Source organism: Spiribacter vilamensis, assembly GCF_004217415.1.
Taxonomy (GTDB): Bacteria; Pseudomonadota; Gammaproteobacteria; order Nitrococcales; family Nitrococcaceae; genus Spiribacter; species Spiribacter vilamensis.
Genome location: NZ_SHLI01000001.1, coordinates 1,472,845 through 1,526,701, shown reverse-complemented (window position 1 = coordinate 1,526,701; position 53,857 = coordinate 1,472,845). Strand labels below are relative to the sequence as shown.

Here is a 53,857-nt window from a genome sequence, read left to right as displayed (position 1 = left end):
GCAATCAACGGCGCCGGGTCGGCGGCATGCCGCATGGCCACCAGCACACATCGATAGGCGGCGCCCCGCTGATGCGGATCGAGGTCAATGAGGGCATCGCGGAGCCGGGCATTGTTATCGGCATCGGTGGCGTCCTCGCCGGCCCAGCGGGCCGAGCGGACACCCGGTTCGCCGTCGAGCGCCGGAATCTCCAGGCCCGAGTCGTCCGCGATGGCGGGGAGGCCGGTGTGAGCCGCCGCGTTGCGCGCCTTGATAATGGCGTTTTCGACAAACGTGGAGCCGGTCTCCTCGGCCGCGGGCACGAAATAGAACGACTGCGGAATGATCTCACCCACCTGTCCGCTCAAAAGACTCGTCAGTTCCGCTAGCTTGCCTTCGTTTCCGCTGGCAAGCACCAGTCGGTGGATCAGCGCCATTTCAGATCTCCAGTGCCACGCGCTGGGCGGTGACCAGCTCCTCGATGCCGGACGCCGCCAGATCGAGCATCGAGTCGAGCTCGCTGCGGCGGAAGGCATGGCCCTCGGCGGTGCCCTGCACCTCGATGAAGTGGCCGGCTTCATTCATTATGACGTTCATATCGGTTTCCGCCTCGGAGTCCTCGGCATAGTCGAGATCGAGGACCGGTGTGCCCTGGTAGATGCCGACGGAGATGGCGGCGATGTGGCCGTGCAGGGGGTTACGGCGGATTTTGCGTTTGTCCACGAGGGTCTGGACAGCGTCGGCGAGCGCTACGTAACCGCCGGTAATGGCGGCGGTGCGCGTGCCTCCGTCGGCCTGGAGGACGTCGCAGTCGATCACCACGCGTCGTTCGCCCAGCGCTTCCAGATCCACCGCGGCGCGCAGGCCGCGTCCAATCAGGCGCTGAATCTCGATCGTTCGACCCTGCTGTCGACCCCGGGTGGCCTCGCGGTCGTTGCGACTGCCCGTGGCGCGGGGCAGCATGCCGTACTCGGCCGTTACCCAGCCGCGTCCCTTGTTGCGCAGCCATGGCGGTACGCGTTCCTCGACGGAGGCGGTGCAAAGCACCCGGGTATCGCCAAACTCCACCAGCACCGAGCCCTCGGCATGTCGGGTGAATCCCCGGGTGAAGCGGATGGATCGGAGCTGGTCAGGGTTTCGGCCGCTGGGGCGCATGCAGGTCTCCCGAGTACTTGGCAAGATGCTAAAAATCAGCGGAAAGGGTAACATCGTCGCGATGGAAACGGGCACGGCAGGCACTCTCTACATCGTCTCGGCAGCTTCGGGCGCCGGAAAAACGTCACTGCTGCGCGCACTGATGAAGGGCGATGACCGGCTCTGCTTTTCGGTATCGCACACCACCCGGCAGCCGCGCTCCGGCGAGCGCGACGGGCATGACTATCACTTCGTGGACGACGCGGCCTTCCAGGCGCTGGTAGAGGCCGATGCGTTCCTCGAGCACGCGCACGTGTTCGACCGTCGCTACGGGACGTCCTGGGCGGCGATCGACGAGGACCTGGCCGCGGGCCGGGACGTGCTGGTGGAGATCGATTGGCAGGGGGCGCGGCAGATCCGCGAGCGGATGCCCGGCTGTGTCTCCATCTTCGTGCTGCCGCCATCGCGCGGAGCACTCGAAGAGCGCCTGCGCGGACGCGGCCAGGACAGTGACGACGTGATCGCCGCGCGGATGGCAGCGGCGGTCGACGAGATGAGCCATTGCACCGAATACGATTACATTATCTGGAACGATGATTTTGCGGTCGCCCTGGCGGATCTACAGGCGGTGATCCGCGCCCGACGCCTGCATGTCACGCATCAGCGGATCATGAACGGCGAGGCGCTATCCGCTTTGATCGACGCCGACAGCCGGCACGGGTAACCGGCGGTTGCGACGTTTCTGGCTGGATAATCAGGCCTTTATTGAAAACGGCGTTTCGCGCTAAACTATCATCAATTTCGAATTGCGCTAATTCTGGAGATTGCCGCCATGGCACGAATTACCGTCGAGGACTGCCTCGACAACATCGATAACCGCTTCGAGCTGGTGCTGGCCAGCACCCGTCGGGCCCGCCAGATCGCCCATGGCGCTCAGCCGTTCGTGGACTGGGAGAACGACAAGCCGACCGTCGTTGCGCTGCGCGAGATCGCCGACGGCTATGTCACCTCGGAGATTCTCAACGTCGAGGCCGAGGCGGCCGAGGCCCTGGGAGCGCTGGATGATGCCGCCGAACAGGCGCAGGGCGCCGCGGCCGATACCGCACTCGATGATGACGCGGCAGAGCCTGCCGCGCCGACCGATAACGGCGATGAGAGGCCCGGCGACTGAACCGGGCGCCATGGCGGGTAGCGGTGCAGCACTGACACCGGAAGCGGCCGGTCCCGACTCCGCGGGCCGGGCGGCCGATCTGTGTTCGCTGCTCGAAAACTACCTCGACCCGCACAACGTCCAGAAGGTCTACCGCGCCTACCAGTTCGGCGCCGATGCCCACCAGGGCCAACGCCGACTCTCGGGTGAGCCCTACATCACCCACCCCCTTGCGGTCGCCCGCACGCTCGGCGAGATGGGACTCGACGCGGACAGCCTCTGCGCCGCGATTCTCCACGACGTCATCGAGGACACGCCCACCGCAAAAGCCGAGATCGCCGAGGCATTCGGCGGTGAAGTGGCCCAGCTCGTCGATGGCGTCTCCAAGCTCACCCAGATCAACTTCCGCAGCAAAGCGGAGGCGCAGGCGGAGAACTTCCGCAAGATGATTCTCGCGATGTCGAAAGACATCCGCGTCATCCTCATCAAGCTCGCCGACCGGCTCCACAACATGCGTACGATCTTCGTGATGCCGCCCAGCAAGCGGGCGCGCATTGCGCGGGAGACCCTCGAGATCTACGCCCCCATCGCGCAGCGGCTCGGCATCAACAGCATCCGGGTTGAACTCGAAGATCTCGGTTTTGCGGCACTGCATCCCATGCGCTACCGGGTCCTCAAGGAGCGTGTCCGCCAGCAGCTCGGATCCCGGCGCGAGCTCCTCGACAAGGTTCGCGACGAGATCCAGGCGAGTCTGACCGAGGCCGATATCAATGCGCAGATCACGGCACGACAGAAGCATCTTTGGAGTATTTACCAGAAGATGCGCAGCAAGCAGGCCGGGTTCGAGGACATATTCGATGTCTACGGCTTTCGCGTGGTCGTGAGCGATGTCGATACCTGCTACCGCGTGCTCGGGCATTGCCACGGTCGCTACAAGCCGCTGCCCGGGCGCATCAAGGACTACATCGCGATCCCCAAGGCAAACGGTTACCAGAGCCTGCATACCACCCTGCTCGGGCCGCGCCGCATCCAGCTCGAAGTCCAGATCCGTACTGCGGAAATGGATCGGGTGGCCGAGGCCGGCATCGCGGCGCACTGGCTGTACAAAGAGCCGGGGCAGCCGAGCAACGTGGCGCAGACGCGGGCCCGCGAATGGGTCCACGGCCTGCTCGAAATCCAGGAAAACGTCGGCAACTCGCTCGAGTTCATCGAAAACGTCAAGATCGATCTGCTGCCCGACGAGGTTTATGTCTTCACGCCGGGGGGCGACATCATGGAGTTGCCCAAGGGGGCCACGGTGGTGGATTTCGCCTACATGGTGCACTCCGAAATCGGCGATGCCTGCATTGCGGCGAACATCGACAACCGACTGGCACCGCTGCGCACGCCGCTCAGGACGGGCCAGACGGTGGAAGTCATCACCGCGCCCGTCGCCCGGCCGAATCCGGCGTGGCTGGATTTCGTTGTCACCGCCAAGGCCCGCGCCGCCATCCGGCACAGCCTCAAGCGGTTGAAAGGCGCCGAGGCCACCGATCTCGGGCGCCGCCTGGTCGAGCGCGGCCTCAACGCCATGGATCTGAGCCTCGGCGATCTGGCCGACGAGCAGATCGAACAGGCGCTGACCACGTTCGGCGTCGAGCGGGTCGACGAGGTCTTCGAGGAGGTCGGGCTCGGTCAGCGGATGCCCTGGTTCGTGGCCCGCTATCTCGCGGAGGGCGATGACTCGACCCGCAGCGTTGGCCGGGCGGGAGGCAGCGGCGGCTCGCTGATGCTCCGCGGTGACGAGGGCGCGGTCGTGACCTTCGCGCGCTGCTGCCGTCCCATCCCCGGTGACCCGATCGTCGGTTTCGCGAGTGCGGGGCGCGGCGTGGTCGTCCACCACGAGGCCTGCAACAACATCCGCGAGTATCGCAAGCATCCCGAGAAGTGGGTGGATGTGCAGTGGGATGCGATCGCCGAGGGAGAGTACCCGGTCGCCGTCGACATGGACGTCATGAACAACCGCGGTGTGCTCGCGAGCGTAACGGCGGTGGTGTCTGATCTCGACTCCAACATCGACGCGGTTGAAATCGAGGAAAAGGAAGGCATGATTGCAACCCTGCGGCTGGTCATGGGCGTCCGCGACCGGGCTCACCTGGCCCGTATCATGCGCCGGCTGCGCGGTCTCTCGGCCGTGCTGCGCATCACTCGGCGCCGCGGCTGAACATCTCGAGCAACCCGACAGGGAGTAGCCCATGACACGCCGTATCATTCAGACAGACCAGGCGCCCGCGGCGATCGGCCCCTATTCGCAGGCAGTGCAGGTCGGCGATCTGGTGTTCATTTCCGGGCAGATTCCGCTCGATCCGGTGACGATGACGCTGGTCGAGGCCGATATCGATACCCAGACCCGACGGGTGTTCGACAATCTGCGTCATGTCTGTGTCGCTGCGGGTGGTGATCTGGCGTCGATCTGCAAGCTATCCATCTTCATGACCGATCTGGGGCACTTCGCGACCGTCAACTCGATCATGACCGACTACTTCGCAGAGCCCTACCCGGCGCGGGCCGCGGTCGGCGTGCGCGAACTGCCGAAGGGTGCGATGGTCGAGGTGGAGGCGATCCTGAGCCTGGCAGAAGATCGCTGATCGATGAGCGATGGTGCGGCGGTGTCCGGCACGCCGGTGGTCCGGTTGCCGGGGATCGGTCCACGGCTCGCTGAGAAGCTCGCACGGCTCGGCCTCAAGCGGGTCGAGGACATGCCGTTCCACCTGCCGATACGCTACGAGGACCGGACCCGGGTGCTCGCCATCGGTAGCCTGCGCCCCGGGATCTCCGCCCTCATCGAGGGCGAGGTGACCGCCACCGAGATCGTTGGCGGTCAGCGTCGGCGCCTGATCTGCCGGATCAGCGACGGGACCGGCAGCCTCGAGCTGGTGTTTTTCCATTTCTATGCCAGTCAGCAGCGCCAGATGGCGCGCGGGGTGCACCTGCGTGTATTCGGCGAGGCCCGGGCCGGTCCGGTGGTGCTGCAGCTCATCCACCCCGACTGGCAGCGCGTCGAGCCCGGATCGACGCCCGCGGAGGGCGAATTCAAGCCCGTCTACCCGGCGACCGAGGGCATCACGCAGCCAGCGCTGAGGCGGGCCATCGGCGCGGCGCTGGCCCAACCCGGCGCGGTGACCGAGTGGTTGCCCGGGGCGTTGCGCGAGTCGATGGACCTGCCCCCGCTCGAGGAGGCCCTGGCGCTCGTCCATGCGCCTCCGGCGGACGCCGATCCGGAGGCCCTCCTCGAGGGCCGGCATCCGGCCATTCGCCGTCTTGCCTTCGAGGAACTGCTTGCCCACCGGCTGAGCCTGTTGCGGTTACGCGCGGAACAGCAACAGGTCATGCCCGCGCCGGTCATCCCCCGGGACGAGGCGCTGATCGGGCGATTCCTCGGAGGGCTGGGGTTTGATCTGACCGGCGCCCAGCGGCGTGTCCATGACGAGGTGGTGGCTGACCTCGGTCGCCAGGCGCCCATGCTGCGACTCGTCCAGGGCGACGTTGGCTCGGGCAAGACGGTGGTTGCCGCGCTCGCGGCGCTGCACGTCGTGGCGGCCGGCTGGCAGGTGGCGATCATGGCACCGACGGAATTACTGGCCGAGCAGCACGAGCGGAGTTTTCGTGACTGGCTTGAACCCCTCGGGCTGCGGGTAGGCTGGCTGAGTGGGCGCGCCGCTGCCGCCCGGCGTCGCGATACCCTGGCCGGGCTGGCGGATGGCGACATCCAGGTGGTGGTAGGGACCCATGTCCTGTTCCAGGCCGATGTCGTGTTCCGGTCCCTGGGCCTGGTGGTGATCGATGAGCAGCACCGTTTCGGAGTCCACCAGCGCCTGGCTTTGCGCGACAAGGGAAGCGCGCAAAGCCAGCCCCATCAGCTGGTGATGACGGCTACCCCCATACCGCGAACACTGGCGATGACCGCCTACGCCGACCTTGATTCCTCGGTGATCGATGAGTTGCCGCCGGGGCGGCTGCCCGTGCAGACCGTTGCGCTACCGGACACTCGCCGTGAGGCCGTGATCGAGCGTATCCGCGCGGTGGGCGCCGAGGGGCGCCAGGCCTACTGGGTCTGCACCCTGGTGGAGGATTCGGACGTCCTCGAGGCCGAAGCGGCGGAGGCGACTGCGGAACGCCTCCGCGAGCAGCTGCCGGCGCTCGCGATCGGCCTGGTGCACGGACGTCTTCCCGCCGCCGAAAAGGAGGCCGTCATGGCGCGGTTCGAGGCCGGCGAGGTGGACCTGCTGGTGGCGACGACGGTGATCGAGGTCGGGGTCAATGTCCCCAATGCCTCGTTGATGATTATCGAAAACGCCGAGCGTCTGGGGCTCTCGCAGCTCCACCAGCTCCGCGGCCGGGTCGGTCGCGGCCATGCCCAGAGCAGCTGCGTGCTGCTGTACCATGGTGCGCTGGGCGAAACGGCAAGATCCCGCCTGGGCGTGATGCGTGAGAGTAACGACGGCTTTCGCATCGCCCGTCGCGATCTCGAGATCCGCGGGCCGGGTGAAGTGCTCGGGACCCGCCAGACCGGCGCGCTGACGTACCGCATCGCCGATCTGATGCGCGATGGCGATCTCCTCGACTCGGTACAATCGGCGGCACAGCCCCTGCTCCGCGATGAACCGGCCGCCGTTTCCGAACTGATCCGTCGCTGGGTGGGCGAGGGCGAGCGTTACGCACAGGTATGAGTGGATTCCAGCATGGCTGAGCCGGGATTGCGCCACTGGCGTCCGCGCGGCGTGCCCGGCGCCCGACCGCGTCCCGGTGCGTTGCGCAACTGGCTGGATGAACCCGGTTCTTTGACCCGGCGGCTGCGTGGTCTCGCCGGCGAGGCATTCAGCGTCCGGGTCCTCGACGAGCACTGGGGGCGTGCCTGGCCCGATGAGCGCCGGCGCCTGGGGTGTCGGGGCCCCGAATGGCTCTGGATTCGCGAAGTCCGCCTGGGTCGCGGTGATCAACCGCTCGTTTATGCCCGCAGCGTGATTCCGCGGAGCAGCCTTCGCGGCCCGCTGCGGCGGCTTCGCTCGCTGGGCCGACAGCCGCTGGGGGCCCTGCTGTTCGGCCGCTACCCGGTGGTACGCGGGGCGATCGAGGTGGCGCCGCTCACCCCGGCATCGCGGCTTGGTGCCCGTGCGCTGGCGCAGGGTGCGGCGCCCCGCTGGGCGCGCCGGTCGGTATTCGCGATTACCGGTCGACCGCTGCTGGTCACCGAGGTCTTTCTACAACCCTTGATCGAGGAGCTCTCCCATGACCCCATCCGTGACTGACTGGGGACATCGGCTGTCGCTTTACGCAAGGCTGGCGCGGCTGAATCGGCCGATCGGCAACTTCCTTCTGCTCTGGCCGACACTCTGGGCGCTCTGGCTGGCAGCCGAGGGGATGCCGCGGACGGATGTGCTGGTGGTCTTCGTCCTCGGTGTGCTGGTCATGCGGGCGGCGGGCTGCGTGATCAACGACTACGCCGACCGCGATTACGATCGGCACGTCAAGCGCACGCGGGCGCGGCCGCTGACCACCGGTGCGGTGACCGAGCGCGAGGCGCTGATCCTCTTCGCCGTGCTGTGCCTCGTCGCATTCGCGCTGGTCTTGCTCATGAATCGCCTGACCGTACTGCTGTCGCTGGGCGGCGTCGCGCTCGCCGCGACCTATCCGTTCATGAAACGCCATACCCATCTCCCGCAGGTCCACCTCGGTGCGGCCTTCGGCTGGGCGGCCCCGATGGCGTTTGCGGCCCAGACCGGGACGGTGCCCGTCCTCGCCTGGCTGGTGTTCGCTTCATCGGTGGTATGGGCGACGATCTACGACACCGAGTACGCCATGGTGGATCGCGACGATGACCTCAAGGTGGGGATCAAATCCACGGCCGTGCTCTTCGGTGCTTATGACCGGGCCATGATCGCCCTGTTGCAGGTGTTGCTGACCCTGCTGCTCGCGGTTATCGGCTGGCGCGCGGGGCTGGGTGCGCCGTTCCTGATCGGGCTGGTGGCGGCCAGTGGCCTGTTTGTCCGCCAGCAGTGGTTGATCCGTGACCGCAGTCGCGACGGCAGCTTCCAGGCGTTCCTCAATAACAATATCTACGGCGGGATCGTGTTCGCCGGGATCGTCCTGTCGTATCTGACAACGGCCTAGATCGCCCGGGCCAGGGCGATGACCTCGACACGCTCGACGCCGCCCTCGCGCAGGCACTCGGCCACCGCGGCGAGGCTCGCCCCGGTGGTGACGACATCATCCACCAGCGTGACGCTGCGAGGGGGTGGTCGCTGCAGGCGGAAGGCACCGTGCAGGGCGGCCCGTCGGTCGGCGGCGCTGCGGCCCCGCTGGGGCGGTGTATGCCGATGACGAAAGACCAGTGATTCCATGACCGCTGCACCCAGCCAGCGGGCGATCAGTGCCGACTGGTTGAAGCCGCGCTGCCGGTAACGTGCCGTGTGCAGTGGTATGGGCACCAGCGGGCCGTGGCAGGCGACGCCGCGCTCGCACAGGGCCTCGGCGGCAAGCTCGGTGAGCAGCCGACCGGCGGCCAGATCCTCGCGCAGTTTGAAAGCGCGAATGAGTTCATCGACACCGTCCCCGTAGGTCCAAAGCACCCGGGCGCGGTCGAACGGTGGCGGGTCGGCGAGACAGCCGGCGCATTCCGCGGCCCCGGAGGCCAACGGTAACCCGCAGCGCCGGCATGCCGCGCTGATCCAGGGCAGATCCTCGCAACAACCCGGGCAGAGTCCGCGGGAGAGGCTGCGGGCGTGGCAGAACCGGCAGCGCCCGCTGAACAGATTATGCAGATAGGCCGATCCCCGGCCGGGCAGCCGCCATGGCGGGGGAGAGGAGTGACGCGTGATGGAGATCGGCATGCGACGAGGCTGCCGGTCCGATCGTCGTTGCGCCAGCGACCCGCGGCGATCTGCCGATAAGCGGTCGATTATGTCAGGATGAACGTATGGCAGACCTATCCGGCGATCCCCTCCAGCTCGATTCCCGTGTTCTCCGTCGACGCCTCGAGCAGGCCGCTCCGGGGTTTGACGAGGCGGCCGTGTTACACCGCGAGGTTGGCCGGCGGCTGGTCGAGCGGCTCGACTATATCCGCCTGCAGCCCGCATCGATGCTCGATATGGGCTGCGCCAGCGGGTTGAACACCAGTGCACTGCGCAAGCGCTATCCGAAAGCGGACTACGTTGGCATGGATCTGGCAGCGCCGCTGGTTGCCCGGGCGCGGCGCCAGGGCGGGCGCTGGCGGCGCGTCCCCGGGGTCTGCGCGGGAATGGATCAGCTGCCGTTCCGTAACGACAGCTTCGATCTTGTTTTCTCGAGCCTGGCGCTGCACCGCGTCCCCGATCTCTCGGCGACGGCCCGCGAGCTGCAGCGCGTTCTGCGGCCGGATGGTGTCCTCCTGTTCGCGACCTTTGGCCCGGATACCCTCGATGAGTTGCGGACCGCCTGGCAGGCGGTGGATGACACCCCCCACGTCCACGGTTTCGTCGACATGCACGATATCGGTGATGCTCTGGTCAAGGCACGCCTGGCGGATCCGGTGATGGACATGGAGCACTTCACCCTCACCTACGCCGATGTCCGCTCACTGGTTCGTGATCTCGACGCCCTCGGTCTGCGCAATGCGCTGACCGCCCGTCAACCCGGGCTGACGTCGCCACGTCGCTGGCGTGCGATGGAGTCGGCCTACCAGGCGGCTGCCAACGCCGAGGGCCGTCTTCCGGCGACCTGGGAGGTGGCCTACGGCCATGCCTGGGGGACCGACGCGCAGATGCAGGTCACCGGAGATGACGGGGCGGTGCGGGTTCCGCTGGATACGCTCTCAGTTCCTCGCCGACAGCGATAAAGGTGATTGTTTCCACTCGATTGCTTTCCTCTGCGGATGGAATTCACTAGACTTGATGTAGATCAGTTTCCGATCTGGACGAGGCAGGCCAATGACTACTTCGACCGACATCGAGGGCAACAGCGGGCGCCGCTTCGTGCTGGCGCCGAACATCGCACCGGACTGGCAACAGACCGTCTGGATCTTTATCGGCATGAGCTCGGTTTGCCTGGGGATTGCACTCGTTTGCACCTGGTTCGGATTCTGGCCGGTCCTGCCGTTCGCGGGCCTGGAGGTGATCACGCTGGGCTGGGCGCTCTACGCATCGGCGCGTCGCTCTCTCGACCGCGAAGTCATCCATGTCGTCGATAACACGGTCATCGTCGAGAAAGGCCGCGGACGGGTCGAGGAGCGCTGGGAAATGGATCGGACCTGGACGGATGTCCGGCTCCACCAGTTATCCCGCCGCTGGGACGAGACACGGCTGGAGCTGCGCTCGCGCGAGCAGACCCTGATCATCGGGGCCTTCCTCGACGCGGACGAGCGGCGCAGCCTGGATCGGGCGCTCCGCGCCTGCGTCGGTCCAATGGCGCGGTGGGGAGACGATCGCCCGGTGTCGACAACCGATTCCGGTGAGCCGGGGGCATCGTGGGCCCCGGGCATCGCCCCCAACGCTGGAGAGAAGACGGGATGACGGTAATAACCCGACTCGCTCAATCGGTGGCGATAGCTGCCGTGCTCGCAACCGCGCCGGCCAGCGCCGATTTCAGCCTGCTCAACATGACGCAGGGCGTCACGGAATCGAGCCGTGATATCTACGGCCTGCACATGACGATATTCCTGATTACCGTCGTTATCGGCGCCGGTGTGTTCGGCGCGATGTTCTATTCGATCTTCCGGCACCGGAAATCGCGGGGGGTGGAGCCATCGAAGTTCCATCACAGCACGACGATGGAGATCGTCTGGACGGTTATTCCGTTGGTGATCCTGGTGGCGATGGCGGTGCCCGCCACCCGGGTTCTGATCGACCTCGACGATACGAGCGAATCGGAGATGACGGTCAAAGTGACCGGCTATCAGTGGTTCTGGGGCTACGAATACATGGGCGAGGACGTCCAGTTCCTGAGTCGCCTGGATGCCGACAGTGACCGCGCCAGGCGGCTGGGGTCGGGAATTCAGCCTGCCTCGGTCGACAATTATCTCCAGAACGTCGACCAGCGACTGGTGCTTCCCGTCGACACGCGTGTGCGCTTCCAGATTACCGGTGCGGATGTCATCCATTCGTGGTGGATGCCGGACCTGGGCTGGAAGAAGGACGCGATCCCGGGATACGTCAACGAGATGTGGACAGAGATCGAGGAGCCGGGCGTCTATCGTGGCCGCTGTGCCGAGCTCTGCGGTCGTGACCACGGGTTCATGCCCATCGTGGTCGAGGCGCTGCCCAAGGACGAATTCAACGAGTGGCTAGCGAATCGCCAGGCCGGCGGCTCGGGCATGACCGCCGACGCCGAGCAGACACCGGACACCGATGGCGAGCTCGCCGCCCGGTAACGAGAATCAGACAGGGGAGACGGTTGAGATGACGGCAACAACCCATGATCACGCGGCACACGAAGCGGAACCTTACGGTTTCAAGAAATGGCTGGTGACGACGAATCACAAGGACATCGGTTCGATGTACCTGCTGTTCTCGCTCGCCATGTTCCTGCTGGGTGGAGCGATGGCACTGGTCATCCGCGCCGAGCTGTTCCAGCCCGGTCTGCAGATCGTCGACCCGTACTTCTTCAATCAGATGACCACCATGCACGCCCTGGTGATGATCTTCGGCGCGGTCATGCCCGCGTTCACCGGTCTCGCCAACTGGATGATTCCGCTGATGGTCGGCGCACCGGACATGGCGCTGCCGCGAATGAACAACTGGAGCTTCTGGCTGCTGCCGTTCGGTTTTGCCGTGCTCCTGTCAACGCTGTTCATGCCGGGGGGCGGTCCCGCCGGCGGCTGGACCATGTATCCGCCGCTGATGCTGCAGACGGGGATGGCCTTCCCGTTCGTGATCTTTGCGATCCACGTGCTTGGCATCAGCTCCATCATGGGCTCGATCAACGTGATCGCGACTATTCTGAACATGCGGGCGCCGGGCATGAGCCTGATGAAGATGCCGCTGTTCGTCTGGACCTGGCTGATCACCGCCTACCTGATGATCGCCGTCATGCCGGTTCTCGCCGGTGCCGTCACCATGCTGCTGACCGATCAGTACTTCGGCACGACCTTCTTCAGCGCCGCGGGTGGTGGTGACCCGGTGCTCTACCAGCACATTTTCTGGTTCTTCGGCCATCCCGAGGTGTACATCCTCATCCTGCCGGCGTTCGGCATCATCTCCACGATTATCCCGACCTTCGCTCGCAAGCCGCTGTTCGGCTACAGCTCGATGGTCTATGCCACCGCGTCGATCGCCTTCCTCTCGTTCATTGTGTGGGCGCATCACATGTTCACGGTGGGCATGCCGCTCGCCGGCGAGCTCTTTTTCATGTACTCCACGATGCTGATCGCGGTCCCGACGGGCGTAAAGGTCTTCAACTGGGTCTCGACCATGTGGCGGGGCGCGATGACGTTCGAGGCACCGATGCTGTTCGCACTGGCCTTCGTGTTCCTGTTCACCATCGGCGGCTTCTCCGGTCTGATGCTCGCGATTGCCCCCGCGGACTTCCAGTACCACGACACCTATTTCGTGGTGGCGCATTTCCACTACGTGCTGGTGACCGGTGCGGTGTTCGCGATTCTCGCGGCCGCCTACTACTGGATGCCCAAATGGACCGGCCACATGTATAGCGAGCGCCTGGCCCAGTGGCACTTCTGGTTGTCGGTGATATTCGTGAACGTGCTCTTCTTCCCGCAGCACTTCCTGGGACTGGCCGGCATGCCCCGCCGTATCCCGGACTACTCGGTCCAGTTCGCGGACTGGAACATGGTATCCAGCATCGGCGGATTCGGGTTCGGATTCGCCCAGCTGATTTTCGTGTGGCTTCTCATCAAGTGCATCCGCGGTGGTCAGCAGGCCGAGGCGAAGGCGTGGGAAGGCGCCGATGGCCTGGAGTGGGATGTGCCATCACCGGCGCCGCACCATACGTTTGATACGCCACCGGTCGTTCGATAATCGATGATCAATCGCGAAGTCGATCGGCGCACGCGGCGTAGAATCCGCTGGACGGTTGTCCTGCTGGTGCTGATCGTTCTGGGCATTTACACGGGGGTTTTCCTCGATCGCCTCTAGCGATCAGACGGGGGAGAGGGAGCTAAACCTATGGCACAGGCAGAAGGCGGGTACTACGTCCCGCACCAGAGTTACTGGCCGATAATCGGCACCATTGGCGTCACTGCGCTGGTGGTCGGGATTGCGATGTACCTCGAGGGCATGGCGTCGGGTACATGGGTGATGGGCACGGGCGGCCTGATTACCGCCGGGTTCGTCTTCGGCTGGCTACGCGATGTGATTAGCGAGGGCGTCAAGGGCCTGTACAGCGATCAGGTAGACCGATCGCTGCGCTGGGGCATGATCTGGTTCATCTTCTCCGAAATCATGTTTTTCGGGGCCTTCTTCGGCGCGCTTCTCTACGCCCGGCTCCTGTCCGTGCCCTGGTTGTCCGGCGAGGATGCCGCGACCAGTCGTCTGCTCTGGGACTCCATGGTGCTGAACTGGCCGACTGCCGGCCCCGCCAACGCCGGTATGGACTGGCAGCCCATGGCCGCCTGGCCCCTGCCGACGATCAACACCATGATCCTGTTGACCTCCGGCATGACGCTGACGGTCGCTCACCATGCGCTGAAAGACGCCAATCGGCGCAAGCTCATCGGTTTCATGTGGGCGACGGTCCTGCTCGGAACGCTGTTCATCGGGCTGCAGGGTTACGAGTACTACGAGGCCTACGCCCATCTGAACCTTCGCATGGATACCGGGATTTACGGATCGACGTTCTTCATGCTGACCGGATTCCACGGAATGCATGTGGTTATCGGTACGCTGATGCTGCTGGTCATCACGCTCCGGTGCATGAAGGGCCACTTCCGGCCGAACTCCCATTTCGGTTTCGAGGCGGCCGCCTGGTACTGGCATTTCGTCGATGTGGTGTGGCTCGGCCTCTACATCTTCGTCTACATCCTCTAGCGGGTCAGGAAAGCGGGCTGCTGTTCGGCGAGATGGCGCCCGTGACAAAGCCGATCAGGATCAGGACGAACAGGACGATCGACAGGGTGATGCGAAGGGTGAGGGCGTTGAGCGTCCGTCGCGACTCGCCCCGGTCGCGGATCAGATAGAACAGTCCCGATCCAAGGCTCGCGACGATGACGAACAGTGTGAGCAGTATGGTGAGTCGAATTGCGAGATCCATGGGCTATCCCCGGCCGTTTTCTGCTCAGTATAAAGCAACATCCGGGTATCGGCTGGTTTGAGCCGCTCCTGGCACGGGATCCGAGTGGGCGAATGGGTTTTCGCACCGGGACTGGTGCCGACGGCGGTTTACCTGGTACTGCTGGTGGTTCTGATTGGTCTGGGGCAATGGCAGCTGGATCGCGCGGATGAGAAGCGCACCGCGCTTGCCGAGCGCGCCGCCGCGACAAAGGCACCGGTGATTTCCGTCAACGAACAGGCTGCGACGCTGGCGCGGCACGAGTATCGCCGGGCAACGGCGGCCGGCCGTTTCGATACCGACCATCAGTTCCTGCTCGACAACCAGGTCGAGGACGGTCGCATCGGTTATCGCGTCATTACACCCCTGAGGCTCGAGGGACGGGACGCAGCGGTGCTCGTTGACCGTGGATTCATACCGATCGCGGACAGTCGCCAGGAGCTCCCGACACTGCCACCGGTGGAGCCGGAGGCACGCGTCAGCGGGAGGATCAGCGCGGGACCCTCGGTCGGAATGCGCCTGGGGGAGGCCGCGGACGGGACAAAGCGGTGGCCCCGGCGTTTGCAGTACATCGATTTTGATTACATGGACGCCACGCTCGACTATCCCCTCAGTGATTACCTGCTGGTGGAGGGATCACTGGCGACCGATGCGGTTGCCCGTCGTGGTGAGCGCGACGCCTGGCGCTTCGGCCCGGCACGCCACGAGGGCTATGCCGTGCAGTGGTTCGCGCTGGCCGCTGCACTCACGCTGATCTGGCTGGTGGTGAATACGCGCCGGCAAAAACGAGGAGACGCCGCTTGATGGAACGACTCAGGGGCCGGTGGCAGCCACTTGCACTGCTGGCGATATTCGGTCTGCCGACCGTCGGCGCCATGGTCATGGTGTTCAGCGACTGGCGCCCCAGCACCTTTACCAACAATGGTGACCTGGTCCAGCCCGCCGAGCAGCTGAATCCGGGGCAGTGGCGCGGAGTGACCGAGGAGGCGCCCACCCTCGCCGGAGACTGGCTCATCGTGGCCCCGCAGCGTGGAGATTGTGGCAGTGACTGCCGGGACCGCGTGGATCAGCTGAACCGGGCGCAAATCGCCCTTGATCGGGATATCGAACGGGTGCGCCTCGTGGTCCTGCAGCCGGATTCGCGCGAAGCGCCCGTGTTCGAGCCGGTGCCCGGCATCCTCAATCTCTCCGCCCCGGACGCCGTGGTCGACCGCTTCGCACGGCACGAGGGCGAACCGATGGCCGCCCACATTGTCGATTACCGCGGATATCACGTGATGCGCTATGCCCGGCCCCTCGATGCCTCCGGACTGCTCGACGACCTGGAAAACCTCCTGCGTCTGGCGAAGGAAGAGGCCGAGCGCCGAGCCCTTGAGGAGGCGACGGCTGAATGAATGCCCACCCCTGGTTTTATCGTTTGAGCCTGGTGGCGACGGCGATGGCGCTTTGCGTCGTTGTCCTCGGCGCCTGGGTGCGACTCACCGATGCCGGCCTGGGCTGTCCGGACTGGCCTGGCTGTTATGGTCAGTGGGATGTGCCCAATACCGATGAGGCGATCGCCGCGGCGAACCAGGCCTTCCCCGACACGCCGGTCGATATCGGCAAGGGCTGGCGGGAAATGGTCCATCGGTATCTCGCCAGCATGCTGGGATTGCTGATCGTCGGTCTCGGGGTTTTCGCATGGCGCCAGCGACACCGCCCCGGACAGCCCTGGCGGGTCCCGTTGCTGCTGGTCGCTCTCGTGTGCTTCCAGGGCGTACTGGGGGCATGGACAGTGACCTGGCAGCTCAAGCCCGCGGTGGTAACTGCGCATCTGCTCGGCGGACTCACGACGCTATCGCTGCTCTGGTGGGTCACGCTGCGCAGCAATCAAATGGGCGGGGGCGGCCGGTTGTCGCGAGTTCCGGGGTTGGGGGCGTTTCTCGCAATCGGGACGCTCGTAGCGGTTGCGCAGATCAGTCTCGGGGGGTGGACCAGCACCAATTACGCGGCCCTTGCCTGTAACGACTTCCCGGCCTGCAGCCTCGGCGAGTACTGGCCCGAGGAGGCGGATTTCGCCGAGGGCTTCGTGCTCTGGCGCGGACTCGGGGTCAACTACGAATTCGGAGTACTGGATCATCCGGCCCGAATGGCAATCCACCTGGTTCATCGCGTGGGGGCGATTGTCGTCACGCTCGTGCTGGGGGGGCTGGCATTCTGGCTCTGGCGTGCCGGTGGCCTGGGGCGGACCATGGGGATGGCCGTTGCCGGCGCGTTGGCGCTGCAGGTGTTGATCGGTATCGGTAACGTCATCTACAACTTGCCGCTGGCACTCGCGGTCGCGCACAATGCTGGGGCGGCATTGCTTATGCTGGTGCTGGTAACCGTTTTCCATGTCCGGCAACCCGTTGCACGACCATGAGCCGAATTCTAGACGCCACAACCAATCCGTCCTCGGGCGTTGCCGCACTGGCGCAGCACACGCTGCAACGCTGGCATGACTACTACGAGCTGACCAAGCCCGGCGTTGTTGCCCTGATGGTGTTTACGGCGGTGGTTGGCGAGCTGCTGGCGAGCCCCGGTGCGATCCCCTGGATGGCGTTGACGGTCGGTAACATCGGCATTGCCCTGGCGGCCGGCTCCGCCGCCGCGATCAATCATCTCGTCGACCGCCGGATCGATGCACGAATGAAGCGTACCCGGGGACGTCCGCTCCCCACCGGCGGCCTGCGCACGAGCCATGCCAGCCTGTTCGCCGGTGTACTCGGACTTGCCGGCCTGTCGCTACTGTACTTTCTGGTCAATCCGCTCACGGCCTGGCTAACGTTTGGTTCGTTGATCGGCTATGCGTTCATCTACACGCTGTTCCTCAAACGGGCGACCCCCCAGAACATTGTGATCGGCGGCGCCGCCGGGGCTGCTCCCCCGGTACTGGGCTGGGTGGCGGTGACCGGCAGCATCGATCCCCATGCCCTGCTGTTGTTCCTGATCATCTTTACCTGGACCCCGCCGCATTTCTGGGCGCTGGCGATCCATCGCCGCGAGGAATATGCAAGCGTCGATATCCCGATGCTGCCAGTGACTCATGGTGACCGTTTCACCCGCTGGCAGATCCTCTTCTACACCGTGATGCTGGTGGGCGTCACACTGCTGCCGTTCGCCACCGGCATGAGCGGGCCGGTTTACCTCGCCGGCGCGCTGATACTGGGCGGGCGCTACCTCTGGTTCGGCTATGCACTACTCGCCCGACCCGACGATCAATCGCTGCCAATGCGATCATTCGGCTTTAGTATCGTCTACCTGATGGCGCTGTTCGCGGTCCTGCTGGTCGACGCCTACCTACCGGTGGTCTGGGGACTACTGGCTGGATAACTCCCCGGAGGGGGGGCATGCCGCCTTTTGCCCCTTCTCCCGGGCTCACACGAGATGCCGATCAAAATGATATCCACCGCCTGACGGGCTCCGTATCTCGTCGACACCCCATGGCATGCCGCCTTTGGTCCTTCCTCCCGGGCGATCTCGAGATGCCGATCAAAGTGATATCCACTGCCTGACAGGCTTCGCATCTCGTGTGAGCCCGGGAGGAAGGACCAAAGGCGGCAGACTACCCTCGGGTGGCGTTACAGGACGAGTAAGTCCACCGGTGACGCGTTCAGCATTCGTGTCGTGACGCTGTAGCGGAGGAAGGTCTCGACGCCGGTGCGCTGGCGGGGCGCGAGCACGATGAGATCGCTGCCTTCGCGTTCCGCGACTTCCAGGATCGTGGCGGCGACCGGGCGTGGGTCCGCTTCCACGCGCTGCGCCACCATCCCCAGGTTCGATTCCGTGACCAACCGGTCGAGGGCGTCCGCCGCTACGGCCTGTGCATGGGCGAGCATCTTCTCCTGACCGGCGTCCGTCGCCTGATTGCTGGCAGTCGCTGATCGCTCCAGGGATCCGGCGACATGCAGGACCGTAACGGAGGCATCGGCGATCAGTGACTGACTGGCGAGCTGATCGGCGGCCTCGCGCGATCCCGCCGAGAGATCTGTGGTCAGCAGCACTCTTCGATAATCCTCGATCGGTGGCCCCTGGACAACAAGGACGGGCCGCTCGGCATGGGCGATGATGCGCTCGGAGGTCCCGCCCAGGAACAGGTCCCGGAATGGCCGTTTGCGGTGGCTGCCAAGCACGATCAGGCGGGTGTCATCGCTCAAGCTGGACTGGATGCCCACCTCGATGCTCCCAGCCGTCCGGACATCGGTCGAGCAGCTGATGCCATCCGATGTCTCGATTGTCCGTGCAAGCCGCTGTAGGATCGTAGAGACCTGATCACGCTGGCTTTCGATCAGCGCAGCAGGCTGGTCGGTATCAATCACATAGACCAGCCTGATTGCCAGACCATGTCGACGTGCCAGCAGTGTGGCGCGGCGTTGTGCGCGCTCGGAGCGGTCGCTCAGGTCGGTCGCAACGAGGAGATGGTTCATCGAGGGAAGCGATTCATGGAATTCATGCTCAACTCCGCATTCGCCGAGGTCGCCACGCTGCTGATGCTTGCCGCCGTCATCGGCTCGATCGGCCTCGTGCTGCGCCAGCCGCTGATCGTGAGTTTCATTGCGGTGGGGATTATCGCCGGTCCCTCCGTCCTCGACATCGTTCACTCCGAAGAGCAAATCGAGCTACTGTCCGAACTGGGCATCGCAATCCTCTTGTTCCTTGTCGGCATCAAGCTCGATATAAAACTGGTCCGTTCACTCGGCGCCGTCGCGGTCATTACCGGGCTCGGCCAGGTCGCGTTTACGGCCGGTTTCGGCTTTGTCATCGGGCTGATGATGGGACTGGATCCGGTGACCTCGATCTACGTCGCCGTTGCGCTTACGTTCTCCAGTACCATCATTATTGTCAAGCTGCTCTCCGACAAGCGCGAGATCGAATCCCTGCATGGCCAGATCGCGCTCGGGTTCCTGATTGTCCAGGACCTGGTGGTGGTCGTCGCCATGATCGTGCTCTCGACCCTGGGCATTGGCAGCCAGGAGGGCGGGGGCGGTATGAGCGTCCTGCTGGTTCTGGCGGCCGGCGTCGCGCTGGTCGGCCTCGTGGTGCTCTTCGTACGCTATGCCGCGAATCCCCTCAGTGCCCGTCTCGCGCAAGCACCGGAACTGCTCGTGATCTTCTCCATTGCAATGGCCGCGGTGATTGCCACCGTGGCGGATGTCATTGGATTGGGGAAGGAACTGGGCGGACTGCTGGCCGGGGTGTCGCTCGCCTCGACCCCCTATCGCGAGACTATCTCCGCCCGACTGGCGCCGCTACGCGACTTCATGCTGCTGTTCTTCTTCATCTCGCTCGGGTCGACGCTGGATATGACGCTGCTGGGCGATAGCCTCGGCATGGCGCTTGTTTTCTCCGCGTTCGTGCTGATCGGCAACCCGCTGATCGTGCTGGCGATCATGGGGGCCATCGGCTATCGGCGTCGAACCGGTTTCCTCGCCGGGCTGACAGTCGCGCAGATTTCCGAGTTTTCGCTGATTTTCATCAGCATGGGACTAACGCTGGGTCATATCGGCGAGGAGGCGCTGGGCCTGGTGACACTGGTCGGCCTGGTCACCATCGCCGTGTCGGTCTACATGATCACGTATTCAGGTCAGCTGTACGATCGCTTCGGTCCCTATCTCTCCGTTTTCGAGCGCAGGACACCCTGGCGCGAGCCCGAGGGCGAGTTCCAGCACAGCGGTCGGACCTTCGATGTGGTGATCTTCGGCATGGGGCGCTTTGGTACGGCGATCGGCCTGCGTCTGCAAAAGCGCGGCCTGTCCGTGCTGGGGATCGATTTCAATCCGCGGGCGGTCCACCGCGCCCGGGAACTGGGGCTCAACGCCGATTACGGGGATGCGGCGGATCCGGAATTCGTCGGCTCGCTGCCACTGGATGGTGCGCAATGGGCCCTGAGCACCATGCCCCGGCATCCCACGGGCCTGAGCCATGAGGACAGCCGTCATACCCTCGCGCAGGTGATTCGCGCGCATCCGTTCAATGGCCGGATCGCCATCGCCTCGCACAATGCCCACGAGAGCGAGGAGCTGCGTGAGCATGGTGCGGATATGGTGCTGGAGCCATTCCAGGACGCCGCCGACCGGGCCGTAGACCTGATCTGCGGCGCCGAGGAATTGCAGAGGACGCCGATACCGACGATTGCGCCGGACGAGACGCCCGACGAATCGTCCTGATGCTCAGCCTTCGCCGGCAGCCTTGTCGAGACCGACGTTGTTCTTCTCGAGGACGCGATCGGCGCGGTAACTCGAGCGCACCAGCGGGCCGGAGACCACCTCCAGGAATCCCTTGCCGAGGCCGATCTCGCGGTAGCGCTCGAACTCCGTCGGCGTTACATACCGATCCACCGGCAGATGGTTGACCGTGGGGCGCAGGTACTGCCCGAAGGTCACGATATCGATACCGATGGCGCGTAGATCGTCCATGGTCTCGATGATCTCTTCGTCGGTCTCGCCCAGGCCCAGCATGAGGCTGGTCTTGGTGAGCACGTCCGGGCGCCGCTGCTTGGCATAGGCGAGGACATCCAGCGTCTGCTGATAGCCCGCCCGCGGATCCCGGACCGGATGGGTGAGGCGCTTGACCGTCTCGACGTTCTGGGCGAAGACCTCCAGCCCGGTATCCACGACGGTGTTGATCGCCTCGTGGCGGCCGTTGAAGTCCGGGGTCAGGGCCTCGACGGCGGTGTTCGGGTTGCGGCGCTTGATCTCGCGAATGCAGTCCGCATAGTGCTGTGCCCCGCCGTCGGGTAGGTCATCGCGATCCACCGAGGTCAGCACGACGTACTTCAGGCCCATCAGCTCGACGGTGGTCGCGGCGCCGTTGGGCTCGTTGTCATCAAGCCAGCCCTTCGGGTTGCCGGTGTCGACTGCGCAGAACTTGCACGCCCGCGTGCAGACGTCGCCCATGAGCATGATCGTGGCCGTGCCGGCACTCCAGCACTCACCCATGTTGGGACACATGGACTCTTCGCAGACCGTTGCCAGCTTGTGTTCGCGTACGGTGTTGCGGACCTTCTGATACGTCTCGCCCGTCGGGACCTTGACGCGCAGCCAGTCCGGTTTGTCGCCGCGCCCGATCGGTGCCGTGTCCCGCTGCGCCTTGACGCCGTTCTTGATTGCACGAATGCCGTTGTCCTTGTCGACCTTCTGGCCGCTGACAACAACGGGGATGCCCTTGAGTTCCGGCATGTCCGACTCCTTGCCTGGTTCAGTCCTTGCCGTAGGGGTTGTTCATGACCGAAAACCAGTTGGCGTGGGCCTTGTCGGCGTCCTTCCGGTAGGTCTCAACCTCCTCGCGGCTCATTTCCTCGCGCAGACGGCCGTCACTGACCGGCCGCGGATCGTGGCCCTGCTGCTGCTCGTCGTTCGACGATGTTGTCGGGTCGTGTTCTGTCTCGTTCGGCCGTTCATTGCTCATGACGACACCTCCGAATCCTGACCATCTGTTGTAAAATCCAGTATACGTTCGAAACCGGATCGCCTCCATGGCCGCAACGTCACAGCCCCATGCCCATCGCGAACTGGATCTGCGCGGCCTGAGCTGCCCGCTACCCATCCTGCGCACCAAGCAGGCACTCCGCGACATGGCGGTCGGCGAGTGCGTGGCCGTGCAGGCGACGGACCCGCACGCCGTGATCGATTTCCGTGCCTTTTGTGACACCACCGAGCACCGGCTGTTGCACGAGGAGCAGGGCGACGACGTGCTCACATTCTGGCTTGAGAAGGGCCCTTGAGCCGGGCCAGGAGCGACTCCGCCACCACCGACAGCCGGCGGGTGAACGACGGCGCCTGGTGCCAGCTCAGACTGATCAGTTCCATGCGCTCGCGCCGCTCGAGGAGCAGGTCATCACTGGTGCCGAGGTCATCCACCAGGCCCAGTTCAAGCGCGCGCTCCCCCAGCCAGTGTTCCCCGGTCGCGACCCGGTCGAGGTCGAGCCGCGGGCGGTAGCGCGCGATGTGGTGCTTGAACAGGTCGTGGATTTCCTCGAGCGACTCGCGGAATTTCTCCCGCCCTTCATCGGTGTTCTCGCCGAACATCGTCAGCGTGCGTTTGTACTCGCCGGCGGTATGCAGCTCGAACTCGACGTCGTTGCGCTTGAGCAGGCCATGGAAGTTGGGTAGCTGGGCCACTACGCCGATCGAGCCGATCAGGGCGAACGGAGCAGCGACGATCCGATCCGCTACACAGGCCATCAGGTAGCCGCCGCTGGCGGCAACCCGGTCGACCGAGATGGTTAGCCGGATGTTGGCCTCGCGCAGCCGGGCCAGCTGGCTGGCGGCGAGGCCGTAACCGGGGACGGCGCCGCCGGGGCTCTCGAGCCGCACCAGGACCTCGTCGTCGCGCTTGGCGCTGGCAATGATGGCGCTGACTTCCTCGCGCAGCGAATCAACCGCCGTGGCGCGGATATCACCGTCGAAATCGAGAACGAACAGGCGTGGCAGTCGGCCCTCACCCTCCTGCTTGCGCTTTTTCTGGCGGCGCTCTTTCAGGCGCTGCAGGAGGTTGCGGCGGTTGCGCTGCAGGCCGTGCTGGATGCGACGGCTCATGGCCTCGTAGCGGCGATTGAGTGGCTCGACCTCGAGCTCCTCGCGATGACGGCCGCGACGGCGGCTGGTCATGCCGCCGATCATGCCCAGCAGCACCCCAAAGGCGACCAGCAGGGTAAGCACGCGAGCCAGGAAAGAGGCATAATCCTGCACGAATTCCATCGCATTCTCCTTTGATGAATGCCGATCGTGATAAAGCACCGAGTTTACGCGAGCCACCACGTGAAAGAAGCCACCCGGCGCAGGGGAGGGCAAGACCGATGATGAATGAACCGGCATTTCTCCATCGCGGTGTCGAGGTGTGGACACTGCGGCAGGTCGATCGGGCGAGTGCTGTGCAGAAGGGAACGGCATTTCGGGCATTCAAGCGTCGCCTGCCGGTACTGGTGGAAGACCGCGATTTCTTTGTCGAAACGATTGCTGCCCCGAGCGACGAGGCGACCGCCCGGTTGCTGGCACGAATGCGCGAGGCCGGAGCGCTCTATCAAAGCAGCCAGGCCGCGATCCTGGTCACCCGCAACGCCTGTACGCAGATGCAGGGCGTTGCTAGTCTTCGCTCGCAATGAACACGCTTGCCACCTGGTTGCAGCCCTGGGAACCGTCGCTACCGGTGTTCCTTGCCTGTGCGCTCGCGGTCAGCCTGTATGCCATCGGCATGATGCGCGGCGCGCAACCGGGATTCTGGGCGGCACTGTCGTATTTCGGCGGGATCGCGTTGATCTACGCGGTCACACAGACGCATTACGACTACTATTCGCAGTACCTGTTTGCCGCCCATCGCCTCCAGCATCTGATTCTGCATCACCTCGGGCCGTTCCTGATTGCCCTGGCGATGCCGGCGTCGGTGCTGGCCACGGCCATGCCGGCACGGATCCGGGCGCTGCCGCAGGGGCGTGCGGCACCGGCCTTTCGGGTACTTCGAACGATCTACCGCGGGCTGCAACAACCGTTCATCGCCGGGACGCTTTTCGTGGGGCTGATCTACTTCTGGCTGACCCCCGAGATCCATTTCGATGCCATGCTGAGCATCGATCTCTACTGGTTCATGAACTGGACGATGATGCTCGACGGGCTGCTGTTCTGGTGGCTTATATTCGAGCGTGGCAATCCGGGATCGACACCCCGGCTGAGTCCCGGACGTCGTATCCTGTTGCTGGCACTGGTCATGCCGCCGCAAATCGCCCTGGGTGCCTACATCACCTTCAGCCGGCAGAATCTGTTCGAGATATACGATGTCTGTGGCCGGGCGTTTCCCATCGATCCGCTGCTCGACCAGCAGATCGGCGGGCTGATTACCTGGATTCCGGCGTCGATGATGAGCGTAATGGCCGCCGTGATCGTGCTGGCATTCCGTCTGGAGAGGAGTGACTCCGATGCATAACCGATATTCCGGCCTGGCCGCCCGCATCGTCCTGCCGATCCTCATGGCCGTGGGGCTCGGTGCCTGCGGCGGCAGTGGCTACCAGACCAAGGGGATCGAGGGACTGCTGCCCGATCTGACCTTCCGCCTGACCAGCGAGACCGGCGAGACGATCACCGCCGCCGACATGGAGGGCGCGCCAACGGTGGTCTTTTTCGGATTCACGCACTGCCCGGATGTCTGCCCGACCGCCATGGCGCGGATAACCGCGGCCACGAAAGCGGCCGGCGAGGGGCTGGATACCGAGCTCCAGGTGCTGTTTGTCTCGGTGGATCCCGGTCGGGATACGCCACAGCGTCTCAGCGACTACACCGCGTTCTTCAGTGACCGGGTGACCGGGGCCACGGCGCCGGTCGAGCGGGTCCGGGAGCTCACCAAGCGCTACCGTGCAACCTTCGGCTATGACAAACCGAATGAATACGGGGACTACAACGTCTCCCACTCCAGCGCGATGTATGTGTTCGATGCCGACGGCGATGCCCGGGCGCTGTTCCGCCCGAGCGACAGCGTGACCGCGATGGCCGCCGATCTTCGGCGCATCGCCCGGAGCTAGTCCTCGAACAGGTCCTTGTCGGTCACGGCGCCGTAGGAGGCCGAGCTCACCAGCCGGGCGAACTTGCCCAGCACCCCGCGCCGGTAGTTGGGCGGTCGCGGCTGCCAGTGGGCACGGCGTTCGGCGAGCGTGTCCTCGCTGACCGCGACCTCGAGGAGGTTCCGGTCGGCATCGATGATCACGGTATCGCCTTCCTCCACCAGTCCGATGTTGCCGCCGCTGGCCGCCTCCGGCGCCACGTGCCCGACGACCATGCCATAGGTGCCGCCGGAGAACCGGCCATCGGTGATCAGGCCCACCGCGTCACCCAGCCCGCGGCCGATGATCGCCGATGTGGGAGCGAGCATCTCGCGCATGCCCGGGCCTCCCTTCGGCCCCTCGTAGCGGATGATGACCACGTCACCCGCCTGGATGCTGTCGTTGAGGATCGCCTCCATGGCGAGCTCCTCGGAGTCGAACACCCGGGCGGGTCCCTCGATGCGGCGTTTCTTGATACCGCTGACCTTGGCGACCGCCCCCTCGGCGGCCAGGTTGCCGCGCAGGATCGCCAGATGCCCCTCGGCGTACACCGGATTGTCGAAGTCGTGGATGACCGTCTGGTCAGCCGGCGGCGTCGCCGGCACGTCGGCCAGCAGCTCGGCGATGGTCTGGCCGGTGATGGTCATGCAGTCACCATGCAGCAACCCTTTCGCGAGCAGCATCTTCATGACCTGTGGTGTCCCGCCGACATCGTGGAACTCACTGGTCACGAACCGTCCCGAGGGCTTGAGGTCGCAGAGCACCGGCACCTGCTGGCGGATACGCTCGATATCGTCGATGGAGAAATCCACCTCGCAGGCGTTGGCGATGCCCAGCAGATGCAGTACCGCGTTCGTCGATCCGCCTAGCGCCATGACCACGGTTACCGCGTTCTCGACGGCCGGGCGGGTCATGATGTCGCGGGGCAGGCGCTGGTGATGGATGGCGTCGACCAGTACCTCGGCGGCGCGGCTCGCGACCTCGCGGGCCTCGTCATCCACCGCCGACACCGTGCTCGAGCCCATGAGGCTCATCCCCATCGCCTCGAAGGCGCTGGACATCGTGTTGGCGGTGAACATGCCCCCGCAGGAACCGGCCCCCGGGCAGGCATTCATCTCCACGCCCTTGAGATCCTCGTCCGACAGGTTGCCGGCCGCGGACTGTCCCACCGCCTCGAAGGCACTGACGATGGTGAGATCCTCGCCCTTGTAATGGCCGGGCTTGATGGTGCCGCCGTAGACAAAGATCGCCGGGATATTCAGCCGGGCGATGCCGATCATCGCCCCGGGCATGTTCTTGTCGCAGCCGCCGGTGGCAAGGACGCCATCGAGGCTCTGGCCGTTGCAGACGGTCTCGATGGAATCGGCGATCACCTCGCGGGATACGAGGGAGTATTTCATCCCCTCGGTGCCCATGGAGATGCCGTCGGAGATGGTGATCGTGCCGAAGCTCACCGGCATGGCACCGGCACTGCGCAGGGCGTCACTGGCGCGCTCGGCCTGCGCGCCGATGCCGATGTTGCAGGGCGTGATGGTGCTGTGGGCATTCCCGACGCCAACGATGGGCTTTTCGAAGTCGTCATCGGTGAAGCCAACGGCTCGCATCATTGCGCGGTTGGGGGTGCGAGCGCGTCCCTCGGTGACGACGCGGCTACGGCGGTTGTCGGCCATTTCCAGTCCTTGATTGCGTGACAGAGAAGATCAGACCGTCAAAATACGAAACTCCGGGACGGCTGGCAATTGTTGCCGGTCATCATTCGGGGCATCGGAATGGCATACTCTGTGGCCGATCGAAGCGACAGGGCAGGCACGGGCGGTGACAACGCCAAAGAACCGCTACGAGGCGGATCTGGCCGGCGGGGATTTCGTCGACGACGAGGCGCAGCGCGTCGCGGTCGAGGCGCTGGATACGCTGCATGCATCCCTGCTCGCGCAGCCCTCGCGGCCGACGGGCTGGCGCGGCTGGTGGGATCGCCATCGCGGCAAGTCAACCGATGTCATTCCGGGGTTGTACCTATGGGGTGGCGTCGGCCGGGGCAAGACCTACCTGATGGATACGTTCTACGAATGCCTGCCGGCGGAGATCGGTAAGCGGCGGGTGCATTTCCACCGCTTCATGCAGTCCGCCCACTACCGTCTGCGCTGGCTCCGGGAGCAGCCCGATCCGCTCCGCAGCCTCGCCACGGAATGGGCGGCCGATCTGCGGGTGTTGTGCTTCGACGAGTTCTTTGTCAGTGATATCGGTGACGCCATGATCCTCTCGGGCCTCCTCCACGGTCTGATCGACGAGGGGGTAACGCTGGTGGCGACGTCGAACATCCCCCCGGAGGGGCTCTACGCGGGCGGATTGCAGCGCGACCGGTTCCTGCCGGCAATCGAGCTGCTCGAGCGCAACCTGCGGGTCGTGAACGTCGATGGCGGCATCGACTATCGCCTGCGGCTGCTCAGCCGTGCGCCGATCTATCACGTCCCCGCGGACGATCGTGCCGAGACTGCGCTGGCGGAGACCTTCGAGCGGATGTGTCCGGAGCGCGATCACGAGACGCCGGAGCTTGCGATCAACCAGCGCGACATCCCCGTGCGCGCGCTTGGCGACGGCGTGCTCTGGTGCCGGTTCGGTGCCCTGTGCGAGGGACCGCGGAGCGCCGATGACTACGTCGAGATCGCCCGCCGGTTCCACACCGTCATCCTCTCGGGCGTGCCGATCCTTGATCGGGACCGGGAAGACGCGGCCCGTCGCTTCGCGGCCCTGGTGGACGAGTTCTACGATCGGGGCGTCAAGCTGATTATCTCGGCGACTGCGGATATCGAGTGGCTGTACCGCGGCCGGTACCTGCATTTCGAGTTTCGACGCATCGTCTCGAGGCTGCGGGAGATGCAGTCCTACGAGTATCTGGCCTTGCCCCACCGGCCGTGAAGGTTTTCCCCAGACCCTGTGGACAAGTCTGTGGAGGAACACGGGGATGAATGGCGCAAATGCCCTGATGACGGATGTTTTCGCGAATTGGTGAATCATTAACCATTTATAAATGGTCAATAAAAACAATGGGTTATGATTTATCCGCCGGTATCAGGCAGTTAGCGTTCCGCGGCGTCGCTCGCGGGCTCTATGCTGTGCACAACCGGATCTGTCAAGACCTATTTCATGAGTCCGCCGACGTGGGCAGCCACCCCACGGGCGAGGGCATCGAGGTCATATCCACCCTCGAGTAACGAGCAGATGTGACCCCCGCAGCAGTAGTTGGCGACGGCGACCAGCTCGTCGGTGATCCACGCGAAATCATCCGTTGTCAGGGCGAGTCCCGCGAGCGGGTCCTCGACGGCGGCATCGAACCCGGCCGAGATGATCAGCAGTTCGGGATCGAAGTCGATGAGCGCGGAGATCGCCTCGCAGTGGAATTGCTGGCGATAATCCGCCGACCCGGTCCCCTCGGGCATCGGGATGTTGAGGATATTACCGGGCCGGTTCTCCTTGCGGCTGCCCGTCCCCGGGAACAGCGGATACTGGTGGGTGGAGAGGTAGAAAAGCCCCTCGCGCCCGGTGAGGATGGTCTGTGTGCCGTTGCCGTGATGCACGTCGAAGTCGACCACGGCGACGCGCTGGACACCATGCGCGGCCTGCGCGTGCAGTGCCGCGATGGCCGCGTTGCTGAACAGGCAAAAGCCCATCGACTCGTCGGGCTCGGCATGGTGCCCCGGGGGGCGTGTGGCGCAGAAAACGCGCCGCGCGTCGCCATTCTGGATGGCATCGACCGCCTGAATCGCCGCGCCGGCGGAGCGCAGGGCGGCATCCCCCGATCCCGGCGACAGGGTGGTGTCGGCGTTGAACTGCGAATGACCGGCGGACGGGATAGCGGCCATTACGGCGTCGATGTAATCCTCGCCGTGGGCGCGTTGCAGGGCCGCTCGGGACGCCATCTCCGCCTCGTGGCGCTCGAGCTCGGAGAATCCGGGCGTGTCCAGCGCGGCGAGGATGGCCTCCAGCCGTTCGATGCGCTCGGGGTGATTGCTACCAGTATCGTGGTGCAGGCAATCGTTGTGGCTGATCAACCAGGTCGACACGTTGTTCACTCTCCGGGGTAGAAGGTTTGCCGAAATGCCACCGGGTAGGTCTCGCTACCGGCATGGGGGTTGACCTCGATCTCGAATATCAGCGCATCGCCCGCCTCGATCGGGAAGGTACCGACATAGGAGACCCAGCCATCTTCGCGGACACGCTGGGCACCGACCTCAGTCACCTTGTCATCCTCGTCACGGGCGAGGATATCCACCTGACCGGAGACCGCCTTGCCGTCGCGAAGGATGGTAATCATGACCATTCCCCGGGTGCGGCTGCGGACGATGCCGTATTCGCCGGCGACCTGGTCGTTGAGCATCCCGGTGGGTATGGCGCTGTAGTGGATTTCATAGTCGCCGAAGCGATCGGACTGCTGCGCGTGCGCAGCAACCGGGAGGCTCAGCAGCAGGGCCGCCACCAGGACGGCGATGCAGGGGCCGTAGTGCCTCATGTTCTTCTCTCCTTCAGGCCCGACAGATTCGGTAGAGCGCGACCTCTCCGAACAGGTTGGGAATCCAGCGCGCCAGTAACGGGCTCTTGTAGTCATGAGATAACACGCGCTGCTCGATAATGTGAATACTCAATTGCTCGCAGAGCGCTTCGAAGTCGTGGATCGTGCAGAAATGGATGTTCGGCGTCTCGTACCAGGCATAGGAGAGTGCATGGCTCATCGGCATCCGACCCTTGACCGCGAGATGCCAGCGCAGGCGGTAATAAGCGAAATTGGGGAAGGTCACAATCCCGGTCCGGCCCACCCGCAGCATCTCCCTCAGCAGCTGATCGGGCCGCTGCACGGCCTGCAGGGTCTGGGTGAGGATGACCTGATCGAAGGCATTGTCGTCGAAATCGGACAGCCCCTCGTCGATATCGCTCTCGATGACGTTGACGCCGTTGGCAATGCTCCGGGTGATGCCCTCCGGGTCGATCTCCAGGCCATAGCCCGTGGCCTGGCGGCGATCGAACAGGTGTCTGAGGAGACGACCGTCGCCACAGCCGAGGTCGAGTACTCGATCGCCACGACCGACCCAGCTGGCGACGATCTCCAGATCCGAGCGCAACGGACTCATACCCCGACCTCCGCGGCCACCCGCTGCATATACGTGGTAAACACCTCGCGATAACGCGGCACGGGCATGAGAAAGGCGTCATGGCCCTGGTTGGCGCGGATCTCGGCATAGCTGACCCGCTTGTCGGTATCGAGCAGGGCACGGACGATCTCGTGGCTTGCCGCCGGCGGGAACCGCCAGTCGCTGGTGAAAGAGGCAACGAAAAACGGCGCCGTGACGCCGCTGAGCGCCGCCGCCAGATCACCATCATGGCCAGCCGCCGGATCGAAATAGTCCAGTGCCCGCGTCATCAACAGATAGGTATTGGCATCGAAGCGGTCGACGAACGACTGCCCCTGGTAGCGCAGATAGCTCTCGACCTCGAACTCGACATCATAGTTGTAGCGATAGCCGCCGGCCGTGCCGCGCCGGTCGCGCCCGAATTTCTCGCCCATGGCCGCTTCCGAGAGATAGGTGATGTGACCGAGCATGCGCGCCAGCATCAGACCCGTCCGGGGTCGATCACCGGTGACGGCGTACCGGCCCTCCTGGAAGTCCGGATCGGAGCGGATCGCCTGGCGCGCGACCTCGTTGAAGGCGATGTTCTGTGCGGACAGGCGCGGCGCCGCGGCAATCACGACGGCATGCCGCAGGCGCTCGGGCTCGTCGATGGCCCATTGCATGGCCTGCATGCCACCCAGGCTGCCACCGGCCACCGCCGCCCAGCGTTCAATACCGAGATGATCGGCAAGTCGCGCCTGGCTGCGCACCCAGTCACGCACCGTTACGAGGGGGAAGTCGGCGCCGTAGAGGTGGCCGGTCTCGGGGTCTGTCGACGTTGGTCCGGTCGAGCCGTGACAGCCACCGAGATTGTTGCTGCAGACAACGAAAAACCGGTTGGTGTCCAGCGGTTTTCCCGGCCCGATGCAGGCCTCCCACCAGCCCGGCTTGCGCTCGTCGTGGTGGTGATAGCCCGCCGCATGGTGGTTCCCGGACAGCGCGTGGCAGACAAGGATGGCGTTGCTGGCGTCGGCGTTGAGCTCGCCGTAGGTCTCGTAGGCGATCGTATAGGCCGGCAGGACTCGCCCGGAGTCCAGCGCCAGGGGTTCGTCAAAATCCACGGTCCGGGGGGTAATGACCCCCACCGAGCCCTCGTCGGCCAGCGCTGTCATGGTTACATCATCAGCCCGGGGGCGATCTGGTCGAGCGGTGGCAGCACCAGCATCTTCACCACCTGAATGGCAACGATAGCGGCAAGCGGTGACAGGTCGATCCCGCCCAGATCGGGCAGGATCGCGCGGAATGGGCGAATGACCGGCTCGGTAAGACCGAGCAGGACCGTCGTTGCGGGATTGTAGTCATTGGGGCTGACCCAGGAGAGGATCGCCCGGACCACGATCGCGATCAGGTAGACGTTGAGCAGCAGGCTGATCAGCTCGGCCGGCGCACGCAGCAGCAGGTAATCGATACGTGGCGTCACCCCGGCGATGGCCATCAGTAGGCTGAGCGCGATGATCTGGAGAATGATCATCAGCACGATCGCCGCGATGTCGACGCCCCCCCAGGCGGGGATGAACCGACGCAGTGGCTGTAGCGCCGGCTGGGTGATGCGCACCAGGAACTGCGAGAGCGGGTTGTAGAAATCCGCCCGCGACCACTGCAGCAGGAAACGCAGCATGACCGCCATGATGTACAGGCTGAATACCGTGTCCACCAGGAAGGCGAGGGGGTTGGCGAGATAGCCCGATCCCACGACTACTGATCCCCCAGTTCGTTGCCCAGCTCCTCGGCGCGGTGGGCGGCGGCCCGCAGGGCCCGTCGGTAGAGCCCGGCCAGGTCGCCGTCTTCCAGTTCGCCGATGGCGGCGGCGGTGGTCCCTCCCGGCGAGGTTACCCGACGCTTGAGTTTATCGACGTCCTCGGGGCTTTCCAGCGCCATACGCGCCGCCCCCAGGGCGGTCTCGAGCGTGAGCAGATGCGCGGTCCTCGCGTCCAGTCCCATCGATTCGCCGGCGGCCTGCATGGCCTCCATGGTGAGGAAGAAATACGCGGGCCCGCTGCCGGAGATGGCGGTAACGGTATTCATGTCCTGCTCATCGGTCAGCCATACGACCATGCCCACGGCGCGGAGAATGCTCTCGGCGAGGTTGCGCTGCTCCTCGCTGACCTGCTCGTTGGCGAACAGGGCCGTCGCGCCGGTCTGCACGAGTGCCGGTGTATTGGGCATGGCTCGCACCACCGGGCTCTCGCCACCCAGCCAGCGATTGATGTCGGCGGAGCGAACCCCGGCCGCCACCGAGATCACGAGGCTTTTCTGATCACGGATATGGGGTGCGAGCTCGCGGGCCACGTCGGCGATCCGTGCCGGCTTGACGGCCAGCATGATCACGTCGGCACCGCGTATTGCCGTGGCGTTTTCCTGGAAGGCCTGGACGTCGAAATCGTCGATCAGGGCCTTGCGACGCTCGGCGTCCGGCTCTGCGATGCGCAGTCGGGTGGCCGGGTGGCGATCGGCGATCAGCCCGCCGATCAGGCTGCGGGCCATGTTGCCGCCACCGATGAAGGCGATGGTTTTCTCACTCAAGGCTGTTTCTCCGGTCGGGGTCCGAAAACGGCGGTACCGAGGCGAACCATTGTCGCCCCCTCGGCCACCGCCGCTTCCAGATCGTTGGACATGCCCATGGACAGGGTATCGAGTGCCAGTCCGTCGTCGATGAGCTCGGCCTGCTGCTCGCGCAGCCGGCGGAACGCGGCGCGCTGGGCGTCAAACTCGCTGACCGCCTCGGGCAGCGTCATCAGGCCGCGCAGGCGGATGTTGGGGAGGGCGGCAATGGCATGCGCCAGTTCCCGCACCGCCGCCGGCTCGGCGCCGGATTTGCTCGCCTCGCCGCTGACGTTGACCTGCAGACAGCACTGCAGCGGTGGCAGACCCTCGGGGCGCTGTTCCGACAGCCGTCGCGCGATCTTGAGCCGATCGACCGTATGCACCCAGTCGAATCCCTCGGCCACCGCCCGGGTCTTGTTGGACTGAATGGCGCCCACGAAATGCCACTCGATGGCCTCGGCAGCGAGGGCCTCGCGCTTGTCCGCGCCCTCCTGGAGGTAGTTCTCGCCAAAGGCGTGCTGCCCCTCGGCGAGCGCCGTTCGCAGCGCCGAGACGGGCTGGCGTTTGCTCACCGCAAGCAGCGCCACACTGCCCGGCTCGCGGCCGTAGGTCAGCTCCGCGTCGCGGATCCGCTGGCGCACGGCAGCCAGGCGTGTAGCGATGTCGTTTTCATCGGTCGTTGTCATGGCGAAATAATACGGCGGGAGGTGTCATGGCGTCGAATACCGGTTCGTGGTCCGGGGGCTTTCCGGGGTGTTCCACCGGGCTCATGAGAGACGCGGAGCGTTTCGGGCGGTGGATATCATTCTTCACGGCGTCTCAAAATCGCCCGGTGAAACACCCCGGAAAGACGTGGAAGGTCACGGGTGGTGAGCGTGGGGTCTACGACTGGCCTTGTGAGGCATCCCTCCTAAGTTTTCCAACGACCCACTACATACGCTATACATGTATGTCACCGGACACACCGAGGATATCTACTTGGCCGAACAAACACTTGAACGGGTGCGTCGCGGTGACGAGGAGGTCGTGAGTGCGGCGGAGTTCTGGCGTGGCGTGGACAGTTGAGTATGCGCGCTCCCTTGCGTGGCTCGCTCACCGGTCTATGGCGCTACCGGGTGGGCGCCTATCGGGTGATCTGCGAGATTCAAGATGAGCGGCTCGTCGTGATAGGCACATGATGTAGCGAGAGAGCATTGATGTACCGCCAATCTTAAATGGCTGGAGCACCGGTTTATGCGGCGCTTTTACTTCAACATCTGCATAAGCGGCCAGTTAGCCGTACATGCTGGTGGAAATCGCTTGAGGAAACGTTTCTACTCAGCTGAATTGGAGATGTTCTGAGCAGGCGATGTGGCCGCTCATACCGCATATTCGGTACCCCTAGTACCCATCTGTGTCAAAATTCAATAATACGTTTACGAGAGGTTTCCCATGAATCTCCAGAAAATCGAAGATGAGGCGCTCCACCTTCCTAAAAAGGAACGGGCCCAATTGATCCAGCGACTGGTGTTGAGTCTGGAGTCTCCGTCAGACGACGAGCTCAAATCCGATTGGTTGCTGGAGGCTCAACGCAGAGGCGAAGAGATCGACAACGGAACAGTTCAGGCTGTGTCTGGTGAAGATGTTATGAGGAAGGCTAAAGCACTGATCAAATGAATTATTCTTTCCACCCGGCGGCGGAAGTCGAGTTCCTGGAGTCAGTTGGTTATTACGAATCAAAAGTTCCGGGATTAGGTGGTGCCCTTATAGAGGAATTTGAGATTCTGGCCATTGCCCATGACCGGCGGCGTCCGCAGTACTGGCTAGGCAGGCTTTAACAATCGGCTGCACAGCGACCGAGTTTCCGCTGCTTAGCGGATCCAGACCGGCGCGTGAGTCGGGCGTTAGAGTCTTTGAGACTAGAGAATTATGGAGTTTGATATGAAATTAGCAGTTGTTCCCGAGCCCAGTGAGGAAGGTGGGTACACCGCTTACGTGCCCAGCCTGACAGGATGCATTAGCGAAGGCGAAAACAAAGATGAGGCTCTAAAAAATATCAGGGAGTCCGTCGAACTGTACTTGGAGACCGTCGAAGACGACGCGACATATGGGCCAGATTCCGAGATTACGGAAGTAGCTGTATGAGCAAGGTCCCAGGCCAAAGGGTTTTCGGTGTCTTTTCCCGGGCGATTTTGAGACGCCGTTAAGAATGATATCCACCGCCTGAAACGCCCCGCGTCTCTCATGAGCCCGGGAAAAGACACCGAAAAACTCCGCGCTATGCCGGCTTTGCCGGTAACTCCACCCATTCGACGCTGTTAACGGTCGCCGCAACGCCGTTCCGAAACGGATGCAGGCTGTGCCACGGCCCGAAGGCGATGAGCCGCAGCGTCTGCCGGGTCTCCTCGGGGGTGTCGCTCAGGTAGCGCCCCAGCAGATTGAGCACGCCGCCCTCGTGGACGCCGGGGCGGTCGTCATTAAGGGCCACCCGGGCCGGTACGCCAGCCTGCTCGAGTGACGCGAGACCGGCAATAGCGACATCGGCCAGCGCCGGGATGAAAAACCGGGACGGGACCAAACGACCGGGGAGGCCATGCTCCCCGCCGAGCAGTACCAGTCGCGTTTGATCGGGATGGCGTTCTGCCAGTGCAATGGCCGGACCGACACCGAGATCCTCGCCCAGGATCAGTAACCGGTCATTGGCATTGGTCTGGATCGGCCGACCCTGCAGGGATGACACGGCGACCGGCGTGCCCGGCCGTATCCCCGCTGGCAGTTGGGCGCCGGGGAGGATCCCCGCCAGCCAGCCCTCGCCGGTATCGGCATCGCGGACCGGCAGGCAGCAGCGCTGGCCATTCAGGTCCAGCCACAGCCACTGACCCGGCGCCGGCGATTCGGCCGTCCACTCGATGCGGATGAGCCACCAGTCGTCGGTGACCGGTGTCGCGTCGATCAGCCGTGCCGGCGTCATGCCTCGTCGGGTCGGTGCACCAGTCGGCCGGCGACCAGTGTGTGAGTGGCACGCGCGCTGAATTCCCAGCCCAGGAAGGGCGAGTTGTGGCCGCGGCTGCGCAGTGTCTCCCGGGTGCAGAACCAGGGGGCGACGGGGTCGACCACGGTAAGGTCCGCGGCGCCGCCGACCGCCATGCGCCCGACCTCGAGTCCCAGCAGGCGAGCCGGCTCGACGGTGACCGTGGCCAGCGCGCGCGGCAGGGTCAGGATCCCGTCCTCGACCAGTCGCAGTACCAGTGGCAGCAGCGTGTCGAGTCCGCTGGCACCGGGCGCGGTGCTCGCGAAGGGCCCATCCTTGGCATCCTGGTCATGCGGCTGGTGGTCGGAGCAGATGATGCGGATGACCCGATCGGCAACGGCCTGCCGCAGCGCCTGACGATCGACGATGTCACGCAGCGGCGGGTCGAGATGGAAGCGGGCGTCGTATTCCATGGCGTCCTGATCGGTCAGGAAAAGCTGATGGATGGCGACATCGGCGGTGAGGTGCCGGTTCTCGCCGAGCTCGCCGGTCAGCAGGCGCACCCCTTCCGCGCTTGAGAGGCGACCGAAATGCACCCGGGCGCGGGTGCCCCCTGCCACCGCCAGTTGACGCCCGAGGCCGGCGGTCTCCGCCGCCGCCGGGACGCCCGGCAGACCGAGCCGTGTTGCCGTCGGGCCTTCATTCAGGCAACCGGTTGCCAGGTCCGTATCCACCGGGGTCAACAGGACCGGTAGCGCGAACGTGCAGGCGTAGTCGAGGGCCCGCTGCAATACCAGCGAATCCCGGATCGGATGACCGCCATCGGCGACCGCCGGGCAGCCGGCCGCGGCCAGCCCGGCCATGCCGGAGAGCTGCTCGCCGGCCAGCCCCAGCGTCAACGCCCCGAGGGGCACGACCCGGGCACTGGCGGCGTGATCGGCCCGGCGGACTACCTGTTCGACCACCGACGGGCTGTCCATGACCGGATGCGTATCCGGCGGCATGACCAGCGTCGTGATGCCCGCGGCGGCCGCGGCACGGGTCTCGCTGACAATATCGGCCTTGCGGGTACCACCCGGCTCGCGCAGCCGTGCGCTCAGGTCGATCAGTCCCGGTATGACCCAGCGATCCGTGGCGTCCACGGACTCGTCCGGGGTGAAGTCGTCGATGGGGCCACCAAGCTGGACGATGCGGCCATCCGCGACGGCGACATCGCCGACTTCGTCGAGCCCGCTCTCGGGGTCGATCAACCGGCCGTTGCGTATCAGGATGCGGCTCATGAGGCCTCCCGCGGATTGTCGGGCTGCACGCCCAGCACCATGGTCATGACCGCCATGCGGATCGCGATACCGTTGGTGACCTGGTCGAGGATGACCGAGCGCGGCCCGTCGGCGAGCTCGGAGTCGATCTCTACACCGCGGTTGATCGGGCCCGGGTGCATGACGATCGCCTCCGGGTGGGCGGCGCGCAGACGCGATTCGGTGAGCCCGTAGTGGCGAAAGTATTCCGACTCGCCGGGCAGCAGGGCCCCCTGCATGCGTTCATGCTGCAGGCGCAGGGCGATGACCACATCCACGTCCCGCAGTCCGGCCTCGAGGTCGTTGTAGACATGCGTGCCAAGCGTATCCACATCGGCCGGCAGCAGGGTGTTCGGTGCAATCACCCGGACCTCGCCGGCGCCGAGGCCATTGAGGGCATGGATCTGCGAGCGCGCCACGCGCGAGTGGCGGATGTCGCCGACAATGGCGATCCGCAACGGCTCGAACGCACCCTTGTGCTGCCGAATGGTGTAGGCATCGAGCATCGCCTGGGTGGGATGGGCATGCCAGCCGTCACCGGCGTTGAGCACGGCGACGCCCGGGTTGACGTGCCGTGCGAAATACTCCGCAGCGCCGCTCTGGTCATGGCGAATGACGAACATGTCGGCCTGCATCGCCTGCAGATTGCGCAGCATGTCGAGCAGGCTCTCGCCCTTGGTGGTGGTGGTGTCGACGGCGATGTTGAGGACATCGGCGGAGAGGCGCTTGGCGGCGAGTTCGAAGGTGGTCCGGGTGCGGGTGCTCGACTCGAAGAACAGGTTGACCACCGTGCGACCGCGCAGCAGCGGGACGGTCTTGACCGATTTGCCGATGACCCCGGCAAACGACTCGGCGGTGTCGAGGATGCGCGTGAGCAGGCGCGGGTCCAACCCCTCGGTGGTCAGGAAATGGCGCAGTTCGCCCCGTTCGTTGAGTTGGACGCTCATGGGCTTGCCTCCTCGATCACCAGGTGCAGCGGATCGGGACCGCGCAGCTTGACGCGCTGGCCCGGTGCGAGGTCGATGGGCGCTGCGACAATGTCCGCCGCGATCGGCAGCTGGCGGCCCGGACGCTCGAGCAACACCGCGAGTCGTACCGCCGCCGGGCGGCCATAATCGAATATCTCGTTCAGGGCGGCGCGAATGGTCCGGCCGGTGTAGAGGATATCGTCGACGAGGATTATCACCCGGTCATCGATATCCAGCGGCATCTTCGATGGCCTTACGGCGCCGGGTAGGCCGCCCCGGGCAAGATCGTCGCGATAGAACGCGATATCCAGCGTCCCCGGCGCCTCCTGCCAGCCCAGCCGTTGCTGGAGTGCCTGTGCCAGCCAGGCGCCGCCCTGGTGGATGCCGACCAGCGTGCATCGTGCGGGGCCTTCCGCCTCGGCAAGCGCGGCGACACGCTCGGTCAGGGTGGTTAATAGCGGTTCGATGTCGGGCAGGTCTGTCATTACGGGGTCTGCTCGCTTAGCCAAGTCTCGAGGATGATACGCGCCGCCTCGGCATCGATCACCTTCGCCGGGCGACCGCGCTGGCGCAGGTCGCTCCGCGCCTCGTGGCTCGACAGGTGCTCGTCGATGCGATGGACGCTGCAGCCGGTGCGTCGCGCCAGTTCCCCCGCAAACCGCTCCGCGAGGCGGGTACTGTGCGAGGCACTGCCATCGGCGTGACGCGGGATGCCGACCACCAGCGCGGTGGGGCGCCACTCACGGATCAGCGATTCGAGTCGTGACCAGTCGGGCGTGCCCTCGTGGCATTCGAACACCTCGAGCGCACGGGCGTTACCGGTGATGGCCTCACCGGCGGCGATGCCGAGGCGCTTGCTGCCGGCATCGAACCCGAGGTAGGTGCCACTGCTCATCGCTCTCCCTCGCCGAACGACCAGGTGCGGGTGACGATCAGCTCGTCGTTGCCCTGCAGGACCTCGGGCGGTACCGCGGGGTAGGGGGCGGCACTCTGCACCAGTGAACGGGCCGCATCCTGCAGGGCGGGATGATCGCTGCCGCCGAGGATCCGTGTATCGACAACCTCCCCATCCGCGGTCAGCGTGATGGCGACGACGACACGGCCCGTGATGCCGGCCTCGATCAGCTCGCGCGGATACTCCCGGTTGCCGAGCGTCTCGGTATGGACGATCCAGTCGCGCAAATAGCGCGCCGTCGGTGCATCCTCGGTGGTGCCGTCGACGGCGCGCTGCCGGGGGCTGGATGCCGATGGGGTCGGCCACGACTCGCGGGCCGCGCCGGTGACCAGGCGCAGCGACGGCTGCCGGGTTGTCGAAGCCGGCTGAACGGTCACCTCGAGCGGCTCCCGAGTCTCGATTCGGGGTACTGACAGGCCGGCGGGTCCGACGGGCCCGAAAATCACGATCAGGTGCACCAGCGCCGACACGAATATCGCCATCAGCAGGCGATCACGGACCAGGGCGGCATCTTCCATCAGTGACTAGCGATCGGCGTTCAGCCGCCGCTCGATGACGGCGAACAGCTCACCGGCGATGTTCACACCCTGCTGGGTGTCGATCTCGCGGACGCAGGTCGGGGAGGTGACGTTGACCTCGGTGAGATAGCCGCCGATAACGTCCAGCCCCGCGAAGACGATCCCCTGCTCGGCGAGCAGCGGCCGGACCTGGTCGACGATCCAGTACTCGCGCTCGGTGAGCGGTCGGGCGACGCCCCGCCCGCCGGCGGCCAGGTTGCCGCGGCTCTCGCCGGCGGCGGGCAGGCGCGCCAGGGCATAGTCCACTGGTTGGCCGTCCACCACCAGGATGCGGCGATCGCCGTCACTGATCTCCGGCAGATAGCGCTGGGCCATGACATAGCGTGTCCCGCGCTCGGAGAGCTGCTCGATAATGACGCTGGTGTTGGGGTCGCCCGCCTTCACGACGAAGATCGCCTCGCCACCCATGCCATGCAGCGGCTTGAGGACGGCCTGCCCCTGGGCGTCGATGAATGCCCGCAGCGGGGCGGCCCGCATTTCCACCACCGTCGGGGTGCAGCACTGCGGGAAATTCGCGATGGCGAGTTTCTCCTGCACGTTGCGCAGACCCGACGGGCGGTTGATGACCTGGACACCGGCGCGCTCGGCCACCTCGAGGATATGTGTGGCATACACAAAGGCGCTGTCCACCGGCGGGTCCTTGCGCATGAGCAGGACATCGAGCTGGTCCAGCGGCGCCTCCTCGCGCTCGCCGATGGTGAACCAGTCGTGGTTGTCATCGCGGACTTCAAGCCGCGTCCCGTCGCCCCAGGCCACGCCGTCGCGCAGGGATAAATCGGCGAGCGTGTAGTAATGGATCGTCCAGCCGCGCCGCTGCGCCTCGAGCAGCATGGCAAGCGTAGTGTCCTTGTACGGGGTGATCCCCTCGATGGGATCCATGACAACGCCGAGGTGATGGGGCATAGCAGGCACTCCTTTGGAAGGCCGCAGTATAAGGCATCACTCCGGACGCGTCGCCAGCGCCTTGCTTGCCTTGATATCAGGGGATAGTTTGCACTCACTGACTGCAAAGAGGCGCTCGTCATGGCAGCAATGACAATTCGTCATCTCGACGAAGCATTGAAGCACCGCTTGCGTATACAGGCGGCCGAGCATGGTCGTTCCATGGAGGATGAGGCCCGGGACATCCTGCGGGTCGCCCTGAGCAGCGACGATGCCGAGGCGGGATCGCTCTACGAGACTATCCGTCGCCGTGTCGAGCCGCTGGGTGGCGTGGAGCTGGATGTTCCCCGGCGGGAGCCGATGCGAGAGCCGCCGGACTTGTCCGAATGATCATCCACAATTACTGAAGGCATCACTTCAAGCGCGTCAGATACCGCCGCCACGATCCGAGTGCCGAGATGTCCTCGGCCTGTTCGGTGGCATAGGCCTCGCAGACAAAGCCGGTGACGTCGCTGCCGTCCTCAAGCGTGATCCGCCCCAGGCCCAGCGGTGCCGGGATGGTCTGCAGGAAATCCCCGACGCGATGCCGGGGCAGCGTCCAGACCTCCACTTCCACCGCCTGGCCATCGGCGTCGACGCGGACCAGTCCCGGGCGTTCGGGTGGCCCGCCGGGCAGGGCATAGAGCCGATACAACGGGGCGGTCCGGGTGGTCTGCAGGTGATGCCCGCCACGCTCGGTGAGCATCGGATTGAGGGGCAGGCCGCTCATGTGTGCGCCGCACACGGCGATCGCCATCCGATCTTCACCGCCACCCACACCGAGCGGTAACCGGCTGTGACGCTGCAGCCGCTCGGCCAGGTCGATGAGCGCCCTGTCCATGCACGCCGGGGCCGCCAGGGTAAGGCCGAACGGCAGCCCGTCGGGGGTAAAGCCGCCCGGAGCGGCGACGGCGCTCAGGTCGAGCAGGTTCATGAAGTTGGTGTAATACCCGAGCTGGCTGTTCACGCCCACCGGATCGGCCTCGACCGCCGCCAGCGTCGGCAGATGGCCGGCGGTGGGGGTGACCAGGCAGTCCACCCGGTCCCAGACCGCTTCGGTCGTCCGCCGCAGCTCCGCCAGCCGGTGCTCGGCATCGAACAGATCACAGGCCTTCGGATGGGCGCCGGCGCCGATGATCTGGCGGGTCACGGGCAGTAGCGAATCGGGTTCTGATTCGATAAATCCGCGGATCGCGCTGTAGCGCTCGGCCACCCATGGGCCCTCGTAGAGCAGGCGGGCGGTCTCGAGGAAGGGCGTCAGGTCAATGCGCCGGGCCTCGCCACCGAGGGCCTCCAGGGCCTGGATGCTGCGTTGGAACGCGGCGGCGCTGTGCTCGTCACCGAAGAATTCCAGGTCCTCGTCGCGGGGGACGCCGAATCGAAAGCCGTCCGTCGGGATCGCCGGCGGCAGAGACGTGGGCGGTCCGGGACGGCGCGCCTGCGGGTCGAGGGGGTCATAGCCGTCCGCCACCTCGAAGACGCGGCGCACGTCGTCGCTGCAGAGTCCGAAGAGGGTCACGCAGTCGAGGCTGCGACAGGCGGGCACCACGCCGCGGGTACTCAGCCGGCCGCGGGTCGGCTTGAGACCTGTGAGGTTGTTGAAGGCGGCAGGTACGCGCCCGGAGCCGGCGGTATCCGTACCCAGCGCAAAGGCGACCTGCCCCAGCGCCACGGCCACCGCCGAGCCGGCACTGGAGCCGCCCGAGATCCGGTCGCGGTCGAAGGCGTTGCGACAGGCGCCGTAGGGCGAGCGGCTGCCCACCAGGCCGGTGGCGAACTGATCGAGGTTGGTCTTGCCGAGTGGCACGGCACCGGCGCGGACCAGCCGCTCGACCACGGCGGCGTGCGCGTCTGGCCAGTAGCAATACGCCGGGCAGCCCGCGGTGGTGGGCAGCCCCGCCACGTCGATATTGTCCTTGACCGCGAAAGGCACGCCGTAGAGCGGCAGCGATGGCGGTTGCCGCTCCAGCCAGTCGATCATTCCCGCCAGGGTGGGCTCGTCGATGACGCTGATCCAGGCGTTGTGCGGATCGGCAGCGGCGATGGCGTCGCGGCTTTTCAGCAGGTGATCGCGTACCGGGTGCCCGGCATGGCGATAGGCGTTGAGACGGTCGGCGATGGTCTCCATTACGTGGACTCCCGACGGATGATCACAAGGGTCTGCCCCGGCGCCACCGAGGTGCCGGGCTCGCAGAGGACACGGCTCACGGTGCCCTGGCAGGGCGAGGGCAGCGGGATCTCCATTTTCATGGATTCCACGACCAGCAGGGTCGCATCGGCATCGACGCGTTCACCCACCCGAGCCTCGATCGCCCAGACGCTCCCCTGTACGCCGGCCTCGACGGCGTACTCGTCGTCATCCAGCTCAAGGCTATCGGTATCGACGGTGGGCGCGGCCTGCACACTCGCGGCAAAGTCCCCCTGGCCGCTGTCGATCCAGCGCTGCCGTTCGGCCTCGAACGCCCCCTGCTGGCGGGCCTTGAAGGTGTCGATCGACTCGGCGTTTGCGGCCACGAACGCCTCGTGGTCGGCCAGTGAAAAGCGGGTCTCCTCGATGTCGAGCCGCATGCCACCGGCCGGGAAGGCGGCGCGCATCTCCATGAGCTCTTCCTCGGAGACCTCGTAGAAGCGCACCTGATCGAAAAAGCGCAGCAGCCAGGGCTGCTGGAACTCCGGCGTGGTCCGGTAGCGGTTCCATATCTGCAGCGTCCGGCCGACGAACTGATAGCCGCCGGGACCCTCCATGCCATAGATGCACATGTACGATCCGCCGATGCCCACGGCATTTTCGGGTGTCCAGGTGCGCGCCGGGTTGTACTTGGTGGTCACCAGGCGATGCCGCGGGTCCACCGGGGTGGCGAGCGGTGCCGAGAGGTACACATCCCCCAGCCCCATGACCAGGTAGGAGGCGTCGAAGACGATACGCTTAACGTCCTCGCGGCGCTCGAGTCCATTGATGCGGCGAATGAATTCTATGTTGTCGGGGCACCAGGGGGCATCCTCGCGCACCGACTGCATGTACTTGCGGGTCGCCAGCCGGGTCTGACTGTCATCCCAGGCCAGCGGCAGATGGATGATGCGCGAGGGGAGCGCACTGTCCGCCATGGCTTCGATGCGCCGCTCCGCCTGCTCGAGGATCTCCATCAACCGATCGGCCGGCAGCTGGCGGGGGTCGAAGTGGATCTGCAGGCTGCGCACTCCGGGTGTCATCTCGATGATGCCGGGAACGGGCCGCTGGCTCAGCCAGTCGAGCAGCGCCTGCACGCGAAAGCGCAGCCCCAGGTCGAGCATCATGGGTCCGTATTCCACCAGCAGGTAGCGATCGCCCGCGACCCGGTAGCTCACGCGCGGGGCGTGGCGGCGATCCGGCCGATGCAGGGCCACCGGATCGGGCGGGTTGGTCAGGGTGGCGGTATGCCGCGGTGTCGGTGGCTGCAGGGTGGTGATCATGGCGGTGCGCTCGGCATCGGCCATGGCCGCCTCGTCGCGATCCACCACGCGGAAACGGATGCGATCGCCCGGCCGCAGCTGGCCGATCTTCCAGCGATCGGCATCGATGATCGTCGCCGGGCAGACGAAGCCACCCAGGCTGGGGCCATCCGGACCCAGGATGACCGGCATGTCGCCGGTGAAGTCGACGCTGCCGATCGCGTAGGCGTTGTCGTGGATGTTGGACGGATGCAGACCCGCCTCGCCACCGTCCTCGCGGGCCCATTGCGGTGCCGGCCCGATGAGTCGCACGCCGGTGCGACTGGAGTTGTAGTGGATCGTCCAGTCGGTGTCGAAAAACGTCTCGATGAACTCGCGGGTGAAGTAATCGGGTGCGCCCTGGGGGCCGGACATGGCCCGCAGCGTCCAGGCCTCGTCGGTGGCGGGCATCAGGTCGTTCGCCCGCAGGCCCGCCGGCAGTTGCCGGCCGGCGGGTGACTCGGCGGTCGCCGCGACCGGCAGCGGGTGCAGGACATCCCCCGCCTGCAGGGCGCGACCCCCGTGACCGCCCAGCTGGCCCAGCGCAAAGGTGGCGCGGCTGCCCATGTGTAGCGGCACGTCGATCCCGCCTTCGATGAGCAGATAGCTGCGGATGCCCGTCTCCCGCGCGCTGCCCATGGCGAGCGTCGCGCCGGCCGGGATCCGCAGCACCTCGCCGGCGGCTACCGGATCGCCGTCGCAGGCAAGGGGGACGGCGGCGCCGGTGATGACCACGTGGGTCGCTTCGGCAAAGCGTAGCGTCGGCCCCTGCGCGGTGATCTCCAGCCCGGCGGCACCGTCTGGATTGCCCAGGAGCCGATTGCCCAGCCGGAACGACAGCTCGTCCATGGGGCCCGAGGGCGGCACACCGATATCCCAGTAGCCGGTTCGACCCGGCCAATCCTGGACCGTGGTGAGTGTCCCGGCGCTGACGACATCGATTCGCGCCTCGCGGGGTCGGAAGTCGGCGAGCCGGGTGGTGGTCGCCTGCCCGTCGATGAACACCGCGTCGGTCATGATGGCGCGCAGATAGGCCAGGTTGGTCATTACGCCGTCAATGCGGGTGCTGGCCAGGGCGTGACCCATCGCCTCGCGCGCGGCCTCGCGATCGGCGCTGTGGGTAATGACCTTGGCGAGGAGGGGGTCGTAATGGGGCGTCACCTCGGTGCCGGCCTCCACCCAGGTGTCGACGCGGGTGTCCTCGGGCCAGATGACATCGGTAATCAGGCCCGTCGCCGGCTGGAAATCCTTGCCCGGATCCTCGGCATAGACACGGGCCTGGATGGCGTGGCCGTTGGCAGGGCCGGGCCGCCGATCGCCGAGGTCATCAAGGGTGCCGGCGGCCGCCTCGACCATCCATGCCACCAGATCGACGCCGGTGACCGCCTCGGTGACGCCGTGCTCCACCTGCAGCCGGGTGTTCATTTCCAGGAAGAAGAATGCGCCGGTGTCGGCGTCGAGGATGAACTCCACCGTGCCCGCCGATCGATAGGCCACGCTACGGCCCAGCCGCTCGGCGGCCTTCATCAGCGCCGCCCGGGTCTCGGCATCAATACCCGGGGCGGGGGTTTCCTCGACGACTTTCTGGTTGCGGCGCTGCAGCGAGCAGTCGCGTTCGCCCAGCGCGATGACCGTGCCCTCGCCATCGCCGAAGATCTGCACCTCGATATGGCGGGCGTGGCGGATGAAGCGCTCGACGAACAGGCCGGCATTGGCGAAATTGTTCTGCGATATCCGCTCCACCGAGGCATGGGCCGTGCGCAGGGCCGTCTCATCATCGCAGACCGCCATGCCGATACCGCCGCCGCCGGCGGTGCTCTTGACCATGACCGGATAGCCGATGGCATCGGCCTCGGTGGCGGCCGCCTCGACGTCGGTAATCAGGTCGCTGCCGGGCAGCAGCGGGACTTCGTTGGCGGCGGCCAGCTCGCGGGCGGTGTGCTTGAGCCCGAAGCGTCGGATCTGATCCGGCGTCGGGCCGATAAAGGCGATGCCCGCCCGCTCGCAGGCCTCGGCAAACTCCGCGTTCTCGGAGAGGAAGCCGTAGCCGGGGTGGATCGCGTCGACGCCATGCTCGCGGGCGACGGCGAGGATGCGATCGGCGTCGAGGTAGGACTCGCTGGCGCGGGCACCCCCGATGAGGATCGCCTCGTCGGCGTCGCGGACATGGGCGGACGCGCGATCGGCCTCCGAGTACACGGCCACCGCGGTGATGCCGAGGCGCTTGAGGGTACGCTCGATGCGACAGGCAATGGCGCCGCGATTGGCAATCAGTATTTTGCTGAACATGGTCAGTCCCAGATGATCATCTCGAGCGGCGTCGGATCGAACCCGCTGCAGGGGTTGTTGAGCTGCGGGCAGTTCGAGACCAGGGCGATCACGTCCATTTCGGCCCGCATCTCGACATACTTGCCGGGTCCGGAGATCCCGTCCTCGAAGCGCAGGCTGCCGGCATCCGTCAGCGGCACGTTCATGAAGAAGTTGATATTGCTCGCGACATCGCGCTTGGTCAGCCCGTAACCGCTCTCCTGGATGGCGTGCAGGAAATTGTCCCGGCAGGAGTGCATGGGCTTTTTATCAAGCGCGTAGCGCATCTGGTTGGCCTCGGCCGAACAGGCGCCCCCGAGTGTGTCATGACGGCCGCAGGTATCCGCGGTGATCGTGAGCATGACGTTGCCGTTGTTCGATACCAGCCGTGTGCCGGTTGTCAGGTAGACATTGCCCTGGCGGCGGGTGGTATCGATCGCGCTGTAATGCTCGCCCTGCGGATTGTCCAGCCCGTAGAACAGGGTGTCGGCGGCTTCGTTGCCCTCGACATCGACGATACGCAGGGTCTGGCCGCGACGGATCTCCGCCATCCACCAGTCGCCGGCCGGGACGACGGTCCGCTGGACGGCATCCTCGGGCTCGAGGTCGCTTGGCTTGAGGTTCATTGCAGGCACGGTCATGACTCCTGGCAGTTGGCGATGAGTGAATTGGCGTAGGCACGGGCATTCTCGGGCCGGCGGTGGATGCACGCGTCGTCATCCCGGACCGGTGCCGAGCGGTAGATCGACAGGTCCACGGCGCCGGGGTTGTAGTCCGGGCCCGGCGCCATCGGGTGCGGGGCGGTGGTCAGGATGACCAGCGTGTCACTGTCGGCACGCAGATCAACGCTGGCGCCGGGATGGCTGTGATCGGCGCTGTAGTGCAGATCACCGTCGTCATCGGCGCTGACTTTCTGGAAGAAATTCACCGGGCTCACCAGGTCCCGCGGCCCCAGCCCCCACTTGGCAAGCTCGATGAGGAACAGCTCGCGGCCATTGCGGTAGAAGTCGTTCCGATGCTCCTGGAACCGGGCCTCGCCAAAGCGCTCATGGATGGAGTCGGCATCGCTGATCCCGCCAATGGGGTCGTGCCAGCCAACGGTATCCTCGACGATCGAGAGCATGACGCGGCCCATGTCCGAGAACAGCATGTCGCCCTGGGTGAGGCGGCTGACATGCTGGCCTTTCAGGGTATCGGCCATGTTGTAGCGCTCGAGCGTGTTCATGGGGTTGTAGCCGAGCAGGGACACGTTGGCGGTTCCGTGGGTGTCCACCAGGCGGAGCGTGAAGCCGCGCCGCACGACCATCGACCAGTAGCGTCCGCCTGGGACGTGTTCATGGTGCACGATGCGCGATTCGGCGATGGGAGTCGCAGGCATCAGGCATTCTCCTTGTTATGCGTGGATGAGAGTCGGGCCTGCAGCGCCGGTGCCAGTTCAGCGGGCTGCTGGCCGCCGTGCTGCAGTGGGATGTCATAGGTGATGGTGGCGCCGTAGGCCTCCGGGGCCTGCGGATCGTCACGGACCTTGTCGAAAACCAGCAGCCGGGTGCCCAGATCGAAGCCTTCCTTGAGGTCGTGGGTAACCATGAAGATGGTGATACCGCTGCGCTCCCACAGATCGAGGATGAGCGCATGCATATCCTTGCGAATGCCCGGGTCGAGGGCGCCGAAGGGCTCGTCGAGCAGCAGGATGCGCGGGTTTTTCATGAGCGCCTGGGCAATGGCGAGACGCTGCTGCATGCCGCCCGACAGCTCGCTGGCATATTTATCTGCGGCGGGGCCCAGGCCGACCCGCTCGAGCATGTCGTGGGCTTGTGCCAGGGCCTCGTGTCGCGCGCTGCCAAACAACCTGCCCAGCCATGGGGCCTGTTCCATCTCCTCGGCGATCAGCACGTTGGCAATGGCCGTCAGGTGTGGAAATACCGAATATTTCTGGAACACCACACCACGGTCGGGGCCGGGTTCGGGGGTCATCGGTGCGCCATCAAGCAGCAGTTGCCCCCGGGTTGGCGACTCCGCGCCGAGCAGCATGCGCAGGAAGGTGCTTTTACCGCAGCCTGAGGCACCCACGAGGGTGACAAACTCTCCAGCACTAACCTGAAGATCGATATTCTCCAATACAACGGTGGACCCGTACTCTTTCCAGAGGCTACAAATCTCGATCGCACTCATTCTGATCTCCCGGCGGTATACCAAGGAAAGAGCCATTGATTAATGTGGCGCAGCAACCAGTCGAACAAGAACGCAAGGATTGTGATCCAGACCACGTAGGGGATGATGGTCTGCATGTCGAGATAGCGTCGGACAAGAAAGATCCGGTAACCAAGGCCCTGCTCAGCCGCTATGGCTTCTGCGGCAATCAGAAACAACCAGGCAGACCCTAGCGCGAGCCGCGTCACATCAAACAGTCGCGGTAAAGTCTGAGGAATCGCCACACGCAGAAAGACTTGCCAACTCGATGCCCCTAGCGTCTGGGCCTTGACTAACTGCTCTGAGGGCAATCCCTCGACGCGTTGCTGAAGGTCACGAATCATCACTGGCAGGATGCCGAAGATAATGAGCATGATCTTCGAGAGCTCGCCGACGCCAAAAGCGATGAAAAAGATCGGGAGGACGGCAAGAGGCGGGATCATTGCAACAGCCGCAATGAAGGTTGAAAGCGTGCGGTTGACATAAGGGATCAGTCCGGTCAGCACCCCTACCAGAAGCGCAGATACCATGCTTATGGCCACTCCACTGCCGATACGGAACAGGCTCGCCTGAGTGTCCGCCCACAGAAGGATGTCGCCGGTACGACGACTGGGCTCTGTGGTCAGGCGATCAACGGAAGCTGCGAGTGTTCCCAGGGAAGGCAGAAGCTTATCGTTGGGGTTCTCGGCAAGTCTCTCAACCGAGGCAACCACATAGAATCCTACTGCAAGCAGAAAAGGCGCTGCCGCGACCGCGACTGCAAGTGTTTTGGTCGGCTTTTGATTGATCAGTCGTTTCATGACTGGGCGTCGCCGGAAGGTGGCACAGGCTTCGGGCGTGGCATAACGATCTCCTCTCGAGTTTGCTCAACGGCAAGGACAGGTGAGCGATGCTCTAACCTCCCGGGCTTTTGTCCCGCCGTGTAACCCCTCGAGAGAGGTCGGTTGCTCTTGGACCAGTCGCCTCTTCAAGCCGGAACCCTAGCAACGCTATTACCAGATTGTTTGAGCAGTCGACTCAGACCGTCGGTCCGTCATCGCTCAGCTGTCTCACCAACATAAATGCAATTTAGGTGCCAATGGCTGACGCTCCCTGAAGCCATGGGAGCGGACGGCCGGCCTATTCTACTGAGCACCAATCTGGAGCATTTTCTCCGGCTTATGACCAACATGGGTGCACTGGACGGCGCGCTTTACGACAGTGTATTTAGTTGCAATACTGCATGTAAATGAACTTATAGCGAGGAAGTCATGATGAGCAGCCAAACGGGTGGAGACGTGCACAAGGATTTCCAGTCGATTCCGGTGATCAATATCTCCGGCCTTTTTCACGGTGACGCGGATACACGGCAGTCGATCGCGGAAGAGATTGGAGAAGCGGCGCGCAATATCGGATTCTTCCAGATCGTTGGTCATGGTATTGATGCATCAATGCGCGATGAGCTGAAAGCTCAAGCGAGCGCGTTCTTCGAGCAGCCGCTCGATGACAAAATGTCACTGTATATTGGCAACTACTCGAATCACCGGGGATATGTCCCGCAGGGGGAGGAGTCGCCAGATCCGAACAAGCGGGACCTGAAAGAGGCATTCGACCTTGCGATGGAGCTTGATCCGCAGGATCCTGCAGTAACTCCTCAAGCACCATTGCTGGGGCCAAACCCCTGGCCCGAGCTGCCGGGTTTCCGGGAGGCCGTCGAGACCTACTACGACAGTGTCTACCAGGTTGGCCGGGAGTTAATGGGCGCTTTCGCCCGCTCGCTTGGCCTCCCTGAAGACCGTTTCCTGAGACACGTGAATAAGCCGCCCAGCCAGCTTAGGCTGATCCATTACCCCCATGACCCGCTGGCCGAAGATGCTGAGGGAATCGGCGCCCATACGGACTATGAGTGTTTCACGCTCTTGCTGCCTACCACTGACGGGCTGCAGGTTATGAACGGCGCCGGCGAGTGGATTGACGTGCCGTTTCGACCCGACGCCCTGGTAGTGAATACCGGCGACATGCTTGAGGTGTGGACGAACGGCGAATTTATTGCGACATCCCACCGGGTGCGGAAGGTAAAAGAGGAGCGCTATTCGTTCCCGTTCTTCTTCGCCTGCGACTATGAAACGGTGGTTGAGCCTTTGCCGGAGATCGTTGGCGTGAATGGGACACCGCGGTATGCAGCGCTAAAAGCCGGCGACCATCTCTATGCCCAGACCATTCAGACTTTCCGCTATCTGAGAGAGCGTCTGGAGCGAGGGGAGGTCAAAATGCCTGATGGCGCCCTGGAGACTGGCAGCCTGGGGCAACACGGCCGCCACAAGGATGCCACGACCGGCTGAATCCTCTGTGTTTAATCAATCGTCGAGTAACTGGCTCAAAGATGGATCGTCTGCCGGTTGGGACATTGTACCCAACCGGTCGGCCTGATCCTGATCCAGGTGAACAATCGCGAGCTCGGGGCTATCCCCGAGCAGCGCCAGAATATTGCCCCTGGAATCAATCACGGTGCTTTGTCCGAGCATCGTCAAGTCACCATCAATGCCCGCATAGTTCGCATAGACTATACGTACCCCGGCTTCTACAGCCCTTGTTGGTAGCGTCTTTACAGGAACCTGGTTATAGGGCGACATATTCGCCGTCGGCACCAGTAAATTGGCTGCTCCCGCTCTCGCCATCTTTTTAACCAGGTCTGCCTGTTCCACATCAAAGCAGATAGCGAGCCCTGTACGGCCCAAAGGCGAGTCGAAAACAATCGTCCGGCGTCCTGCGACAAAGGCTTTTTTCTCGGCGTTACCGAAAAGGCAGATCTTGTCGTACTCCGCGATCACCTGTCCGTTTGGGTGGATTGCTACAGCGCTGTTCGCGATGCCGTTCGGTCGACTACGAGCAAGACCAGTAACAATCCACAGTTGCTGGGTTCGGGCGATATCGCAGATTAGTGAGAGATAGCGGTTATCTGCGCTTGCGGCTTGTGCGGGATCGTGGAGGGTCCGCACGTATCCGCTGAGAAATAGTTCGGGCAGGATTAACATCACCGAGGTTTTGCGCCGGTGCTGTGACAGCGACGAGGCGATAGCACTGATTACCGGCAAGCGCTCGGCACCGCCAGACATCTCGGTCGACGCCTGCGCGATCGCGATGGTGACGCCGGGCTTCTGGTCGTGGCGTTGAGAATTCATCCGGCGACTGCAATAGAACCAAGCGTCTCGAGAATGAGTGTGGAAGCCAGTCGCGAGGTAATACCAGCGGTGTCGTACGGTGGCGAAACCTCCACCAGGTCAAAGCCGCCAAGGCCACCCCCGGCGGCGCCAAGTAGTCGCACCAACTTGATGGCTTCGCGGCTGGTCAATCCCCCTGGAGCGGGCACTCCGGTGCCGGGAGCGAACGCTGCATCGATGGCATCGATATCAAAGGACATGTAGACCCCGTCCGTACCAGCCTCGACCAACTCACGGGTGCGTCGTGCGGTTTCCTCGATGCCCTGAGTGATAACCTCCTCCTGGTGAATGACCGTCATACCGTGCTTTCGGGCGTATTCCACTTCGTTAGAGGGATTCATCCATCCATTGATACCAACGATCACGATATTGGCAGGGTCGAAACCGGCATCCACGGCCCGAGTGATTGGGCAGCAGTGGCTGAGCGGTTCACCACCGAGTTCCTCCGCGGTGTCGTAGTGACTGTCAACGAGAATAAGCCCTGGCTTGCGGTGATGACGTGCAAAAGCCCTGAGGCATGGAATAGCAACAGAATGATCTCCACCCAGTGTGACGGGTCGCATCTGTTGAGCATGGAAGTTGTCCATGATTGTCTCAACTTCCGCAAAGGTCCGCTCGGGCCCGCCGGGGACCACGGCAGCATCGCCGCAGTCGATGACGGGGAAGTGCTCGAGCAGATCAATGCCACGGCTGGCGTTGAATGACGAACTCTGTTCGCTTGCCTCGCGAATCGCCTTTGGGCCGTGGTTAGCCCCGGAGCGGCTGATGCACATCCCGTCAAAGGGGACGCCGAGGACGGCGGCGGCGCCGGGGTGTTCCGCCAGAGCCTCTGGCGTAGGCACCACGCGTGGTGCGCCCAGAAAGCTGCCGGGGAATCCTCCGGAATGCAGAAATCGCCCGAATGAGGCAGTCTTTTCACTCATCGAAAACCCTCGAGTATTTTAAACGGTCCAGAGTGTCCGGCGCCGATGCTCGTCACCGATCCGATAGAATTCGCTTTCCCATTCACCCAGCTTCTGGCGCACGTAAATAGATTTGAATTCGCCGAGCACGTCCTCGACCAGCGGATCGGCATCAAACGCCTCAAGCGCGTGAAGTAGCGTGCGAGGCAGTAGTGCCTCCTTTTGCTCCGACAGAGGCATATCTCCGAGATCGTAAGCATTGTCGTTGAGTGGCTTGCCTGGATCGAGGTCTTCATCGATGCCTTCCAGTCCCGCTGCGATGTGCATAGCGGCTGCCAGATACGGGTTACAGCTCATATCCGGTGCGCGGTTTTCAATGCAATAACGATTGGCTGGCATGCGTAGCATGGCAGAGCGATTATTGCGGCCGTAGGCGATAACAACCGGCGCCCATGATTGATCCACCATCTCGCCCTGCGCGAGCAGGCCCTGGTAGGAGTTGTAGGTGGGGCAGGTCAGGGCCGTGATGGCGCCGGCATGTCGGAGGACTCCGGCAGTGAAGTTGAAGGCCAGGCGCGAGAAGTTGATTCCATGCATCTGTGCCATCGGGTCGGGATTGTCCCCCGGTGCGAACAGGTTTTCGCCGGTCTCCATATCCTCAAGGGAAATATTGAAGTGTGCACCGCTGCGGAACTCGGTCGCGAACGGTTTCGGCATGAAACTCGCACGAGCATTAAAGTCATGAGCGACCCGTTTGGCCATGAGCCGCATGAAAACAAACTGGTCGGCACTGCTCATGATATCGGTATAACCAAAGTCGAACTCGTACTGGCCGTTACCGCCCTCCTGATCGAATGAGTAAACGTTCCAGCCCAGCTCATCCATGTATTTGCGCATGCGAGAGAGGTAAGGGAAGGCGTCTTCGGTGAGGTCGATGTCGTAAGCAGGACAAACACCGAAATAATCCTGCGTGATGGTGTCGAGCCCGTTGCCCGACTCGCCGCGCAGGACGTAGTACTCCGGCTCAAACCCCAGGTTGACTCTTATGCCCCGGGCTTCGGCCCGTTCAACCATCCTCTTGAGAATGACCCGGCTATCGTTGGGATATGGCTCGCCATGGTAGTAGAGCTGGCCGGTAAACCAGGCGCGAGAACGGTCCCAGGGCAATATGACGCCGGTGTCGAGGTCCGGCACCGCGGCACACTCGTCTTCCTGTGGTCCGGAAAGGCCCATCCCCTCCATGGCACCGACAGTGAAGAGTTCGGAGCCCGCGCACATCTTCTCGAACTTCTCGATGGGAGTGCACTTCGCTTTGGGGCGCCCATGGATATCCACGTAACTCGCGTAGCAGTATTCCACGCCGGCTGCCTG

Annotated in this window: 59 protein-coding genes and 1 riboswitch (2 of these 60 running past the window's edge); of the genes, 27 read left to right on the top strand and 32 right to left on the bottom strand. The window is 64.4% G+C overall.

What is annotated here, in order from left to right:
• Positions 1 to 416, bottom strand: the 5' portion of a protein-coding gene (rdgB, locus tag EV698_RS07680; protein WP_130503501.1) for an RdgB/HAM1 family non-canonical purine NTP pyrophosphatase. The gene continues 199 nt to the left of window position 1, outside the view; 416 of the gene's 615 nt are visible here — the first part of the coding sequence; it begins with the start codon at positions 414 to 416; its stop codon lies beyond the left edge, outside the window.
• A gap of 1 nt (position 417) precedes the next feature.
• A complete protein-coding gene (rph, locus tag EV698_RS07675) occupies positions 418 to 1,134 on the bottom strand; it encodes a ribonuclease PH (RefSeq protein WP_130503500.1) in 717 nt (238 codons plus the stop codon).
• A 25-nt stretch (positions 1,135 to 1,159) separates the two neighbouring features.
• Between rph and gmk the strand changes: the two genes are divergently transcribed.
• The 7 genes from gmk to ubiA all read left to right on the top strand — a co-directional run bounded on the left by gmk (position 1,160) and on the right by ubiA (position 8,413).
• Positions 1,160 to 1,837 carry a guanylate kinase gene (gmk, locus tag EV698_RS07670; protein ID WP_239016232.1) on the top strand — a complete coding sequence of 226 codons (678 nt, stop codon included), beginning with the start codon at positions 1,160 to 1,162 and terminating at the stop codon, positions 1,835 to 1,837.
• A 108-nt stretch (positions 1,838 to 1,945) separates the two neighbouring features.
• A complete protein-coding gene (rpoZ, locus tag EV698_RS07665) occupies positions 1,946 to 2,284 on the top strand; it encodes a DNA-directed RNA polymerase subunit omega (RefSeq protein WP_130503499.1) in 339 nt (112 codons plus the stop codon).
• Between the two features lie 10 nt (positions 2,285 to 2,294).
• On the top strand, positions 2,295 to 4,466 hold the full coding sequence (locus tag EV698_RS07660) for a RelA/SpoT family protein (RefSeq protein WP_130504058.1): 2,172 nt from the start codon (positions 2,295 to 2,297) through the stop codon (positions 4,464 to 4,466).
• A 31-nt stretch (positions 4,467 to 4,497) separates the two neighbouring features.
• On the top strand, positions 4,498 to 4,890 hold the full coding sequence (locus EV698_RS07655; RefSeq protein WP_130503498.1) for a RidA family protein: 393 nt from the start codon (positions 4,498 to 4,500) through the stop codon (positions 4,888 to 4,890).
• Positions 4,891 to 4,893: 3 nt separating this feature from the next.
• Complete coding sequence (recG, locus tag EV698_RS07650) at positions 4,894 to 6,972, top strand: ATP-dependent DNA helicase RecG (protein WP_130503497.1); 2,079 nt, start codon at positions 4,894 to 4,896, stop codon at positions 6,970 to 6,972.
• Between the two features lie 12 nt (positions 6,973 to 6,984).
• Positions 6,985 to 7,551, top strand: coding sequence for a chorismate--pyruvate lyase family protein (locus EV698_RS07645; protein ID WP_130503496.1), 567 nt, complete (start codon positions 6,985 to 6,987; stop codon positions 7,549 to 7,551).
• A complete protein-coding gene (gene ubiA / locus EV698_RS07640; RefSeq protein WP_130503495.1) occupies positions 7,532 to 8,413 on the top strand; it encodes a 4-hydroxybenzoate octaprenyltransferase in 882 nt (293 codons plus the stop codon). Before EV698_RS07645 ends, ubiA begins: the two co-directional genes overlap by 20 nt.
• On the opposite strand, the gene EV698_RS07635 is transcribed toward ubiA, so the two are convergent.
• Entirely contained in the window at positions 8,410 to 9,132 is a 723-nt protein-coding gene (locus EV698_RS07635; protein WP_130503494.1) for a ComF family protein, read from the bottom strand. The two genes, ubiA and EV698_RS07635, sit on opposite strands and share 4 nt — an antisense overlap.
• An 86-nt stretch (positions 9,133 to 9,218) precedes the next feature.
• Between EV698_RS07635 and EV698_RS07630 the strand changes: the two genes are divergently transcribed.
• The 5 genes from EV698_RS07630 to EV698_RS07610 all read left to right on the top strand — a co-directional run bounded on the left by EV698_RS07630 (position 9,219) and on the right by EV698_RS07610 (position 14,256).
• A complete protein-coding gene (locus EV698_RS07630; RefSeq protein ID WP_130503493.1) occupies positions 9,219 to 10,115 on the top strand; it encodes a methyltransferase domain-containing protein in 897 nt (298 codons plus the stop codon).
• 91 nt (positions 10,116 to 10,206) lie between these two features.
• Positions 10,207 to 10,788 carry a DUF2244 domain-containing protein gene (locus EV698_RS07625; RefSeq protein ID WP_130503492.1) on the top strand — a complete coding sequence of 194 codons (582 nt, stop codon included), beginning with the start codon at positions 10,207 to 10,209 and terminating at the stop codon, positions 10,786 to 10,788.
• Positions 10,785 to 11,645, top strand: coding sequence for a cytochrome c oxidase subunit II (coxB, locus tag EV698_RS07620; protein WP_130503491.1), 861 nt, complete (start codon positions 10,785 to 10,787; stop codon positions 11,643 to 11,645). The genes EV698_RS07625 and coxB overlap by 4 nt, the downstream gene beginning before the upstream one ends.
• A gap of 28 nt (positions 11,646 to 11,673) precedes the next feature.
• Positions 11,674 to 13,248, top strand: coding sequence for a cytochrome c oxidase subunit I (ctaD, locus tag EV698_RS07615; protein ID WP_130503490.1), 1,575 nt, complete (start codon positions 11,674 to 11,676; stop codon positions 13,246 to 13,248).
• Between the two features lie 147 nt (positions 13,249 to 13,395).
• Complete coding sequence (locus EV698_RS07610; RefSeq protein ID WP_130503489.1) at positions 13,396 to 14,256, top strand: cytochrome c oxidase subunit 3; 861 nt, start codon at positions 13,396 to 13,398, stop codon at positions 14,254 to 14,256.
• Positions 14,257 to 14,260: 4 nt separating this feature from the next.
• Here EV698_RS07610 and EV698_RS07605 read toward each other — a convergent pair whose 3' ends face one another.
• Complete coding sequence (locus EV698_RS07605) at positions 14,261 to 14,479, bottom strand: twin transmembrane helix small protein (protein ID WP_130503488.1); 219 nt, start codon at positions 14,477 to 14,479, stop codon at positions 14,261 to 14,263.
• An 84-nt stretch (positions 14,480 to 14,563) separates the two neighbouring features.
• On the opposite strand from EV698_RS07605, the gene EV698_RS07600 reads away from it, so the two are divergent.
• Genes EV698_RS07600 through cyoE form a run of 4 tightly spaced genes read left to right on the top strand, consistent with a single transcriptional unit; the run spans position 14,564 to position 17,848 of the window.
• Positions 14,564 to 15,301, top strand: coding sequence for an SURF1 family protein (locus EV698_RS07600; RefSeq protein ID WP_165385752.1), 738 nt, complete (start codon positions 14,564 to 14,566; stop codon positions 15,299 to 15,301).
• Positions 15,301 to 15,891: a hypothetical protein gene (locus EV698_RS07595; protein ID WP_130503486.1), complete on the top strand. Its 591-nt coding sequence runs from the start codon at positions 15,301 to 15,303 to the stop codon at positions 15,889 to 15,891. The genes EV698_RS07600 and EV698_RS07595 overlap by 1 nt, the downstream gene beginning before the upstream one ends.
• On the top strand, positions 15,888 to 16,898 hold the full coding sequence (locus EV698_RS07590; RefSeq protein ID WP_130503485.1) for a COX15/CtaA family protein: 1,011 nt from the start codon (positions 15,888 to 15,890) through the stop codon (positions 16,896 to 16,898). The genes EV698_RS07595 and EV698_RS07590 overlap by 4 nt, the downstream gene beginning before the upstream one ends.
• Positions 16,895 to 17,848 (top strand): heme o synthase, encoded by a 954-nt coding sequence (gene cyoE / locus EV698_RS07585; protein WP_130503484.1) that lies wholly within the window; start codon positions 16,895 to 16,897, stop codon positions 17,846 to 17,848. Before EV698_RS07590 ends, cyoE begins: the two co-directional genes overlap by 4 nt.
• Before the next feature lie 248 nt (positions 17,849 to 18,096).
• Here cyoE and EV698_RS07580 read toward each other — a convergent pair whose 3' ends face one another.
• Positions 18,097 to 18,942 (bottom strand): universal stress protein, encoded by an 846-nt coding sequence (locus EV698_RS07580; protein WP_130503483.1) that lies wholly within the window; start codon positions 18,940 to 18,942, stop codon positions 18,097 to 18,099.
• 15 nt (positions 18,943 to 18,957) lie between these two features.
• On the opposite strand from EV698_RS07580, the gene EV698_RS07575 reads away from it, so the two are divergent.
• Complete coding sequence (locus EV698_RS07575) at positions 18,958 to 20,682, top strand: cation:proton antiporter (RefSeq protein WP_130503482.1); 1,725 nt, start codon at positions 18,958 to 18,960, stop codon at positions 20,680 to 20,682.
• 3 nt (positions 20,683 to 20,685) lie between these two features.
• Here the strand turns inward: EV698_RS07575 and lipA are convergent, their stop codons facing one another.
• Together lipA and EV698_RS07565 are read right to left on the bottom strand one after the other, a co-directional pair.
• The gene (gene lipA, locus EV698_RS07570; protein WP_130503481.1) at positions 20,686 to 21,693 is read right to left on the bottom strand and encodes a lipoyl synthase; all 1,008 of its coding nucleotides are present in this window, start codon (positions 21,691 to 21,693) and stop codon (positions 20,686 to 20,688) included.
• Positions 21,694 to 21,712: 19 nt separating this feature from the next.
• Entirely contained in the window at positions 21,713 to 21,922 is a 210-nt protein-coding gene (locus EV698_RS07565; protein ID WP_130503480.1) for a hypothetical protein, read from the bottom strand.
• Between the two features lie 67 nt (positions 21,923 to 21,989).
• Between EV698_RS07565 and EV698_RS07560 the strand changes: the two genes are divergently transcribed.
• Positions 21,990 to 22,238, top strand: coding sequence for a sulfurtransferase TusA family protein (locus EV698_RS07560; protein ID WP_130503479.1), 249 nt, complete (start codon positions 21,990 to 21,992; stop codon positions 22,236 to 22,238).
• Here the strand turns inward: EV698_RS07560 and sohB are convergent.
• Positions 22,210 to 23,214 carry a protease SohB gene (sohB, locus tag EV698_RS07555; protein ID WP_130503478.1) on the bottom strand — a complete coding sequence of 335 codons (1,005 nt, stop codon included), beginning with the start codon at positions 23,212 to 23,214 and terminating at the stop codon, positions 22,210 to 22,212. The two genes, EV698_RS07560 and sohB, sit on opposite strands and share 29 nt — an antisense overlap.
• Before the next feature lie 98 nt (positions 23,215 to 23,312).
• Here sohB and EV698_RS07550 point away from each other — a divergent pair, with 98 nt between their 5' ends.
• From EV698_RS07550 to EV698_RS07540, 3 genes are read left to right on the top strand one after another with little or no spacing between them, the layout of a single operon-like run.
• Complete coding sequence (locus EV698_RS07550; protein ID WP_130503477.1) at positions 23,313 to 23,618, top strand: hypothetical protein; 306 nt, start codon at positions 23,313 to 23,315, stop codon at positions 23,616 to 23,618.
• The gene (locus tag EV698_RS07545) at positions 23,615 to 24,433 is read left to right on the top strand and encodes a cytochrome c oxidase assembly protein (protein ID WP_130503476.1); all 819 of its coding nucleotides are present in this window, start codon (positions 23,615 to 23,617) and stop codon (positions 24,431 to 24,433) included. The genes EV698_RS07550 and EV698_RS07545 overlap by 4 nt, the downstream gene beginning before the upstream one ends.
• Entirely contained in the window at positions 24,426 to 25,025 is a 600-nt protein-coding gene (locus EV698_RS07540; protein ID WP_130503475.1) for an SCO family protein, read from the top strand. The genes EV698_RS07545 and EV698_RS07540 overlap by 8 nt, the downstream gene beginning before the upstream one ends.
• On the opposite strand, the gene ilvD is transcribed toward EV698_RS07540, so the two are convergent.
• The gene (ilvD, locus tag EV698_RS07535) at positions 25,022 to 26,713 is read right to left on the bottom strand and encodes a dihydroxy-acid dehydratase (RefSeq protein ID WP_130503474.1); all 1,692 of its coding nucleotides are present in this window, start codon (positions 26,711 to 26,713) and stop codon (positions 25,022 to 25,024) included. The genes EV698_RS07540 and ilvD overlap by 4 nt on opposite strands.
• Before the next feature lie 145 nt (positions 26,714 to 26,858).
• On the opposite strand from ilvD, the gene zapE reads away from it, so the two are divergent.
• Entirely contained in the window at positions 26,859 to 27,959 is a 1,101-nt protein-coding gene (gene zapE / locus EV698_RS07530; RefSeq protein ID WP_130503473.1) for a cell division protein ZapE, read from the top strand.
• A gap of 221 nt (positions 27,960 to 28,180) precedes the next feature.
• Here zapE and EV698_RS07525 read toward each other — a convergent pair whose 3' ends face one another.
• Genes EV698_RS07525 through EV698_RS07495 form a run of 7 tightly spaced genes read right to left on the bottom strand, consistent with a single transcriptional unit; the run spans position 28,181 to position 33,435 of the window.
• On the bottom strand, positions 28,181 to 29,113 hold the full coding sequence (locus tag EV698_RS07525) for a histone deacetylase family protein (protein WP_239016231.1): 933 nt from the start codon (positions 29,111 to 29,113) through the stop codon (positions 28,181 to 28,183).
• Positions 29,110 to 29,550 (bottom strand): DUF4426 domain-containing protein, encoded by a 441-nt coding sequence (locus EV698_RS07520; protein ID WP_165385751.1) that lies wholly within the window; start codon positions 29,548 to 29,550, stop codon positions 29,110 to 29,112. Before EV698_RS07520 ends, EV698_RS07525 begins: the two co-directional genes overlap by 4 nt.
• A gap of 13 nt (positions 29,551 to 29,563) precedes the next feature.
• Positions 29,564 to 30,166 (bottom strand): methionine biosynthesis protein MetW, encoded by a 603-nt coding sequence (metW, locus tag EV698_RS07515; RefSeq protein ID WP_130503471.1) that lies wholly within the window; start codon positions 30,164 to 30,166, stop codon positions 29,564 to 29,566.
• Complete coding sequence (metX, locus tag EV698_RS07510) at positions 30,163 to 31,317, bottom strand: homoserine O-succinyltransferase MetX (RefSeq protein WP_130503470.1); 1,155 nt, start codon at positions 31,315 to 31,317, stop codon at positions 30,163 to 30,165. The genes metW and metX overlap by 4 nt, the downstream gene beginning before the upstream one ends.
• A gap of 2 nt (positions 31,318 to 31,319) precedes the next feature.
• On the bottom strand, positions 31,320 to 31,898 hold the full coding sequence (locus EV698_RS07505; protein ID WP_130503469.1) for a YggT family protein: 579 nt from the start codon (positions 31,896 to 31,898) through the stop codon (positions 31,320 to 31,322).
• Positions 31,899 to 31,900: 2 nt separating this feature from the next.
• Positions 31,901 to 32,728, bottom strand: a complete 828-nt coding sequence (gene proC, locus EV698_RS07500; RefSeq protein ID WP_130503468.1) for a pyrroline-5-carboxylate reductase — start codon at positions 32,726 to 32,728, stop codon at positions 31,901 to 31,903.
• Positions 32,725 to 33,435 carry a YggS family pyridoxal phosphate-dependent enzyme gene (locus EV698_RS07495; RefSeq protein WP_130503467.1) on the bottom strand — a complete coding sequence of 237 codons (711 nt, stop codon included), beginning with the start codon at positions 33,433 to 33,435 and terminating at the stop codon, positions 32,725 to 32,727. The genes proC and EV698_RS07495 overlap by 4 nt, the downstream gene beginning before the upstream one ends.
• Before the next feature lie 381 nt (positions 33,436 to 33,816).
• Here EV698_RS07495 and EV698_RS07485 point away from each other — a divergent pair, with 381 nt between their 5' ends.
• The 3 genes from EV698_RS07485 (at position 33,817) to EV698_RS07475 (ending at position 34,873) form a co-directional block, all read left to right on the top strand.
• Positions 33,817 to 33,927, top strand: a complete 111-nt coding sequence (locus EV698_RS07485; protein WP_130503466.1) for a type II toxin-antitoxin system RelE family toxin — start codon at positions 33,817 to 33,819, stop codon at positions 33,925 to 33,927.
• A gap of 253 nt (positions 33,928 to 34,180) precedes the next feature.
• A complete protein-coding gene (locus tag EV698_RS07480; protein ID WP_130503465.1) occupies positions 34,181 to 34,405 on the top strand; it encodes an addiction module protein in 225 nt (74 codons plus the stop codon).
• Positions 34,406 to 34,657: 252 nt separating this feature from the next.
• Positions 34,658 to 34,873 carry a type II toxin-antitoxin system HicB family antitoxin gene (locus EV698_RS07475; protein ID WP_338069102.1) on the top strand — a complete coding sequence of 72 codons (216 nt, stop codon included), beginning with the start codon at positions 34,658 to 34,660 and terminating at the stop codon, positions 34,871 to 34,873.
• Between the two features lie 133 nt (positions 34,874 to 35,006).
• Here the strand turns inward: EV698_RS07475 and EV698_RS07470 are convergent, their stop codons facing one another.
• From EV698_RS07470 to gshB, 7 genes are read right to left on the bottom strand one after another with little or no spacing between them, the layout of a single operon-like run.
• Complete coding sequence (locus EV698_RS07470) at positions 35,007 to 35,699, bottom strand: hypothetical protein (protein ID WP_130503463.1); 693 nt, start codon at positions 35,697 to 35,699, stop codon at positions 35,007 to 35,009.
• Positions 35,696 to 36,979, bottom strand: a complete 1,284-nt coding sequence (locus EV698_RS07465) for a dihydroorotase (protein WP_130503462.1) — start codon at positions 36,977 to 36,979, stop codon at positions 35,696 to 35,698. The genes EV698_RS07470 and EV698_RS07465 overlap by 4 nt, the downstream gene beginning before the upstream one ends.
• On the bottom strand, positions 36,976 to 37,944 hold the full coding sequence (locus tag EV698_RS07460) for an aspartate carbamoyltransferase catalytic subunit (protein ID WP_130503461.1): 969 nt from the start codon (positions 37,942 to 37,944) through the stop codon (positions 36,976 to 36,978). Before EV698_RS07460 ends, EV698_RS07465 begins: the two co-directional genes overlap by 4 nt.
• Complete coding sequence (gene pyrR, locus EV698_RS07455; RefSeq protein ID WP_130503460.1) at positions 37,941 to 38,450, bottom strand: bifunctional pyr operon transcriptional regulator/uracil phosphoribosyltransferase PyrR; 510 nt, start codon at positions 38,448 to 38,450, stop codon at positions 37,941 to 37,943. The genes EV698_RS07460 and pyrR overlap by 4 nt, the downstream gene beginning before the upstream one ends.
• Positions 38,450 to 38,860 (bottom strand): Holliday junction resolvase RuvX, encoded by a 411-nt coding sequence (gene ruvX / locus EV698_RS07450; RefSeq protein WP_130503459.1) that lies wholly within the window; start codon positions 38,858 to 38,860, stop codon positions 38,450 to 38,452. Before ruvX ends, pyrR begins: the two co-directional genes overlap by 1 nt.
• Positions 38,857 to 39,438: an energy transducer TonB gene (locus EV698_RS07445; protein ID WP_130503458.1), complete on the bottom strand. Its 582-nt coding sequence runs from the start codon at positions 39,436 to 39,438 to the stop codon at positions 38,857 to 38,859. Before EV698_RS07445 ends, ruvX begins: the two co-directional genes overlap by 4 nt.
• 6 nt (positions 39,439 to 39,444) lie before the next feature.
• Positions 39,445 to 40,401, bottom strand: a complete 957-nt coding sequence (gene gshB, locus EV698_RS07440; RefSeq protein WP_130503457.1) for a glutathione synthase — start codon at positions 40,399 to 40,401, stop codon at positions 39,445 to 39,447.
• Positions 40,402 to 40,521: 120 nt separating this feature from the next.
• On the opposite strand from gshB, the gene EV698_RS07435 reads away from it, so the two are divergent.
• Positions 40,522 to 40,770, top strand: coding sequence for a FitA-like ribbon-helix-helix domain-containing protein (locus EV698_RS07435; protein WP_130503456.1), 249 nt, complete (start codon positions 40,522 to 40,524; stop codon positions 40,768 to 40,770).
• Positions 40,771 to 40,792: 22 nt separating this feature from the next.
• Here the strand turns inward: EV698_RS07435 and atzF are convergent, their stop codons facing one another.
• The 6 genes from atzF to EV698_RS07405 are packed head-to-tail and all read right to left on the bottom strand — an operon-like array spanning position 40,793 to position 49,184.
• Entirely contained in the window at positions 40,793 to 42,547 is a 1,755-nt protein-coding gene (gene atzF, locus EV698_RS07430; RefSeq protein ID WP_130503455.1) for an allophanate hydrolase, read from the bottom strand.
• Positions 42,547 to 46,176, bottom strand: a complete 3,630-nt coding sequence (gene uca / locus EV698_RS07425; RefSeq protein WP_130503454.1) for an urea carboxylase — start codon at positions 46,174 to 46,176, stop codon at positions 42,547 to 42,549. Before uca ends, atzF begins: the two co-directional genes overlap by 1 nt.
• Positions 46,177 to 46,178: 2 nt before the next feature.
• Entirely contained in the window at positions 46,179 to 46,820 is a 642-nt protein-coding gene (locus EV698_RS07420; protein ID WP_130504056.1) for an urea amidolyase associated protein UAAP2, read from the bottom strand.
• A gap of 11 nt (positions 46,821 to 46,831) precedes the next feature.
• Positions 46,832 to 47,572 carry an urea amidolyase associated protein UAAP1 gene (locus tag EV698_RS07415; protein ID WP_130503453.1) on the bottom strand — a complete coding sequence of 247 codons (741 nt, stop codon included), beginning with the start codon at positions 47,570 to 47,572 and terminating at the stop codon, positions 46,832 to 46,834.
• Complete coding sequence (locus EV698_RS07410; RefSeq protein WP_130503452.1) at positions 47,572 to 48,366, bottom strand: ABC transporter ATP-binding protein; 795 nt, start codon at positions 48,364 to 48,366, stop codon at positions 47,572 to 47,574. Before EV698_RS07410 ends, EV698_RS07415 begins: the two co-directional genes overlap by 1 nt.
• Positions 48,363 to 49,184, bottom strand: a complete 822-nt coding sequence (locus EV698_RS07405) for an ABC transporter permease (RefSeq protein WP_130503451.1) — start codon at positions 49,182 to 49,184, stop codon at positions 48,363 to 48,365. The genes EV698_RS07410 and EV698_RS07405 overlap by 4 nt, the downstream gene beginning before the upstream one ends.
• Before the next feature lie 97 nt (positions 49,185 to 49,281).
• Positions 49,282 to 49,379: riboswitch (guanidine-I (ykkC/yxkD leader) on the bottom strand.
• A 258-nt stretch (positions 49,380 to 49,637) separates the two neighbouring features.
• Here EV698_RS07405 and EV698_RS07395 point away from each other — a divergent pair.
• Positions 49,638 to 50,705 (top strand): isopenicillin N synthase family dioxygenase, encoded by a 1,068-nt coding sequence (locus tag EV698_RS07395; protein WP_130503449.1) that lies wholly within the window; start codon positions 49,638 to 49,640, stop codon positions 50,703 to 50,705.
• 15 nt (positions 50,706 to 50,720) lie between these two features.
• On the opposite strand, the gene EV698_RS07390 is transcribed toward EV698_RS07395, so the two are convergent.
• The 3 genes in view from EV698_RS07390 to EV698_RS07380 are tightly spaced (at most 18 nt apart) and all read right to left on the bottom strand, a layout consistent with a single transcriptional unit that may run on beyond the window.
• Entirely contained in the window at positions 50,721 to 51,545 is an 825-nt protein-coding gene (locus EV698_RS07390; RefSeq protein ID WP_130503448.1) for a nitrilase-related carbon-nitrogen hydrolase, read from the bottom strand.
• Positions 51,542 to 52,507 (bottom strand): agmatinase, encoded by a 966-nt coding sequence (gene speB / locus EV698_RS07385; protein WP_130503447.1) that lies wholly within the window; start codon positions 52,505 to 52,507, stop codon positions 51,542 to 51,544. The genes EV698_RS07390 and speB overlap by 4 nt, the downstream gene beginning before the upstream one ends.
• An 18-nt stretch (positions 52,508 to 52,525) precedes the next feature.
• Positions 52,526 to 53,857: the 3' portion of a glutamine synthetase family protein gene (locus tag EV698_RS07380; RefSeq protein ID WP_130503446.1), read on the bottom strand. It continues 123 nt past the right edge of the window; the window shows 1,332 of its 1,455 coding nt (coding positions 124–1,455); the start codon falls outside the window, past its right edge — the gene reads right to left on this strand; its stop codon occupies positions 52,526 to 52,528.

Bases quoted from the DNA above. Each gene is read 5' to 3' on its own strand.
- rph (WP_130503500.1), bottom strand. From the start codon at position 1,134: ATGCGCCCCAGCGGCCGAAACCCTGACCAGCTCCGATCCATCCGCTTC.
- EV698_RS07565 (WP_130503480.1), bottom strand. From the start codon at position 21,922: ATGAGCAATGAACGGCCGAACGAGACAGAACACGACCCGACAACATCG.
- gmk (WP_239016232.1), top strand. From the start codon at position 1,160: ATGCTAAAAATCAGCGGAAAGGGTAACATCGTCGCGATGGAAACGGGC.
- EV698_RS07395 (WP_130503449.1), top strand. From the start codon at position 49,638: ATGAGCAGCCAAACGGGTGGAGACGTGCACAAGGATTTCCAGTCGATT.
- sohB (WP_130503478.1), bottom strand. From the start codon at position 23,214: ATGGAATTCGTGCAGGATTATGCCTCTTTCCTGGCTCGCGTGCTTACC.
- EV698_RS07575 (WP_130503482.1), top strand. From the start codon at position 18,958: ATGGAATTCATGCTCAACTCCGCATTCGCCGAGGTCGCCACGCTGCTG.
- EV698_RS07495 (WP_130503467.1), bottom strand. From the start codon at position 33,435: ATGACAACGACCGATGAAAACGACATCGCTACACGCCTGGCTGCCGTG.
- EV698_RS07590 (WP_130503485.1), top strand. From the start codon at position 15,888: ATGAATGCCCACCCCTGGTTTTATCGTTTGAGCCTGGTGGCGACGGCG.
- EV698_RS07460 (WP_130503461.1), bottom strand. From the start codon at position 37,944: ATGAGCGTCCAACTCAACGAACGGGGCGAACTGCGCCATTTCCTGACC.
- recG (WP_130503497.1), top strand. From the start codon at position 4,894: ATGAGCGATGGTGCGGCGGTGTCCGGCACGCCGGTGGTCCGGTTGCCG.
- speB (WP_130503447.1), bottom strand. From the start codon at position 52,507: ATGAGTGAAAAGACTGCCTCATTCGGGCGATTTCTGCATTCCGGAGGA.
- EV698_RS07540 (WP_130503475.1), top strand. From the start codon at position 24,426: ATGCATAACCGATATTCCGGCCTGGCCGCCCGCATCGTCCTGCCGATC.
- EV698_RS07560 (WP_130503479.1), top strand. From the start codon at position 21,990: ATGGCCGCAACGTCACAGCCCCATGCCCATCGCGAACTGGATCTGCGC.
- EV698_RS07520 (WP_165385751.1), bottom strand. From the start codon at position 29,550: ATGAGGCACTACGGCCCCTGCATCGCCGTCCTGGTGGCGGCCCTGCTG.
- EV698_RS07445 (WP_130503458.1), bottom strand. From the start codon at position 39,438: ATGGAAGATGCCGCCCTGGTCCGTGATCGCCTGCTGATGGCGATATTC.
- EV698_RS07480 (WP_130503465.1), top strand. From the start codon at position 34,181: ATGAATCTCCAGAAAATCGAAGATGAGGCGCTCCACCTTCCTAAAAAG.
- EV698_RS07625 (WP_130503492.1), top strand. From the start codon at position 10,207: ATGACTACTTCGACCGACATCGAGGGCAACAGCGGGCGCCGCTTCGTG.
- EV698_RS07435 (WP_130503456.1), top strand. From the start codon at position 40,522: ATGGCAGCAATGACAATTCGTCATCTCGACGAAGCATTGAAGCACCGC.
- EV698_RS07660 (WP_130504058.1), top strand. From the start codon at position 2,295: ATGGCGGGTAGCGGTGCAGCACTGACACCGGAAGCGGCCGGTCCCGAC.
- EV698_RS07420 (WP_130504056.1), bottom strand. From the start codon at position 46,820: ATGAACCTCAAGCCAAGCGACCTCGAGCCCGAGGATGCCGTCCAGCGG.
- EV698_RS07655 (WP_130503498.1), top strand. From the start codon at position 4,498: ATGACACGCCGTATCATTCAGACAGACCAGGCGCCCGCGGCGATCGGC.
- EV698_RS07595 (WP_130503486.1), top strand. From the start codon at position 15,301: ATGGAACGACTCAGGGGCCGGTGGCAGCCACTTGCACTGCTGGCGATA.
- rpoZ (WP_130503499.1), top strand. From the start codon at position 1,946: ATGGCACGAATTACCGTCGAGGACTGCCTCGACAACATCGATAACCGC.
- metX (WP_130503470.1), bottom strand. From the start codon at position 31,317: ATGACAGCGCTGGCCGACGAGGGCTCGGTGGGGGTCATTACCCCCCGG.
- ubiA (WP_130503495.1), top strand. From the start codon at position 7,532: ATGACCCCATCCGTGACTGACTGGGGACATCGGCTGTCGCTTTACGCA.
- EV698_RS07470 (WP_130503463.1), bottom strand. From the start codon at position 35,699: ATGACGCCGGCACGGCTGATCGACGCGACACCGGTCACCGACGACTGG.
- EV698_RS07475 (WP_338069102.1), top strand. From the start codon at position 34,658: ATGGAGTTTGATATGAAATTAGCAGTTGTTCCCGAGCCCAGTGAGGAA.
- EV698_RS07645 (WP_130503496.1), top strand. From the start codon at position 6,985: ATGGCTGAGCCGGGATTGCGCCACTGGCGTCCGCGCGGCGTGCCCGGC.
- EV698_RS07410 (WP_130503452.1), bottom strand. From the start codon at position 48,366: ATGAGTGCGATCGAGATTTGTAGCCTCTGGAAAGAGTACGGGTCCACC.
- EV698_RS07485 (WP_130503466.1), top strand. From the start codon at position 33,817: ATGCGCGCTCCCTTGCGTGGCTCGCTCACCGGTCTATGGCGCTACCGG.
- EV698_RS07465 (WP_130503462.1), bottom strand. From the start codon at position 36,979: ATGAGCCGCATCCTGATACGCAACGGCCGGTTGATCGACCCCGAGAGC.
- lipA (WP_130503481.1), bottom strand. From the start codon at position 21,693: ATGCCGGAACTCAAGGGCATCCCCGTTGTTGTCAGCGGCCAGAAGGTC.
- EV698_RS07405 (WP_130503451.1), bottom strand. From the start codon at position 49,184: ATGAAACGACTGATCAATCAAAAGCCGACCAAAACACTTGCAGTCGCG.
- atzF (WP_130503455.1), bottom strand. From the start codon at position 42,547: ATGGAGACCATCGCCGACCGTCTCAACGCCTATCGCCATGCCGGGCAC.
- EV698_RS07550 (WP_130503477.1), top strand. From the start codon at position 23,313: ATGATGAATGAACCGGCATTTCTCCATCGCGGTGTCGAGGTGTGGACA.
- EV698_RS07610 (WP_130503489.1), top strand. From the start codon at position 13,396: ATGGCACAGGCAGAAGGCGGGTACTACGTCCCGCACCAGAGTTACTGG.
- coxB (WP_130503491.1), top strand. From the start codon at position 10,785: ATGACGGTAATAACCCGACTCGCTCAATCGGTGGCGATAGCTGCCGTG.
- uca (WP_130503454.1), bottom strand. From the start codon at position 46,176: ATGTTCAGCAAAATACTGATTGCCAATCGCGGCGCCATTGCCTGTCGC.
- EV698_RS07605 (WP_130503488.1), bottom strand. From the start codon at position 14,479: ATGGATCTCGCAATTCGACTCACCATACTGCTCACACTGTTCGTCATC.
- EV698_RS07545 (WP_130503476.1), top strand. From the start codon at position 23,615: ATGAACACGCTTGCCACCTGGTTGCAGCCCTGGGAACCGTCGCTACCG.
- EV698_RS07415 (WP_130503453.1), bottom strand. From the start codon at position 47,572: ATGCCTGCGACTCCCATCGCCGAATCGCGCATCGTGCACCATGAACAC.
- pyrR (WP_130503460.1), bottom strand. From the start codon at position 38,450: ATGACAGACCTGCCCGACATCGAACCGCTATTAACCACCCTGACCGAG.
- cyoE (WP_130503484.1), top strand. From the start codon at position 16,895: ATGAGCCGAATTCTAGACGCCACAACCAATCCGTCCTCGGGCGTTGCC.
- ilvD (WP_130503474.1), bottom strand. From the start codon at position 26,713: ATGGCCGACAACCGCCGTAGCCGCGTCGTCACCGAGGGACGCGCTCGC.
- gshB (WP_130503457.1), bottom strand. From the start codon at position 40,401: ATGCCCCATCACCTCGGCGTTGTCATGGATCCCATCGAGGGGATCACC.
- EV698_RS07580 (WP_130503483.1), bottom strand. From the start codon at position 18,942: ATGAACCATCTCCTCGTTGCGACCGACCTGAGCGACCGCTCCGAGCGC.
- EV698_RS07390 (WP_130503448.1), bottom strand. From the start codon at position 51,545: ATGAATTCTCAACGCCACGACCAGAAGCCCGGCGTCACCATCGCGATC.
- metW (WP_130503471.1), bottom strand. From the start codon at position 30,166: ATGAGTCCGTTGCGCTCGGATCTGGAGATCGTCGCCAGCTGGGTCGGT.
- EV698_RS07635 (WP_130503494.1), bottom strand. From the start codon at position 9,132: ATGCCGATCTCCATCACGCGTCACTCCTCTCCCCCGCCATGGCGGCTG.
- ruvX (WP_130503459.1), bottom strand. From the start codon at position 38,860: ATGAGCAGTGGCACCTACCTCGGGTTCGATGCCGGCAGCAAGCGCCTC.
- EV698_RS07630 (WP_130503493.1), top strand. From the start codon at position 9,219: ATGGCAGACCTATCCGGCGATCCCCTCCAGCTCGATTCCCGTGTTCTC.
- ctaD (WP_130503490.1), top strand. From the start codon at position 11,674: ATGACGGCAACAACCCATGATCACGCGGCACACGAAGCGGAACCTTAC.